The 56916-nt window shown below is 61.9% G+C and carries 51 protein-coding genes and 5 pseudogenes (1 of these 56 only partly in view); 28 read left to right on the plus strand and 28 right to left on the minus strand.

The window, feature by feature from the left end; all coding sequences use genetic code 11:
- From IVB41_RS35830 to IVB41_RS25735, 11 genes and pseudogenes are all read right to left on the minus strand, one after another.
- On the minus strand, positions 1-712 hold a 712-nt coding region (locus IVB41_RS35830; RefSeq protein ID WP_247436075.1), incomplete at its 3' end, for a histidine kinase dimerization/phospho-acceptor domain-containing protein.
- The gene (locus tag IVB41_RS25695) at positions 713-1501 is read right to left on the minus strand and encodes an alpha/beta fold hydrolase (protein ID WP_247436079.1); all 789 of its coding nucleotides are present in this window, start codon (positions 1499-1501) and stop codon (positions 713-715) included.
- 100 nt (positions 1502-1601) lie between these two features.
- Complete coding sequence (locus tag IVB41_RS25700; RefSeq protein ID WP_247288369.1) at positions 1602-1994, minus strand: response regulator; 393 nt, start codon at positions 1992-1994, stop codon at positions 1602-1604.
- 357 nt (positions 1995-2351) lie between these two features.
- Positions 2352-2486, minus strand: coding sequence for a hypothetical protein (locus IVB41_RS35685; RefSeq protein WP_256464258.1), 135 nt, complete (start codon positions 2484-2486; stop codon positions 2352-2354).
- Between the two features lie 1210 nt (positions 2487-3696).
- Positions 3697-4791, minus strand: coding sequence for a hypothetical protein (locus IVB41_RS25705; RefSeq protein WP_247436083.1), 1095 nt, complete (start codon positions 4789-4791; stop codon positions 3697-3699).
- A 224-nt stretch (positions 4792-5015) separates the two neighbouring features.
- Positions 5016-7886: an autotransporter domain-containing protein gene (locus tag IVB41_RS25710; protein ID WP_407062501.1), complete on the minus strand. Its 2871-nt coding sequence runs from the start codon at positions 7884-7886 to the stop codon at positions 5016-5018.
- A 356-nt stretch (positions 7887-8242) separates the two neighbouring features.
- Positions 8243-8518: pseudogene (locus tag IVB41_RS25715) on the minus strand (transposase); the annotation flags it as partial.
- Positions 8516-8728, minus strand: a pseudogene (locus IVB41_RS25720) (transposase); the annotation flags it as partial. The pseudogenes IVB41_RS25720 and IVB41_RS25715, both read right to left, overlap by 3 nt.
- Positions 8729-8797: 69 nt before the next feature.
- Positions 8798-10156, minus strand: coding sequence for an integrase family protein (locus IVB41_RS25725; protein WP_247436090.1), 1359 nt, complete (start codon positions 10154-10156; stop codon positions 8798-8800).
- Between the two features lie 583 nt (positions 10157-10739).
- Positions 10740-11900 (minus strand): iron-containing alcohol dehydrogenase, encoded by a 1161-nt coding sequence (locus IVB41_RS25730; RefSeq protein ID WP_247436093.1) that lies wholly within the window; start codon positions 11898-11900, stop codon positions 10740-10742.
- Between the two features lie 35 nt (positions 11901-11935).
- Positions 11936-12514 (minus strand): TetR/AcrR family transcriptional regulator, encoded by a 579-nt coding sequence (locus IVB41_RS25735; protein ID WP_247438132.1) that lies wholly within the window; start codon positions 12512-12514, stop codon positions 11936-11938.
- A gap of 170 nt (positions 12515-12684) precedes the next feature.
- On the opposite strand from IVB41_RS25735, the pseudogene IVB41_RS25740 reads away from it, so the two are divergent.
- The 5 genes and pseudogenes from IVB41_RS25740 to IVB41_RS25760 all read left to right on the plus strand — a co-directional run.
- Positions 12685-13587 (plus strand): annotated as a pseudogene (locus IVB41_RS25740) (efflux RND transporter periplasmic adaptor subunit); the annotation flags it as partial.
- 39 nt (positions 13588-13626) lie between these two features.
- A complete protein-coding gene (locus tag IVB41_RS25745; RefSeq protein WP_027570865.1) occupies positions 13627-14082 on the plus strand; it encodes a nuclear transport factor 2 family protein in 456 nt (151 codons plus the stop codon).
- Positions 14083-14147: 65 nt separating this feature from the next.
- A pseudogene (locus tag IVB41_RS25750) lies at positions 14148-14540 on the plus strand (efflux RND transporter permease subunit); the annotation flags it as partial.
- 432 nt (positions 14541-14972) lie between these two features.
- Complete coding sequence (locus IVB41_RS25755) at positions 14973-16172, plus strand: ABC transporter substrate-binding protein (protein ID WP_247436096.1); 1200 nt, start codon at positions 14973-14975, stop codon at positions 16170-16172.
- A 52-nt stretch (positions 16173-16224) separates the two neighbouring features.
- Positions 16225-18027 carry an AMP-binding protein gene (locus tag IVB41_RS25760; protein ID WP_247436099.1) on the plus strand — a complete coding sequence of 601 codons (1803 nt, stop codon included), beginning with the start codon at positions 16225-16227 and terminating at the stop codon, positions 18025-18027.
- Between the two features lie 33 nt (positions 18028-18060).
- Here the strand turns inward: IVB41_RS25760 and IVB41_RS25765 are convergent, their stop codons facing one another.
- Positions 18061-18573 (minus strand): helix-turn-helix domain-containing protein, encoded by a 513-nt coding sequence (locus IVB41_RS25765; protein WP_027570869.1) that lies wholly within the window; start codon positions 18571-18573, stop codon positions 18061-18063.
- Between the two features lie 239 nt (positions 18574-18812).
- On the opposite strand from IVB41_RS25765, the gene IVB41_RS25770 reads away from it, so the two are divergent.
- Entirely contained in the window at positions 18813-19445 is a 633-nt protein-coding gene (locus IVB41_RS25770) for a 2-hydroxychromene-2-carboxylate isomerase (protein WP_247436103.1), read from the plus strand.
- Between the two features lie 98 nt (positions 19446-19543).
- Positions 19544-20743: a CaiB/BaiF CoA-transferase family protein gene (locus IVB41_RS25775; protein WP_247436108.1), complete on the plus strand. Its 1200-nt coding sequence runs from the start codon at positions 19544-19546 to the stop codon at positions 20741-20743.
- 33 nt (positions 20744-20776) lie between these two features.
- On the opposite strand, the gene IVB41_RS25780 is transcribed toward IVB41_RS25775, so the two are convergent.
- Positions 20777-21454 carry a glutathione S-transferase family protein gene (locus tag IVB41_RS25780; protein WP_346770871.1) on the minus strand — a complete coding sequence of 226 codons (678 nt, stop codon included), beginning with the start codon at positions 21452-21454 and terminating at the stop codon, positions 20777-20779.
- 1 nt (position 21455) lies between these two features.
- Complete coding sequence (locus IVB41_RS25785) at positions 21456-22175, minus strand: SDR family NAD(P)-dependent oxidoreductase (protein WP_247436112.1); 720 nt, start codon at positions 22173-22175, stop codon at positions 21456-21458.
- A gap of 255 nt (positions 22176-22430) precedes the next feature.
- On the opposite strand from IVB41_RS25785, the gene IVB41_RS25790 reads away from it, so the two are divergent.
- The 7 genes from IVB41_RS25790 (at position 22431) to IVB41_RS25820 (ending at position 28465) form a co-directional block, all read left to right on the plus strand.
- On the plus strand, positions 22431-22676 hold the full coding sequence (locus IVB41_RS25790) for a hypothetical protein (RefSeq protein ID WP_247436115.1): 246 nt from the start codon (positions 22431-22433) through the stop codon (positions 22674-22676).
- A gap of 19 nt (positions 22677-22695) precedes the next feature.
- Positions 22696-23433, plus strand: a complete 738-nt coding sequence (locus IVB41_RS25795; RefSeq protein WP_027570875.1) for an SDR family oxidoreductase — start codon at positions 22696-22698, stop codon at positions 23431-23433.
- Positions 23434-23443: 10 nt separating this feature from the next.
- Positions 23444-24625, plus strand: coding sequence for an acyl-CoA dehydrogenase family protein (locus IVB41_RS25800; RefSeq protein WP_247436118.1), 1182 nt, complete (start codon positions 23444-23446; stop codon positions 24623-24625).
- A gap of 23 nt (positions 24626-24648) precedes the next feature.
- The gene (locus IVB41_RS25805; RefSeq protein WP_247436121.1) at positions 24649-25779 is read left to right on the plus strand and encodes an acyl-CoA dehydrogenase family protein; all 1131 of its coding nucleotides are present in this window, start codon (positions 24649-24651) and stop codon (positions 25777-25779) included.
- Between the two features lie 14 nt (positions 25780-25793).
- A complete protein-coding gene (locus IVB41_RS25810; RefSeq protein WP_247436124.1) occupies positions 25794-26981 on the plus strand; it encodes an acetyl-CoA C-acyltransferase in 1188 nt (395 codons plus the stop codon).
- A gap of 21 nt (positions 26982-27002) precedes the next feature.
- Complete coding sequence (locus IVB41_RS25815; protein ID WP_027570879.1) at positions 27003-28013, plus strand: nitronate monooxygenase family protein; 1011 nt, start codon at positions 27003-27005, stop codon at positions 28011-28013.
- A gap of 155 nt (positions 28014-28168) precedes the next feature.
- Complete coding sequence (locus tag IVB41_RS25820) at positions 28169-28465, plus strand: YciI family protein (RefSeq protein WP_247436127.1); 297 nt, start codon at positions 28169-28171, stop codon at positions 28463-28465.
- 126 nt (positions 28466-28591) lie between these two features.
- On the opposite strand, the pseudogene IVB41_RS25825 reads toward IVB41_RS25820, so the two are convergent.
- A pseudogene (locus IVB41_RS25825) lies at positions 28592-29792 on the minus strand (acetyl-CoA C-acyltransferase).
- Between the two features lie 170 nt (positions 29793-29962).
- On the opposite strand from IVB41_RS25825, the gene IVB41_RS25830 reads away from it, so the two are divergent.
- The 6 genes from IVB41_RS25830 to IVB41_RS25855 all read left to right on the plus strand — a co-directional run bounded on the left by IVB41_RS25830 (position 29963) and on the right by IVB41_RS25855 (position 35579).
- Positions 29963-30574, plus strand: coding sequence for a TetR/AcrR family transcriptional regulator (locus tag IVB41_RS25830; RefSeq protein ID WP_247438136.1), 612 nt, complete (start codon positions 29963-29965; stop codon positions 30572-30574).
- Between the two features lie 26 nt (positions 30575-30600).
- Positions 30601-32922: a molybdopterin-dependent oxidoreductase gene (locus IVB41_RS25835; protein WP_247436130.1), complete on the plus strand. Its 2322-nt coding sequence runs from the start codon at positions 30601-30603 to the stop codon at positions 32920-32922.
- A 16-nt stretch (positions 32923-32938) separates the two neighbouring features.
- Positions 32939-33643, plus strand: a complete 705-nt coding sequence (locus IVB41_RS25840; RefSeq protein ID WP_027570883.1) for an SDR family NAD(P)-dependent oxidoreductase — start codon at positions 32939-32941, stop codon at positions 33641-33643.
- 87 nt (positions 33644-33730) lie between these two features.
- Positions 33731-34495 (plus strand): SDR family oxidoreductase, encoded by a 765-nt coding sequence (locus IVB41_RS25845; RefSeq protein ID WP_247436133.1) that lies wholly within the window; start codon positions 33731-33733, stop codon positions 34493-34495.
- A 61-nt stretch (positions 34496-34556) separates the two neighbouring features.
- Positions 34557-34724 carry a hypothetical protein gene (locus tag IVB41_RS25850; protein ID WP_197031219.1) on the plus strand — a complete coding sequence of 56 codons (168 nt, stop codon included), beginning with the start codon at positions 34557-34559 and terminating at the stop codon, positions 34722-34724.
- Positions 34725-34790: 66 nt separating this feature from the next.
- Positions 34791-35579, plus strand: a complete 789-nt coding sequence (locus tag IVB41_RS25855; protein WP_027570885.1) for a crotonase/enoyl-CoA hydratase family protein — start codon at positions 34791-34793, stop codon at positions 35577-35579.
- Positions 35580-35993: 414 nt separating this feature from the next.
- Here the strand turns inward: IVB41_RS25855 and IVB41_RS25860 are convergent, their stop codons facing one another.
- Positions 35994-36830 (minus strand): DeoR/GlpR family DNA-binding transcription regulator, encoded by an 837-nt coding sequence (locus IVB41_RS25860; RefSeq protein ID WP_346770872.1) that lies wholly within the window; start codon positions 36828-36830, stop codon positions 35994-35996.
- 210 nt (positions 36831-37040) lie between these two features.
- Here IVB41_RS25860 and IVB41_RS25865 point away from each other — a divergent pair, with 210 nt between their 5' ends.
- The 8 genes from IVB41_RS25865 (at position 37041) to IVB41_RS25905 (ending at position 44973) form a co-directional block, all read left to right on the plus strand.
- Positions 37041-38060, plus strand: coding sequence for an ABC transporter ATP-binding protein (locus IVB41_RS25865; RefSeq protein WP_247438140.1), 1020 nt, complete (start codon positions 37041-37043; stop codon positions 38058-38060).
- A 58-nt stretch (positions 38061-38118) separates the two neighbouring features.
- Positions 38119-39372 (plus strand): ABC transporter substrate-binding protein, encoded by a 1254-nt coding sequence (locus tag IVB41_RS25870; protein ID WP_247438151.1) that lies wholly within the window; start codon positions 38119-38121, stop codon positions 39370-39372.
- 45 nt (positions 39373-39417) lie between these two features.
- Positions 39418-40338 (plus strand): carbohydrate ABC transporter permease, encoded by a 921-nt coding sequence (locus IVB41_RS25875; protein ID WP_247359201.1) that lies wholly within the window; start codon positions 39418-39420, stop codon positions 40336-40338.
- Positions 40335-41144, plus strand: coding sequence for a carbohydrate ABC transporter permease (locus tag IVB41_RS25880; protein WP_027570890.1), 810 nt, complete (start codon positions 40335-40337; stop codon positions 41142-41144). The genes IVB41_RS25875 and IVB41_RS25880 overlap by 4 nt, the downstream gene beginning before the upstream one ends.
- Positions 41144-41983, plus strand: coding sequence for an endonuclease/exonuclease/phosphatase family protein (locus IVB41_RS25885; RefSeq protein ID WP_249802782.1), 840 nt, complete (start codon positions 41144-41146; stop codon positions 41981-41983). The genes IVB41_RS25880 and IVB41_RS25885 overlap by 1 nt, the downstream gene beginning before the upstream one ends.
- Before the next feature lie 488 nt (positions 41984-42471).
- Positions 42472-42666: a hypothetical protein gene (locus tag IVB41_RS25895; protein ID WP_247289201.1), complete on the plus strand. Its 195-nt coding sequence runs from the start codon at positions 42472-42474 to the stop codon at positions 42664-42666.
- Positions 42638-43090, plus strand: coding sequence for a hypothetical protein (locus IVB41_RS25900; protein WP_051462984.1), 453 nt, complete (start codon positions 42638-42640; stop codon positions 43088-43090). The genes IVB41_RS25895 and IVB41_RS25900 overlap by 29 nt, the downstream gene beginning before the upstream one ends.
- Positions 43091-43146: 56 nt before the next feature.
- Complete coding sequence (locus IVB41_RS25905) at positions 43147-44973, plus strand: SDR family oxidoreductase (RefSeq protein WP_247436141.1); 1827 nt, start codon at positions 43147-43149, stop codon at positions 44971-44973.
- Here the strand turns inward: IVB41_RS25905 and IVB41_RS25910 are convergent.
- The 12 genes from IVB41_RS25910 to IVB41_RS35690 form a co-directional block, all read right to left on the minus strand.
- The gene (locus IVB41_RS25910; RefSeq protein ID WP_247436145.1) at positions 44933-47332 is read right to left on the minus strand and encodes a glucose/quinate/shikimate family membrane-bound PQQ-dependent dehydrogenase; all 2400 of its coding nucleotides are present in this window, start codon (positions 47330-47332) and stop codon (positions 44933-44935) included. The genes IVB41_RS25905 and IVB41_RS25910 overlap by 41 nt on opposite strands.
- Positions 47333-47337: 5 nt before the next feature.
- On the minus strand, positions 47338-47706 hold the full coding sequence (locus tag IVB41_RS25915; RefSeq protein ID WP_027570896.1) for a cytochrome c family protein: 369 nt from the start codon (positions 47704-47706) through the stop codon (positions 47338-47340).
- A gap of 19 nt (positions 47707-47725) precedes the next feature.
- The gene (locus IVB41_RS25920) at positions 47726-48361 is read right to left on the minus strand and encodes a cytochrome c (protein ID WP_247436148.1); all 636 of its coding nucleotides are present in this window, start codon (positions 48359-48361) and stop codon (positions 47726-47728) included.
- A complete protein-coding gene (locus IVB41_RS25925; protein ID WP_247436153.1) occupies positions 48361-49200 on the minus strand; it encodes a substrate-binding domain-containing protein in 840 nt (279 codons plus the stop codon). The genes IVB41_RS25920 and IVB41_RS25925 overlap by 1 nt, the downstream gene beginning before the upstream one ends.
- Positions 49184-51031, minus strand: a complete 1848-nt coding sequence (locus IVB41_RS25930; RefSeq protein WP_027570899.1) for a methanol/ethanol family PQQ-dependent dehydrogenase — start codon at positions 51029-51031, stop codon at positions 49184-49186. The genes IVB41_RS25925 and IVB41_RS25930 overlap by 17 nt, the downstream gene beginning before the upstream one ends.
- Before the next feature lie 111 nt (positions 51032-51142).
- Complete coding sequence (locus IVB41_RS25935) at positions 51143-51934, minus strand: heme-binding protein (protein ID WP_027570900.1); 792 nt, start codon at positions 51932-51934, stop codon at positions 51143-51145.
- A 58-nt stretch (positions 51935-51992) separates the two neighbouring features.
- Complete coding sequence (locus IVB41_RS25940) at positions 51993-52931, minus strand: cytochrome c oxidase assembly protein (RefSeq protein ID WP_247436156.1); 939 nt, start codon at positions 52929-52931, stop codon at positions 51993-51995.
- Positions 52919-53272 carry a hypothetical protein gene (locus tag IVB41_RS25945; RefSeq protein ID WP_247436159.1) on the minus strand — a complete coding sequence of 118 codons (354 nt, stop codon included), beginning with the start codon at positions 53270-53272 and terminating at the stop codon, positions 52919-52921. Before IVB41_RS25945 ends, IVB41_RS25940 begins: the two co-directional genes overlap by 13 nt.
- The gene (locus IVB41_RS25950; protein WP_247436162.1) at positions 53269-53868 is read right to left on the minus strand and encodes a cytochrome c oxidase subunit 3; all 600 of its coding nucleotides are present in this window, start codon (positions 53866-53868) and stop codon (positions 53269-53271) included. Before IVB41_RS25950 ends, IVB41_RS25945 begins: the two co-directional genes overlap by 4 nt.
- Positions 53865-55772 carry a cytochrome c oxidase subunit I gene (gene ctaD, locus IVB41_RS25955; protein WP_247436166.1) on the minus strand — a complete coding sequence of 636 codons (1908 nt, stop codon included), beginning with the start codon at positions 55770-55772 and terminating at the stop codon, positions 53865-53867. Before ctaD ends, IVB41_RS25950 begins: the two co-directional genes overlap by 4 nt.
- Positions 55773-55774: 2 nt before the next feature.
- Entirely contained in the window at positions 55775-56878 is a 1104-nt protein-coding gene (coxB, locus tag IVB41_RS25960; RefSeq protein WP_247436170.1) for a cytochrome c oxidase subunit II, read from the minus strand.
- A 20-nt stretch (positions 56879-56898) separates the two neighbouring features.
- A protein-coding gene (locus IVB41_RS35690) for a hypothetical protein (protein WP_018460395.1) crosses the window boundary here: on the minus strand, positions 56899-56916 show its end. The gene runs 105 nt beyond the window's last position; only the last 18 of its 123 coding nucleotides appear in the window; its start codon lies off the right edge, out of view — the gene reads right to left on this strand; its stop codon occupies positions 56899-56901.

The raw sequence follows: 56916 nt of genomic DNA on the forward strand, positions 1-56916 counted from the left end.
CGGGTTCGACGGCGGTAATGGCCTTAGAGAGCGAGATACCCCCTCCAAGGCGGCCGCGCGCCAGGTCCATGACGCTCTCGATCATCTTGGCCATTCGGCCCACGCTGCTCTGCATCATGGCCTCGAGCCGCAGCGCGTCTTCCGGCGTCTTGGCCTTGAGCATCAGCCGTGCACCGGCCGCGATCGATGCGAGGGGATTGCGCAGGTCGTGACCGAGGACGGCGATGAACTGCTCGCGCAGCTCCGCGTTCTCGCGCTCCTGTCGCAGACGCTCCTCCAGAGCGGTCCTGAGCTCGTCGCTCTCCTTGCGGGCGTCGATGAGCCCGCGCTCATAGCGCCGCCGATCCGTGGCGCGCATGATCGTCAGGCGCGTGAATAGGAGCGCGTCGGCATCGGATCGTCGCTCGCGGGCATTCGCGATCGCCGGCAGCCGCGTTCCGTTTTTAGTCAGGAGATCGAGAGCGAACTCGTCGAAGAAACCCTGCATCCGGAGCAGCGGCGCCACATGGGTCTCCAGGAATATGCGACCGGCCATGTTGAGCAGGTCGCTGAGCCGCATCCCGGACAGGTCATCGGGCAGGTAGCCCATCCAATCCGCCAGGGTCCGATTAGCACGATCGATGCGGCCGTCCGGGCGAACGGAGAGGTACCCGCACGGCGCGTTTTCGTAGAGATCTTCGAAGTCGCTGTCGGCGGGATGATTGTTGTTCACTCAGACGAAATCTCGAATTGCGGCGACGACTTCGTCGGGCGCGCTGAGGTTGGGACAATGGCCGGTCGCCTTCAGCACGACCATTTTGCTGTTCGAAATGTTGCGGTGGACGTACGCACCCACCTGCTGCCCGGCGATGATGTCTTCGCTGCACTGGAGGATCAGCGTGCGAGCGTTGACCTTGTCCAGGTCCGCGCGATTGTCGGACAGGAACGTGACTCGGGCAAACTCCTTGGCGATGGCGGGATCGGTCCGGCAGAAGCTGTTGGTCAGTTCCTCGCCAAGTTCGGGACGGTCCGGGTTGCCCATGATGGCGGGCGCCATCTGCGCCGACCACCCCATGTGGTTCTCTTCAAGGAAAGAAAGAAGCTCCTCGATCTGCTGGGAGCTGAAGCCGCCGACGTAGTCCCCATCGTCGATGTAGCGCGCCGAAGGGCCCACCAGCACCAGGCTTTCGAACAATGTCGGATCCTTGATCGCAGCGAGAACTCCGATCATCGCGCTGACGGAATGCCCCACGAAGACCGCGCCCTTCAGCCCAAGCGCTTGGCCAATCTCGACGACATCGTCGGCATAGCCGGACAATTTGGAATACTTCTGGCGATCGTAAGCGGTGAGGTCCGAGCGGCCCGCTCCGACGTGGTCGAACAGCACCGTGCTGAAATCGGCCTCGAAGGCCGGCGCCACGAACCGCCACATGTTCTGATCGCACCCGAACCCATGAGCGAACATCATCGGACGCTCGCCGCGGCCACGGACTTGCACGTTGTTGCGGACCTCGATCGTCATTTGTTACCCCCGAGCGTGTGACAGTTCTTGTGGTCTGGACGAGCGTAGGGTGAACTGGACCCCTATGCATCCCTTTGCGAGCGCCGGGCAGCTATGACGTTCAGATCAGGAGACCCGACAAAGCCTCGACCAACTGCGCCGGCGCGAAGGGCTTGGGCAGGATGACGCTACGCGGCACGCCGTTTGAGGCCCAGCGATGGGCGCTATCCCCGGAGACGTAGAGGATCCCGCAGCTTGGATCGCGCTCCCGTACGAGACGGGCGAGCGCCCAACCATCCATTCTGGCGGGACCCAGATTGATGTCGGTGACAAGTGCTCGCGGCAAAGAGCTCTCGCTGAGCAGGCCGGCCGCCGCTTCGCCTGAGGCGGCGCTGAGCACGCCGTAGCCTGCCTCGACCAAGGTCTCCTCCAGCATCTCGCGGAGGAGATCTTCATCCTCAACCAGAAGAATGGTTGATCTTTCTGCGGCGTTTTGGGAGTTGCTCAGGTGCATCCTCTCGCATCTCCTATCAAAATGACTCCCGCGGTCCTGATGACGCACGTCACCCGGCCCAACGTAGAACAGGACGAAGCGTTCATTTTTTCTTGCTGCGTCGCCCTCGCAAGGAACCAGGAGAAATGTTGGCGCAGACTTCGCCGATGTGCCAGCAGCAGTCAATTGCCCATCGTTGGGCCAGAGATGCACCTTAATAGGGGACAAACTTCGAAGGCGCTTCCAGTCAGGCCCCGTCCGGTCCCGGAATTATCGCTCAGTGCGAAAGTGGGGTCACAAGCGGTCCCGGACCGCTTGCTCGCGGCAGGTCAGCTATGGGGCAACACTGACACTGGAGGACCGCCAACTGAGGCGGCCTTAATTCATCTTGCGGCGAAGCTTACGTTGCAGTTCGCGCTGTTCCTCGATGTCCTCTTGGACCATCTGGCGCAAATCATCCTCGCGCTTAGTGCCGGAGGGCGGGGTCTCCCGAGGTGGTTCTTTGTCAGCCATGGTGGCATCCTAAAACACTGGCCGCCGGCCGCCGTGAGGCAGCCTTAATCTTCCCAAATGCGCTCGGCCGCACTTGTCGCACTGTCAAAGGTTGACGGTGCGACCAGTCCCCACGTCCAGCATCGAATATCGCAGCCGAAGGGGGTAGCGCAAGCCGGGCAATGCGTAGGCTGGGGGCGGGGCTGGCGAGACTGTTCGGACATGCAGATTGTATGCGCCCGAACAGCAAAATTGGCCACTAACTGAATTCAAACTAGGCCACTGAGGTCGGGAGCAGGCCGGGGCTGGCCGAATTCGGCCACTCCGCAGGCACTAACGAATTGACGCTGGGGCGTTCGGGATGGCTATCGCAAACCCATTGCCAGCCCCCGCCGATTCAGTGCGGAAATCATAGCAGGCACGGCGTTTTCACACAGCCAGGGTCACAAGCGGTCCTCCGCCGGCTACGCGCGGCAGGTCAGCTACGGGCGGCCAATTCCGGACATCAAGGCGCGATGCGCGGAGGGTGTTCTGGATTGAGGAGGATGAAGTTCTCAACATCCCGCCGGCGCTCTGGCAGTGGCTGTGCGCCCGCGTGGTGCCGAAGCGAGTCGCATGGGCGCGGGCGAGAGTGCCGAAAAGGCGGCCGGGAGGGCCGCGAGCGAGGATACGCAGGACGTGCAGGGATCAAAGGCTTGGCTAACCAGAGGCTCGCGATGCCATGCCTAGCATCGCGCCCGACGTCAGAGCTGTGTCCCCTTGTGGAAAAACCTGCGCTTCACGCGCCCGCATCCGCCGTCAGCTTCGAAAGCAGCAATGGGGCACGGCGAGAGCACAAGGGCCCTACCGGACATCCCCGACCCACTTCAAACCTACATAGGGGCCGTGCAAAGCAAAGTCCGATGGCGGCGGACGATTGTTGAAGCGGTTTAAGGCTGGACTGCCGTAGCTTCCAGTCTGGACCCCTTGAGGCTGCGGCTGAATTGGAGCCTTTGGCGTAACTGGAGCGGGTAATGTGCGGGACGTCACACCGGTCGAGATGCTGGGCCTCTGTACATTCTGGGCATTGGCCAAGGTGGAAATCAGGGTGATTCCGAATGTAAACGCCGCTGCAGCAAGGGTAATCGATCTGATCTGCATGATGCCTATCCTCAAAATACTCGACCTAAAGTGGAGCACGTCACTTGCTACTAATCAAGGGCTGGGGCCTCGCTCCGGACGCGATGGTTCCTCAATTCCACGTGTAACGGAGACCAGCTTGAACTCCCGAAGTCTGGGTCGGGTTGTACCCTGCGATCGGGGCGCTGGGGCCGCCGGTCTGCCCGATAGCATGCACCTCAAGGTAAGACGAGAAGCTCGGGCTCCAGACAATGGCAATCTTGCCAGACCCGCGGTAGCCGATCGCGCTCGATGGGATGATGGGCCCGACAGCTCCCAACGCGCTGGAGTCGGTGATCTGATACGCGAACACGGAAAGGGATGGCTGAACTATGTAATCCATCCATTTCATTTGAGTCCCGAACCGCGCCCCGGCGTGCACCTCCGTCGTGTCGGAAATCTTAATCCCGAAGTTCTCTGAGTAGCCTTCGGAGTACGTCATTCCGATACCGGGCTCGATGAACACCGAAAAAGGAAAATCAAACCGGTACTGCACATTTCCGGTGAAGCCCAGCGTGTTGCCCTCGATGACGGCAGGGACGAATCCAGGAGCCGACAGGGTGCTTCTTGTCCAGCCGAGGAAGCTGGTCAGATCGGCGGAAAGCCCTCCCCTTAGATAGGAGACCGTGATCGAGGTCGAAGGTGCGGAGGTGTCGACGGTCAACAGACCGCCTTGGTGCGACCAGGAGCTGCCTCCTGTTCCGATGAACGTCAGGGCGTCGTCTCCCGTAAAGATTCCAATCTTCGTTACGTCGAATGCTCCGGTGACTGAAGAGGTATCGGTCACGATTCCCGCGGTCATGGAGCGGTCTATCCCCCCAATCAAATTGCCGCTGTAGAGCCAGCCTGTAGCTACGGCAGGGGCCGCTCTCGTGGCCTTCGCATAAGCAAGAGCCTGGAAGGGATCGTCGACACCACGGACTGCAAATGGATCGCGGCTGTCGAACTTCGATCCGTCTGCACCGAACCTTAGTCTTCCAGAGGACGGCGGAACAGCACCTTGGCGGCGCAGGTGGTCGCGAACGTTCTGCAGAATGTTCTGCACCACGTTGTCATTGATTTCCTGATAGATGCTGATGCCGCCGGACTGAGCCGTGGCAGGTTGTACCAAGATCCACGTTAAGGCCGCTGCCGCAGTGAAGGCACCCCAAATTCTTGCGCGCTTCATTTCGATTCCGCCCCGAGTCCACTGAAGAAAGTAGCTGAACCGTAGAGCTGTCGCCAGTGCAAATGGGACGATTATGGACCCGGCTTAAGCGGGCAAATTGGTCCGCTCAGGGTCATGAACGCCCTTAGGACTGCCGGCGGGTTTCTTCCGGTCATCCACTATGACCCGACCACCTGGGACGCTGCCTAGACTTCGCGTTCGGGCCACATGCGGACATCAGATGCCTACCAAGCGTACCGCAGCAAACCCTTGCCGGCGTAACTGCGAGTGACGTTTGAGAACTCGCCTTCGAAGGTGCCGGCGGCGGACCAGCCGTTCATCCACTTCACTTCCGCGGCGGCGGTCACTAGCGCCGAGTCGCTCGCCTGCGCCGCTCCATTGACGACGAAGGACGCGCCGGGAAGCGCCGTGAAAGTGGCACCGATCGCTCGATCTGGATTGTAGTCGTGTGACCAGGCGGCGCGCCCGCGTAGCGTGAGCACGGCGTTCTCCATCGCAAATGACTTGTCGGTGCGGATGCCGAGCTCGCTGCGGGCATCCGTCACGCTCTTCGAGCCGTAGGTCAGGGCGAACGCGCCTCCGCCTGAAACGACGCTTTCCGCGTAGCCCGGCAGATCGAAGGTCGTGAACTGGCCGGCCGAATAGGGTGTGATGCCGAGCCCGTCCATCCACGGCGCCACGAAGCGGTAGCCACCCTCGAGCCGTCCCGAATAAGCATTCGCTTTGAACCGCGCCAGCAACTGATCGGTCCCGGCGATGGTCACGATGCGGTTGGTGGTGACGTCCTGCCAGCCATAGGCCAGCGCGCCCGAGAGATAGGCCGCGCCGATGGTATGCCGAACGAACACACCGGCCTGGAACAGGTCCGAACGGCCGTAGCCGCTGTTGGCGACGCTGAAATTGGTGCCGCCGCCTGCCAGCGAAAAGCCGGCGATCGTGGACGGCGAGAAGCGATAATCAGCGCCGAGCGCGGTGCCGTAGATGCTCGACGTCGCGGTGTTGGAGCCGGTGGTGGCATTGCCGTCCGTGGTCTGGGACCCACCATAAGCCGCCGCCCATACGCTCCAGCGAGGCACGAACGGAACAGCCAGCGCCGCCTTGGTGTAAATCGCCGCCAGCGCGTCAGTCGGCTTGCGCTTGACCGCGTAGCCTAGCTCTTCGTCGACGTAGCCGATGGTGCCACTGTCCGTGCTTCCGACCTCGCCGCGGCCGGCAATGAACGGATCGGTCATGATGCCCATGAACTGGTTCATGGCATTAAAGGTGGTTTGTTGGGGCGCGCTGCCGACTTCACCCGAAAGCTGCGTGAGGCCGGTGGGCGTCAGGCTGCCGAACACGATCGGGATTGTGCCATTGCTAATGAAAAAGTTGGTGAGCGCAGTCCCGACGTTCTGCTGATTGCCGCTGAGGTTGCCGGACGGCGGCACGAACGACAACGCTAGGTTCAGATAAGCGTGCGTAGCGTCATTGCTTAAGGAGGCTTTGAAGCCCGACGGAACATTCAACACCGCGGGGTCGAACGTGCCCGTGATGCTGCCCGCGGTGAGGATGGTGTACTGCTTGGCGACATAGCTTCCGGCGGCAAAGCTCGCTACCACCGTAGCCCCGCCGAGGGTTGCCGTGCCCGTGACGGCCGTGAATGACGACGTCGTCGGGTTGATCTGCACCATATAGGTCGATGCTGACTGCAGGACGAGATTGCCAGCAACCGTGGTCGATGTACCCGGCACGGCCACCGTTCCAGCGAGGAAGAGGCCTCCCGAATTCACCTGGGTGTTGCCGAGCGTGCCAGAGCCGGTCAGCCTACCGCCAGCATTCACGACAATCAAACTTGAGGTCGCGATTGAGCCGTCCACGTTCAACGTGCCAGCGTTGACGGTCCAAGGGGCCGCCGCCGTCGTCGTTCCGGTCAGCGTCCAGACGCTACTGCCAGTCTTCACCAAGGTCGAGAAACCTTGATACTGCGCCGTCGCGCCTAGCGTGGAGACGTCAAAGCCCGCGTTGTTTGCTCCACCAAGGCGAAACGTATCCGATCCGGCGCCAACGACGTTGCCGATAATCGTCGATCCTGCCCACAATTCCAGGACGTTGCTGCCCCCGCTGAAAGTGATCGCGTTGGCGCGCGTCGAACCATCTCCGGAAAAACCACCGGTGATCGTGCCGCTGTTGATGATTGCCAAGTTCGAGCCGGAGACGCCAGCGCCTCCTAGGCCAGTTGCGCCGGCAATGCCAAAGAAAGTTCCTGCGAGCCCACCACTTCCACCCGCGCCGCCGATGATGCTGCCGCTGTTGATCAAGGTCCCGCCAGCGACCGACGCCGCAATGCCGCCATTGCCTCCCTTACCTCCATTGCCGCCTATTGTTACGTCAGAATCACCTCCTGCGCCGCCGCTTCCGCCAATGCCGCCGAGGATAGACCCGTTGTTGGCAAGGCTCGCACCCGGGCTCCGCAGCACTGCGCCGAAGCCACCATCGCCTCCACCACCGCCGCTACCAGCGTCAAATTGGCTTTGCCCTCCGGCACCGCCTGTCCCTCCGGTGCCCCCCGCTATGGTTGAATTATTTGAGCTTGGGCCGACTCCCGTGAAAAGCACGCCGCCACCGCCTTCACCGCCCCCACCGCCGCCACCACCCAAGGTACCGGCGGGCAAAGGGGATGCTCCACTACCTCCAACCGTTCCTGATGTCGCAGCTATTATGGCCGCCGACGGTGCCACCAACCCGAAATTGCCCCCGTTGCCGCCGTCGCCCCCAGCCGAATCGCTGCCCAGCGGGACGATCGCTCCGCCAGTGCCGCCTATGCCCCCTGTGCCAGTCACGAGGCTTACACCGCCGCCGCCGCCACCACCACCACCATAGGAAGCCGGAGGGGCATCATCGCTTCCGTTGCCGCCGTTTGGTGTAGAGGCGTTACCGCCCGCTCCGCCGAACCCATTTACCGCGGGCGCCCCGCCTCCACCGCCATCAGCGAACGCTGGGGTTATCAGAAAACCCAGCCCCACCAGGATCGCCCAACCCAGCCGAAGGTGCGCCGTGCTTACTTGCATGCAGCCCGTTTGCAATCGAGCCCGCCGAAGAGCGATGCGTTCCAACATACGTTTCCAACCTCTGCCTGGGGGCTGAGAGGCCGAGAATGTAGATGGCCGACAACCAGCAGGCTATCATTCAACGCCATGCACGCGGGATTCACTGGCTGTGTGATGGGTTTGCAACAGTCGTGGCGCGCTAACGAGAGTGTCCGCCGACATTCTGCCAGCAAACGGCTGCAATGGGTCTTGGTCGTGTAAAAACGCTGTTGCATGACGCGGACCGGCGCGGTCGAACTCAGGCTATCGCGGTCCGATCAATTTGGGCAAGTTTTACGGCCGCTCGACCAGAACTCATCCTGAGGCAATGTCGGGGGCTCTTATACGCGCCCCATGAACCGCAACGGCGCGCGGCAACGCCCGTATCACGCCCTCACCGCCGCCAGCAGCGGTTTCATCCCGACGATGTTCAGCACGCGTGTCAGATTGTAGCCGAGCACGCACAGCGCCATCTCGGTCGCAACTTTCGGCAGCGTCACGCACAAGAACCGCGTCGCGCCCATGCGCATCTTCAGTGTGCCGAACGGATGCTCGACGGTCTCGCGGCGTGTGCGCATGGCGTTTGGATTCTTGTCGAGCCGCGCCTGAGCGCGTTCGAGAACGTCCTCGTGCACCCATCGCTTGATCCGGCGTTGTGGGCTCTTATCGCGATTATTGACTGCTTTGAATTTGCTGCCGTCGACCGCAACGCTGGCTGTCGCGAGCAAGCCCATCTTGCGGCACACCTCGACGAAGCGCGCGCAGACCTTTTTGATGCCGGGACCATTGTCCTTGCGGAAATCGGCAATCGTTTTGTGATCGGGCGCAAGCCTGGCGAGCAAGGTCTTGAGTTCATTACGTACAGAGCGCCGTAGGCGTAGGTCCTTAGTACGTGCTTGGAAAGGGTGCAATCCGGTCACCGGACACGCCGACGGCTGAAGTCATGCGGCCTTCCGAACCCTTTCTTGCTCCTCGCCCAGAGTGTTTGGTTCTAATCGGAATTGGGTCACGGCTCTTCGGCTGGCTCTGTGGCCAAGCCAATTGATCAGGACTTGCTCTTCCGTAAGCGACTTACCCAGTGCGGAAAATACGACGGTGCTGATAGCTTGTTGTTGGCTGCGCAGGTGGTCTTCAACCAGCTTGTGTCGGGTGACATAGCCAGCGTTCACACCAGGGATAGAATGGTTCATGAGGAGCTTGGCATCGAACTCGGAAACGCCGGCAGCGGTGGCAATCGTCCGAAATGTTTGACGAAGGTCATTGCCCCATTTTGATAGAATATCTCGATCTTCCTTTGTTTCCGCTAAGTGCCCTGAAGCGCTCTCAGCTGGGAATAGCCATTTTTGCGCCTGAGACGGATGCATTTGCCTGCCGAAACGAAGCACCCTGGTGAGGCTCAGGATCATTTCCCGAGATAGCGGGATGTCGAACGCTCGCTTATTGCCTCCCTTCGGCATTGGGATGTGGAGCGTTCGGCTTCGAAAATTGATGTGCTCGGGCTTGGCCTGCTGCAATGCGGTGGGCCTGGAGCCACAGAGTAATGTGAAAAGATGGAATTCGCGCCGGATCGGATTGTCCAGACTAGCCAGCTCGAAGAACCATTCTTTCAAATCACCGGTGCCCATACCAGTGTTCCTGCGCTCCTCCTGATTCCAATCGACTGCATTTGCGGGATTGTCACGTGGCAGCGATCGATTGGTCTTCCGAGCATGATTGTAGATGGCCCGCAGCGTCCGCATGCTGCCATTCGCCATATACGGACCGTTCTCCTTGGTAAGCTGATCATGCTTTTCGGCGACCCGGCCGGGATCGTTCGCGAGATCGAGCAGAGGGGTGTCAAGCCATTCCGAAAAGAGACGTTCGACGTGATCCCGATAGCCACTTATCGTTTTCTCGCTACGGCCTTTTCGGATCAGATGGGCTTCCAGATAGCGTTGCCAAGCCTGCTTTAGGGTAGCGGCCGCTACGGCACTATTCCCATCGGTCTCAGCCTGTCCGGCCTTTCCGTCTAGTCTCGTTTTCGGGTGCTGTCCTTTGCTGATCTGAGCAAGATATTCCTTGGCAATCGCGCGGGCTGCTCGGGTCGTCAACTCGCTCGCATCTCCAATCGACACTCTGATGGATGAGGCTCGCTTTCCCCGTTGTCGAAGATCACCTTGAACAGTGAACGTCCTCTTCCGCTTCCCCACAACCACGAAGAAGCCTTTCAACTCGGTATCGCGAGCCAGATACCAGCCATCTTCGGGCGTGGGTAGCTGGGCGATGGCCTTGTCGCTGAGAGTAATGCGAATGTCGGTCATGCGGGCGGCGTGAACTGCTAAAACGGTTTTCAAACGGTTTTGGCGAACTGAGGTGTTTGAAGGTGAGGGTTTGCTGGACTGCGAAGCTATGCGACAAGTCCCTATAAATAAAAGACCTTCTTGGACGCCGTCGTAGTTTGGCGCAGATTCAGAAATCGCAGAGAGGCGCCGGTTTTGAACTCTTAATCAGCGGGTCCCAGGTTCGAGCCCTGGTGCGCCCACCATTCAAGATCCTGCTGATGCGGGTTCTTTTCATTTCAACGCCCAGAACAAAGTGCGCTTTGTGCGAGGTTCTTTGTGTGGGCGGACGCGGCCAGCTTGCCGTTGGCTTTCCCTTGTTTCCATACCGTCACCCATTCGACTCGGCACGCGGATCCAATGGACAGATCGATGACGTGCTCATCGTAGTACAGGATACTGGAGCGGGCAAAACGGACGATCCGTTCTGCCCGTCGCCGCAGGATATCGCTTGCTGCAGAACGAAAACGAGATTGTTCGGGTCGGGTTCGAGTCGCTTTCCTACGGACCACAGTTCGGCAAACGGAGCTGATGGTCGCGGCTGGATTTTCCTGTGCGAATTCGGCTAGGCGGCCATTCGCAACAGATCGACGATCTCGGCTTCGCTCTTGAATGGCCGCGGATTGGCTTGGACGAAGCGATGATTGATCGCAATCTTGCTGATCTGATCGAACTTGTCTTCGCCGATCCCGACGTCGGCAAGACGGCCAGGCAATCCAAGTTTCTTGGTGAATTGCGCGAAGGCGGCGGCGGCTTCCATGCCCGGCTCGCCAAGGGCCGTCGCCAGGCGCTGTTGCGCATCCTCGGTGAACGGCTTGTTGTAACGAAGCAGGCTCGGCATGATGACTGGTGTGCAATAGTAGTGCGGAACACCGAAGGTACCGCCAAGCACATGGCCGATGCCGTGACTGGCTCCCATCGGCACCCGCGCCTGGAGGCCGAAAGCGGCGAGCCACGCGCCGTATTGAGACAGTCGGCGCGCCTCCAGATCACCAGGTTGCTGCAAGGTTCGCAGCATTCCCTCACGCAGGGTGCGAATGCCGGCCAGGACGACCTCGTCGGCGAGCGGCGTGCCAGCGGGTGAGCACAAGGCTTCGATGCCGTGGTCCATCGAGCGCGTTCCCGACCCCATCCAGAGCTTGGAAGGCGTATGAACGGTGAGCGCGGGGTCGAGAATGATAGCCACCGGCATCATCCGGGGATGAAAGAAAATCTGCTTCAGCCTGTTGCGTTCATCGGTGACGAGCGCGGCTGCATTGTATTCGCCGCCATTCAGCGTGGATGGCACCGCGATCTGTCGGACCTTTGGCGATCGGAACGGAGAGACGGTGACCCCAAGGCCCATCGGGAAGGGATCGAAGCCCGCTTCGTCGGTGATGTCATGTTCCATCGCCATGATGACGATCTTGGCGAGGTCGATCGCCGAGCCGCCGCCGACGGCGGCGACCAGGTCGGCTCCGGCGTCTTTGGCTTGACGGGCAACGTCGGCAGCTTGCTTGCGCGTGGTGTGCTCTGCAATTCCATCGAATGTCGCGACATGTCTTTCGCCGAGCGCGCGCCGGATCTTCTCGATCTCGTCGGTCTTGGTGTTCAAGGTGCGGCTGACGATCAGGAAGACGCGCTTGGCATCCAGCCGCACCGCTTCATCGTTCAAGGCGTCAGACGCAGCTTTGCCGTAAACGACACGATCGATTGCCGGAAAATTGTGTATCCCTGCTTTGCGCATTTGCGTTCTCCCTGTGAGTTATCAAGCACCGATCCTCAAGCGGCGACAGTGTCGCGAATCTGTCGCGACGCCGTTTCCAGAAAGGCCTGAGCGAGATCGGGATCGTTGACGACGCGTGAGAGTGTCAACGCCCCGACCATCGTCGAAAGAATGGCCATGGCTTTGCTCCTGGATTCCTCGTCGCTCGTTTCGGCAATCAGGCGGCTGAGGATTTCGATATGCGCTTTGATCCCGCCTTCGAACGACGCTTTCACCTCGCTGCTCTGTCTGGCCACATCCGAGCCGAGCGCCACGATCGGGCAACCGTCCATCTTTTCGTCGCGATGGCCCGTCCTGAGATAGAACCCCATCACCGCCCCAAGGGGATCCTCAGGGTTCGCGGCGATGGCGGTCGACCATCGAAGCGTGGCGCTCTCCAGCGCGCGCGCCGACGCCTGTGCGGCCAGGTCCTCCTTTGACTCAAACTGCTTGTAGAATGCGCCTTGGGTCAGCCCGGCAGCTTCCATCAGGTCCTTGAGGCCGATGCCGTCAAATCCCCGCGACCGAAACAGGCGGCTTGCGACATTGATGACGTTTTGCCGGTTTTCCTCAGCCTGAATGCGATTCACTCGCATCATTGGTCTCCCCACTTAGATTGCATTCAACCTCTATTATCCGGTATAGAGCTCGAACGCAATCTATCTGGCATGAGGCGATGTTATGAAAAAGCGACCGATGATCGTGCTGGGGAGCGTCCTGATCGCGGGATGCGCGGTGGCCGCATCGTTGCGCTTCGCCCGCCGGCAGCCTCGGTTTTCGCGTTCCCGGCAAGATCGTGGAGCGGCTTGTGAATACCGGTGAGCAAGTCAAAGCCGGTCAGCCGCTGATGCGGATCGACGAAACCGACCTTCGTCTTGCGGTCACGGCGAAGCGCAACGCCGTTGCCGCCGCGCGCGCGTCCGTCGTGCAGACCGAAGCGGACGAACAGCAATACGCCAAGTTGGTGAGCAACGGCTGGGCTTCCCGACAGCGCTACGAGCAAGCCAAGGCCGCGCTGGATACGGCCGAGGCGCAGCTTGCGAGCGCTGAAGCCGATGCACGGGTTGCCGAGAACGAGGCGACGTACTCGATCCTGGTCGCGGACGCGGACGGAACGGTGGTCGAAACGCTTGGCGAGCCCGGGCAGGTCGTCTCGGCCGGCCAGACGGTCGTTCGGATTGCCAAGGCCGGTCCTCGCGAGGCGGTGGTCGCGCTCCCTGAAACGGTCCGGCCGGCAATCGACTCCGTGGCCGAGGACGGCGTGTACGGAGCAGCCGAAGGGCGGCGCTATACGGCGCGTTTGCGGCAATTGTCCGACGCCGCCGATGCCCAGACCCGAACCTATGAAGCCCGGTATATCCTGGACGGTGAAGCCGCGGCCGCACCACTTGGCGCGACGGTGACCATTCGGCTGCCGAGCCAGACGAGCGAGCCGCAAGTTCAGGTGCCGCTCGGAGCAGTGCTCGATGATGGCCGCAAGACCGGAGTTTGGATCCTCGACAGCGCCACCTCAACCGTACGCTTTCGGCGGATCAAGCTTGTTCGGGTGACCGACGAAACCGCCGTGATCTCCGGCTTGAATTCTGGTGATGCTATTGTTTCGCTCGGCGCTCACCTCCTGCAGGAGGGCGCTCGTGTCAGGACCGCCGCTGAAAGCCGGAGCAACTGAAGAGTCTCAATCGTTCCGCGCCAGCCGCTGGAGAAGCACATGTACAGCTACATCGTCGAGCAGGAAATCCGAAAGACCTTCGACCATGTCAACAACCATCGCTGGGATGAAGCGGTGAAGGCGGTCGCGCCGCACATCCATCACCGTGTTTCCGGCAATCACGCGTTGGGCGGGGAGCGCCACGACAAAGCGGCCCTGCGCCGCTGGTTCGAGCGGCTCGGACGCGTCCTGCCCACGCTCCAAATCAAGGTCAACAACGTCTGGGTGAAGGGCTGGCCCTGGAACACCACCGTGTTTGTCGAGTGGGACGGCACCGCAACGCTGCTCGACGGCGACGGCTCGTACGTCAACCGCGGTCTCCACGTGTTCACCCTGCGGTGGGGCAGAGTCCATGCACTCGAGGAATTTCAAGATTCACAGGAAGCCGCGCGCGGGCTTGCCGCGCAAGCGGCAGCTGGCCTCAAGGAAGCTGCCGCCCAACCAATTATAAGTTAGCAGATGAACCTCAATCTTTCCGCGATCGCCGTTCGCGAACGGGCCGTCACCCTGTTCTTCATCATCCTGCGTTCGGGTTCAACGCCATTCTTGGCCTGATCGGACTGGCAGGCATCCGGATGCGCAATACCCTGATCCTGACCGAACAGATCAAGGAGAATCGTTCTGCCGGCCTCGATGACTATCAGGCCGTCATCGAAGCCACCGTGCAACGCACCAGGCCGGTGATCCTGACCGCACTTGCCGCCGTGCTGGCCTTCATTCCTCTGACGCATTCCGTGTTCTGGGGATCGATGGCCTACACGCTGATTGGCGGCACGGCAGTCGGCACGGTCCTGATCCTGCTGTTCCTTCCTGCGCTTTATGTCGCCTGGTTTCGCATCAAGCCGGCCCCGGACGAGCTCTACGAGCGTTCGGCGAAGGATGCAGAATTGCGAACAGCAATCGCCGCCGAGTAGGGCTCGGCGAGATCTATCCCTGCTGCGCCGTGGGTGTCTGGTTAGATAAGCCAGGCACTGCGTGGCCTCGCGCCGACCTTATAGTTCAAAAAAAGAATGTGTACAGCGGCGTGGAAATACGCCAGCGATCCTGTCCTAGAATAGTCGAAAACACACCATTTAACGCGGAATTTTTAGGCCGAATTATTTCCAGGTACGAGAGCGCGGCCTGTCGTCCAAGTCACGGCACGTGAGCATCTAATCGCTTGACGAGTTCAAAAAAAGAACTGTAGGCTGCGCACGAGATGGCCGAACGCAACGGCCGCGACGTGCCGGATTTACGGCTGGACCCGTTCTGCGCGATGCCTCTTCGCAAAGGGCGCGACGAGCCGCCACCGGCGCAACAAAACAAAGCCGCACACTCGAAAAGGGGTGCAAGTTTGGGAGGACGCAATGCTGGTGAGATGGAAGATCGTCGCGGCTCTGGCTCTATTCCTGAGTGGTCCCGCATTCGCCGCCGACGAGCCGGGAATCTCTGCCACCGAAATCAAGATTGGCGGGGTTTTTCCCTTCAGCGGACCGGCATCATCGATCGGTCTCGTGGGCAAGGGGCTCATGGCCTACATCCAGGCCTTGAACGACCGCGGCGGCGTCAACGGACGCAAGATCAACTACATCGCCTATGATGACGGATATAGTCCTCCCAAGGCGGTGGAGCACGTCCGCAAGCTCGTTGAGAGCGACGAAGTGTCGTTCATGTTCGGCCAGCTCGGCACGCCCGGCATCTCGGCCACTGCAAAATACCTGAGGGCCAAAGGGGTACCGAGTGTCGCGATCGTCAGTGGCTCATCCAAGTTCACGGACGTCGCCAATTACCCCCTGATCACCACGGGCCTTGTCAGCTACGACACGGAGGGAAGAATCTACGCCAAATACCTGACGAAGACGCTGCCGAACGCCAAGTATGCCATCCTCTATCAGAACGACGATCTCGGCAAAGATTATGTCGCTGCCTTCAAGGCGTTTCTCGGCAAGGATTTCGATCGCAAGGTCGTCAGTGCGTCCTACGAGGTCACCGAACCGACGATTGATTCGCAGATTACCAATCTGAAGAGCTCGGGAGCCGAGGCCCTGGTGATCGCCGGGACGCCGAAGTTCGCGGCACAGGCCATCCGGCAGGCTTCAGTGATCGGCTGGAAAGCGACCGTGATCATCAATTTCCCGTCCGGATCCGTCGGAGGCACGCTTGCACCGGCCGGGCTCGACAAATCGGTCGGCGTGATGGTCGGCACGACCAACAAGGATGTCCTGGACGAGACATGGAAGGACGATCCGGGCATGCGGGCTTACCGGGCATTTTTCGACAAGTATCTGCAGGGCGCCGATATTACCAACGGCAGCTATCTGACCGGTTATCAGCAAGGCGTCCTGCTCGAGCAAATCCTCAAGCAATGCGGTGATGATCTGTCGCGGAAGAATATTCTGGGGCAGGCGAAGAACCTGAAAGACGTCGTCGTTCCGACCGTGCTGCCCGGGATCAAGGTCAACACCAGCGAGACCGAGAACATGATCTGGACGCAGATGCGGCTGCAGCGCTGGACCGGCACAACGTGGCAAGCCTTCGGAGAAGTCCTGGACGCCAGGTCCGAGTGACTCTGGCGCAGCCCGTTCTATCCATCCGCGGTAATTCAGGAGATCGTTTTCGATGTCGACGAAGCCATTGACGTTTGCGCCAAGGGAGCTCTCCGTCGAGCGCCGGATCGACGGCACGCTCATATTGAGGTCGCCGCTCGAATTGGGGCCATGCGACTGGCGCGTCACCGATTTTCTGCCGCGCTGGGCAGCCGCGGCTCCGCAGCGAATATTCCTCGCACAGCGCAATGCCAAAGGGGGATGGGACGAGATCACCTATGGCGAAGCATGGTCGCAGGTGCAGGCGGTCGGCCAGAGTCTGATCGACATGGGCGCAAAGCCGGCTGACAGGCTGGCCGTGCTTTCGGGCAACTCCATCGAGAACGCGGTGATCTCCTTTGCTGCGATGTCGATAGGCGTCATTCTGGCGCCGATATCGCCGAACTACACGCTGATGCCCGGCGGCCTTGCGCGCCTCAAGGACATCGCGCAGGTGCTGCGTCCGAACTTCGTTTTCGTTCAGAGTGGACGCGACTTTTCCGCCGCCCGTTCGGTTCCCGAACTGGCAGACTCTACCTGGATCAGCGTCGATGGCGCGCCGGATACGATCCCCTTCCGCGTCCTGACGGATCGAACGGAGTGGACAGGATTTGCGCAAGCGTCGAGTGCGATCTCTACTGACGCCGTTGCGAAAATTCTCTTCACGTCCGGTTCGACCGGATTGCCAAAGGGTGTGCTGAACACGCACCGCATGATGGCGAGCTCCCTGCAAATGGGAAGCCTGCTGGTGTCGCCTCCGGAGGCGCCGGTCCAGGTCGAGTGGCTGCCGTGGCACCATACAATGGGCAGCAACGTCATTCTTCACGGCATTCTCAAGAACGGCGGGACGCTCTACATCGATGACGGCCGCCCGCTGCCTCAGCTCTTTCACAAGTCGGTGGCGAACCTCAAGGAGATCTCTCCGACGGCGATGTTCAATGTGCCCGCCGGCTATAACCTGTTGTGTGATGCCATCGAGAACGATGCCGCCCTCGGCGCGAGCATCTTCAAGCGGCTGGATCGATTGAGCTACGCCGGGGCTGCAATTTCGCAAGGCACGCTTGAAAAACTCTATCGGCTGACATCATCGATCACAGGCCGGCGGATTCCGGTGATGTCGGGCTATGGGACGACTGAAACGGCGCCGACAATCAGCACGACGCATTGGGCAACGGATCGGCCGGGCGAGATTGGTCTTCCGGCGCCGGGTGTGCAGCTGAAACTGATCCCTGTTTCCGACACGTACGAGGCCAGGGTGAAAGGCCCCAACGTTACCCCCGGTTACCTCGGCAGGGCCGATCTGACCGAGAAGGCCTTCGACGAGGAGGGGTTCTATCGCATCGGCGACACCGTGTCGTTTATCGATCCCGAGAAGCCGGAGCTCGGTCTGCGTTTCACGGGCAGAATTTCCGAGAACTTCAAGCTCGCGAACGGCACCTGGGTTGCGATCGGAGCGATGCGTGCCGCCATTCTGGCCGCCACGCGCGGCGTACTGCTGGACATCGTCGTTGCGGGAGAAAACCGTGAAGCCTGCGCGCTGCTGTGCTGGCTGAATCCGACCGAGGCGGCTCGGATTTCGAACGCGCCGGCTGCGGATTTGACTTGCGACTCCAAGGTAATCGAATTCCTGAGACATCGTTTGCAGGAATATAATGAGGCTGTCGGAAGCAGCGAAAAAATCTGCTCGTTCACCCTGCTGAAGGATCCGCCCTCATTGGCCGCGGGAGAAATCACCGACAAGGCCTATGTCAATCAACGTGCTGTGCTCAAGCACCGGGCTGAACAAACGGACCGTCTTCACTGCAACGAACCTGACGCAACCGTGATTCGAGTCTGAGGATGCGTTCAATGCCTGACGCCGGTGGCCGGCTCAAGCCGCGCTGCGGCGGGCCTTTGCCTTTGTCTTGCCAGGTGCCTCCATCGTCCGCGGGCCTTGGGCGCCTGGCCCTGGATGGGTATGAACCTCCCTGGCCAGGAGCGGCTCGCCGCATTCAGAGCACACCATGACCGGGTCGAAGTCCTTGCCGCACTTGCGGTGCTGGTGCAACAGCGGCCGGCCGCGCTCGTCGACCATGTGAGTATCGCCCCAATGCACGAGCGCCATCATGATCGGATAGAGATCGAGGCCCTTCTGGGTCAGGATATATTCGTGTCGCTTGGGCGCTTCCTGGTAGGGAATGCGGCGCAGGATGCCCAGCCGAACCAGCTTCTTCAGCCGTTCGGCGAGGAGATGGCGGGTAATTCCAAGCGCCGACTGGAATCCTTCGAAGCGCCGTGTGCGCAGAAAGCATTCGCGCAGGATCAGAAGCGTCCAGCGGTCTCCGATCACGCCGATGGTTCGGGCCATCGAACACGGCTCTTCCTCCAGTTCTTTCCACTTCATCCGTATTCTCCAGTCATCCCGGCGAGACCCGCTCGATTCGCCGCCAGGGCCGCCGCATCTTCCTAGCATTCTAGATAGGTACTGAATTCCAAACAATACCCGATGAACCAGTCAAACCAGCACAACTCCCGCCAAATTTGACAGTTCGATTTTAGAACTATAGAAGTGAGAACAAGCAAGCCATGCGATTGGATCGCCGGTCCCTGACCATCCAATACGCTCTGCGGGAGAAAGCGGTCATGACCCTCAAGGTTGAATTCCAGTTCGATTTCGGCAGCCCGAACGCGTATTTGGCGGAGGTTGCCATCCCCGGGATCGAGCGGCGGACCGGCGTAAAATTCGAGTACGTCCCGGTCCTGCTCGGCGGGATCTACAAGGCGACCGGCAACATGTCCCCGTTCGACTCGCTTCGCGGGATCAAGAACAAGCCGGAATACCAGGCGCTCGAGACCCAGCGGTTCATCCGGCGCCACAACATCACACAGTTTCGCCAGAACTCCTTCTTTCCAGTCAACACTTTGATGTTGATGCGCGGCGCCGTCGCGGCCCAGTTCGAAGGCGTGTTCGAACCCTATTTCCGCGCCGCCTACCGTCACATGTGGGAGGAGCCCAAGAAGATGGATGATCCCGAAGTGTTCCGGGCCGCATTTGCCTCCTCGGGGATCGACATCGACAGGCTGGTTGCGCGCGCGCAGCAGGATGACGTCAAGAAGAGGCTGATCGACTTGACCAATGACGCCGTCGCCCGCGGTGCCTTCGGCTCGCCGACATTCTTCGTCGGCAAGGAGATGTTTTTTGGCAAGGATCAGCTCCGGGACGTCGAGGAATCGATCGTCGAACAGACCCGGCAGCCCGTTTCCAAGACCGGCTAGTTATCAACTTGCGGTCCGTGCGTGTTGAGGCGAAGGGCTGACACCAAGCAAGAGTTTACCTTCAGCCGGTTGGCAGAAAAAAATCCAGGGAGAGTGCAATGGCTGGTCCGCTTGACGGCGTTCGTGTCCTCGATCTGACCGGTGTGGTGTCGGGCCCGTTTGCGACGATGTTTCTGGCGGATCAGGGTGCCGACGTGCTCAAGATCGAGCCGATCGGCGGCGATATCACCCGTCGCAGCCGGGCCACCATCGACAAGGACGGCGAGTTCTCCGCGCTGTTCATTTCGTCAAACCGCGGCAAGCGTTCGCTCTCGATCGACGTCAAGAGCGCGGCCGGGCGTGAGGTGCTGGCCAAACTGGTCGCGCAGGCCGATGTCCTGGTGCAGAACTTCCGGCCCGGCACCATGGAGCGCCTCGGCGTCGGCGTCGAAGAGCTGCGCCGGCGTCATCCGCGCCTGATCTACGTCTCGATCAGCGGCGTCGGCGAGACCGGACCCTATGTGAAGAAGCGCGTCTACGATCCAATCATTCAGGGCCTGTCGGGCTTTGCCGATATCCAGTCGCAGCCGGTCACCAATCGCCCGCAGATGATCCGCACCATCGTGTGCGACAAGACTACCGCCGTGTTCACCGCGCAGGCGGTGGCGGCCGCGCTCTACGCGCGTGAGAAGACCGGACAGGGGGATCATATCCAGGTCGCAATGCTAGACGCGATGATTTCCTACCTCTGGCCGGAAGGTATGATGCAGTACACGGTGGTCGGAGCCGAGGCCGCGGCTGCCGATCCGAATGACCGGCCCGATCTCGTGTTCAAGACCAGCGACGGCTACATCACGGCCGGCACCATCTCCGATTCCGAATGGCAGGGCTTCTGCCGGGCGTCCGGCGATCCTGAGCTTGCCAAGGATCCAAGGTTCGCGACCCCGTCGGCGCGTTCGGTCAACGCCACGGCGCGTATCAACAAGATGGCAGAGTATATCGGCCAGCACACGACCGCCGAATGGCTGGAGCGTCTTGATGCCGCGGATGTCCCTTGCGCGCCGATCCTGCGGCGCGGCGAAATCATCCACAATGAGCAGGTGGTGGCGCGCGGGATCATCGCGGAATTCGATCAGCCGAAGGTCGGCCTTGTGCGCCAGCCTAAGCCCGCGGCCCGCTTCGAGATCAACCAGGCTGCCATCGGCGGACCAGCCCCCCGCGTCGGGGAGCACTCGCGCGAGGTGCTGCGCGAACTTGGCTACGATGATGGCGCGATCGACGATATGGTCGCTGCACGCACGTTGCGCGTGGCCATGTAGGCCGAAGCGCTTCGCGCGACCGGCGAACGGTTCTCAAGCCTTGGCAGGCGCAGGTGTAATTGGCGCGCGCGGAGCATTCGCCGCAGCCGCGCGCTGGTAAGCCTCCCGGCTTCGCATACGCTCGAGATAGGGCTGCGCATTGTCGCAAATGCCGACACCGTAGGCGACCGCCCAGTCCAGGCACGTCGTCAGCAGGATATCGGCGCTGCTGAATCGCTCGCCCATGATAAAATGTCGGCCGTCGGCCAGCGCGACCTCGACATGGCGCAGCTGCGCTCGAAAGTATTGGGCGGCTTGAGCTACGACCTCCGGCGCGACGCCGTAGATCGGGCCAAGCGCATCGGCGCTGTGACGGCGCATCACGTACAGGCTGGTCGAGTCGAGCTCGGTGACGATGAAGAAGCACCATTCCAGCCACGCTGCATAGTCGCGGGTGGATTCTGGAATCAATGCACGCTCGGGCGTGGAGTACATGCGCGACAGATATGCGACGATCGCCGCGCTTTCGCCGATGCGAAAGTCGCCGTCCTGCAGCAGCGGAATCTTCTGGCGCGGATTGAGCCTGGTGTATTCGGCGGTCTTGGTCTCGCCGGTCCGTGGGCCGATCGGTTTGATCTCGTAGGCCAGCCCCAGCTCGTGCATCGCCCAGTGCGGCCGAACGGTGCGGCTTGTCCCGACGCCCCACAAAGTGAGGTCTGGATTGTCGCTCACGTCACCATTTCTCTACAGCGGGACGAAGATCGAGTTCATGGGTCCAGCCGTCGCGGCTTTGCTGATGGGCAAACCAATACGCTTCGGCAATGGAGGAGGTCTTGGTCAGGCTGTCAGGTGGGATCTCGCTGGCCTCGATCCCCCTGGCCGCCTTCATGCGCTGATGGATGGCTTCGCTATCGACGCCGGCGTCGATGATGAGATGGACGACGTGAATATTCTCAGGCCCGAGCTCGCGCGCCATGGCCTGGGCCAGCGCGCGGAGACCGAATTTGGCCGATGCAAACGCAGCAAACCCCTTGCTGCCGCGGATGCTTGCGGTCGCACCGGTAAAAAAGATGGTGCCGCGTCCGCGGGACAGCATGACGCGCGCCGCTTCGCGCCCCACCAGGAAGCCGGCGTAGCAGGCCAACTCCCAGGCCTTGAAGAAGAGCTTTTCGGTAGTCTCCAGCAGGGGCTTGTTGACGTTCGAACCGGCATTGAACAGGCAGATCTCGATCGGGCCGATATCGCGTTCGACGTCCGCGAACAGCTTCTGCACTTCCGCTTCCTGGCGGGCGTCGACGCTGAAGGCGTGAATGCTGTGGCCTTTCCCCCTGAGTTCATCGACAAGCGCCTGGGACTTGGCTGCATCGCGCCTGCAGATGCAAACGGTGTAGCCACCGCTGGCAAACCGCCGCGCAACGGCAGCGCCGATGGCATCGCCCGCGCCGACCAGCATCGCGACTCCGCGACTCTCTCCCATGCTCGCTTCTCCCATAAGTTCTTATTTGATACGCTATCGGTATCGCCTGGAGGCCGCGTTGTAAACGGGGTTCTCGATAGTCTCTGCATAGGGCAGCGAACTTGCCATTTCTTGATCCGACTGTGACAACAAAAATAGCGATTGACGAGTTCTAAAAAAGAACGCATGTTTCATCACGAGGCGCAATGCTCAAAAAGGCGCCGATGTTCTTCAGTCGGGAGGCGGTTAGTCGTGGCGAAGCTGTCGCAAGCACTCGGTCTCGATCAAATTGCTCTTCGGTTTGCTGGCCGCATCGACCAATCGACAGGTCGCCATCTTGCCAAAGCGCTGGACCAGATCGGGCCGCTCGAGGACTGCGCCGCGGCCATGGTAGCCTCGATCAGCGCGATGGCGAAATCCCCATCGTTCTGGTCTGGCTCCAAAACGTTGGTCCACGTTCCAGGGCCGATAGAACAGCTTCGCATACAGCGCGCCTAACTTAACCGGGAGAAGTTCCTTGAAAAAGAGAAATGCAACCGTCGCCGTGATCGGCGCGGGCGATTTCATCGGCGGCGAGATTGCCAAGAAGTTTGCTTCCGAGGGCTTTACTGTCTTCGCCGGCCGCCGCAACGGCGACAAGCTGGCGCCGCTGGTCAAGGAGATCGAGGCCGCCGGCGGCGAGATTCACGCACGTTCGCTCGACGCGCGCAAGGAGGAGGAGATCATCTCCTTCCTGAACGACGCCGACAAGCACGCGCCCCTGGATGTCTGCATCTTCAACATTGGCGCCAACGTCAACTTCCCGATCCTCGAAACGACCGAGCGCGTTTTCCGCAAGGTCTGGGAGATGGCCTGCTACTCCGGCTTCCTTGCTGGGCGCGAGGCGGCCCGGCTGATGCTGCCGCGCGGCCAGGGCAACATCTTCTTCACGGGTGCGACCGCTTCGTTGCGCGGCGGCAGCGGCTATGCTGCCTTTGCCAGCGCCAAATTCGGACTGCGCGCTGTGGCGCAGGCGATGGCACGTGAGCTGGGCCCGAAGAATATCCATGTCGCCCACCTGATTATCGATTCCGGCGTCGACACCGAGTGGGTCCGTCAGCGGCGCCTGGAAGCGCTCGGGCCCGGTGCGCTCGACGATCCGGATCTGCTGATGCCACCGGCCTCGGTCGCGACGTCCTACTGGCAGCTCTACCAGCAGCCGAGGAGCGCTTGGACCTTCGAGCTGGAAATCCGCCCCTTCGGTGAGAAGTGGTAGGGCGCTCAGGATGGAACTCGCACTGTCTCCCCAAGACGCGTCCTTCCGTGATGAGGTGCGCGCTTTCATTTCCGAAAAATATCCGAAGGAGATGCGGGTCCCCAATCCGGAGACCGACCTGACCAAAGAGCAATCGTTGCTCTGGCACCGCATTCTCTACAAGAAGGGCTGGATCGCGCCGCTCTGGCCCAAAGAATATGGCGGACCCGGCTGGTCGATCACCCGGCGTTTCATCTTCGAGCAGGAAGCCAGCCGGGCCGGGACGCTGCCGCCGCTGGCGTTCAGCGTGACCATGGTGGGTCCGGTCATCTACACCTTCGGCAACGACGCGCAAAAACAGAAATTCTTGCCGCGGATTCTTTCGGGTGAAGATTGGTGGTGCCAGGGCTATTCAGAGCCGGGCTCGGGCTCGGACCTCGCCACCGTCCGGACTAAGGCCGTGCGCGACGGCGACCACTACATCGTCAACGGCCACAAGACCTGGACGACGTTGGCGCAGCATGCCGACTGGATCTTCTGCTTGGTGCGTACCGATCCGGGTGCAAAGCCTCAGGCCGGAATCTCGTTCCTCCTGATCGACATGAAGTCGCCCGGCGTCACCGTGCGTCCGATTATCACAATCGACGGATCGCACGAGGTCAATGACGTCTTTCTCGAGGACGTCCGCGTCCCCGTCGAGAACCTGATCGGCGAGGAGAACAAGGGCTGGACCTACGCAAAATTCCTGCTGGGCAATGAGCGCACCAGCATGGCCGGAATTGGCCGGTCGACGCGCTATCTCGACCGGTTGAAGAAGATCGTGAAGGCGGAGATCCCCGCGGATGATCCGGCGCATCTCGAATTTTGCAAGGAAATCGGGCGGATCGAGCTCGACGTGCTTGCGCTCGAGGCCACCGAGCTGCGGGTCGTTGCGCAGATGGCGCGCGGCATCGATCCGGGGCCTGCGGCTTCGCTCTTCAAGATCCGCGGCACCGAGATATTCCAGGGCATTACCGAGCTGACGCATCGCGCCATCGGAAATTACGGGCTGGCGCTTCGCGAGCAATCTTTGAGCGCAAACCAGTTCATGCCGGGTCCCGATTACGGCCACACCGCGACGGAAACGTACCTGAACGCGCGCAAGCTCAGCATCTACGGCGGATCGAACGAAATCCAGCGCAACATCATCGCCAAAGCGGTGCTCGGTCTCTAGCAACAGCGCAACAAGAGGATCGGATGGACATCCAGTTCACGGAAGAGCAGGAACTGCTGCGCTCCAGCGTGCAGCGCATGCTGCGCGACCAGTACAGTTTTGAGGCGCGCCGCAAGGCCGTCGCCAGCGACGAGGGCTGGAGCCGCAGGCAGTGGGATGCCTTTGCGGAGCTCGGCCTGCTCGCCGCGCCATTCTCCGAGGAGAGCGGCGGCCTTGGTGGCGGCCCGCTCTCCACCATGATCGTTGTCCAGGAGTTCGGCCGTCACCTCGTCGTGGAGCCGTACGTCGAAACGGTCGTGCTAGCCGGCGGCTTGATCGAACATGCGGGGACCGATGAGCAGAAGCAGGCTTTGATTCCCGATATCATCGCCGGACAGAAGATCTGGGCGTTGGCCTGGACCGAAAAAGCCTCGCGCTTCGACCTCGCCAATGTCGCGACCACGGCGCGGCTCAACGGCAGCGATTACATGCTCACTGGTGAGAAGACCGCCGTCGTCGCCGCGCCATGGGCGGACTATTTCATCGTCTCCGCCCGCACCAAGGGCAAGCACGACGATCGCTCCGGCGTCAGCCTGTTCGTCGTCGATGCCCGGACGGCCAATCTGGATCTGCGCAGCTTCAAGACCATCGACGGCCGCCGCGCCGCGGAAATCACCTTACGGGATGTTCGCGGCGAGTTGCTCGGCAGCGAGGGGGAGGGCGTCGCCCTGCTGGAAGCCTGCCGGGACCGGGCCATCGGCGCGCTCTGTGCCGAGGCGGTCGGCGCCATGGCCGAGTTGAACTCAGCGACGCTGGAGTACGCCAAGGCGAGAAAGCAGTTCGGCGTCACCATTGGCAGCTTCCAGGTGCTGCAACACCGGATGGTCGACATGTTCATTGCCCATCAGGAGGCGCTTTCCCTGATGCAGCATCTCAATCTTAGCCTCGGTGCCGGCGAGAGCGGTATCTCGCGCCTCGCCTCCGGCGCCAAGTCGAAGGTCGGCTATGCCGGCAAGTTCATCGCCGACCAGGCGGTTCAGCTGCACGGCGGCATGGGCATGACCGACGAATTGAACGTCGGCCATTACTTCAAGCGAATCTCCTCCATCAACATCCAGTTCGGCGATCCCGCTCACCACCTGCTGCGTTACGTGCAGCTCGACGCGGCTGCATAGCAAAAGAGGCAAGCATGACGACAGAGGCAGTTATCGTTTCCACCGCACGCACCGGCGTCGGCAAGGCCTTTCGCGGTGCGCTTAACAACACCGAAGGTCCGACCATGGCCGGCCATGTGATGGCCGAAGCGGTGAGGCGTGCGGGCATTGATCCGGGCGAGGTCGAAGATGTGGTGATCGGTTGCGCGATGCAGCAGGGCACCATGGTGATGAACGTCGCACGCAAGGGGGCGATCCGGGCCGGCCTGCCAGTCACCGTTGCCGGCACCACGATCGATCGGCAGTGTGCCTCCGGCCTGCAGGCGATCGCGGTCGCGGCACGCTCGATCATGCTTGATGGCGTCGAGGTCGCAATCGGAGGCGGCATCGAATCGATCAGCCTGGTGCAAAACGAGCACATGAACAGATTCCATGCGGTCGACGACGAGCTGATGGCGATGAAGCAAGAGATGTACATGTCGATGCTCGACACCGCAGAAATCGTCGCCGAGCGTTACAAGATTGGCCGCGACCGGCAGGACGAATACAGCCTCGAATGTCAGCGCCGCATCGGTGCGGCGGTGCAGGCGGGCCGCTTCAATGACGAGATCGTCCCGATCAAGACGACGATGGCCGTCGTCAACAAGGACACCAAGGAGGTCACCTATCAGCAGGTGACGCTGTCGAAGGATGAGGGTCCGCGCCCCGAGACCACGGCGGAAGGACTGGCGAAGATCAAGCCGGTGTTCGAAGGCAAGACCATCACGGCCGGCAACGCCAGCCAGCTCTCCGATGGCGCATCGGCGTGCGTGGTCATGAGCGACAAGATCGCTGCGAAGAAGGGCCTGAAGCCGCTCGGCATCTTCCGTGGCTTCGTCGCCGCCGGTGTCGAGCCGGACGAAATGGGCATCGGTCCGGTCGCGGCGATCCCGCGCCTTCTCAAGCGGCACGGCCTGAAGATCGACGACATTGATCTCTGGGAGCTGAACGAAGCCTATGCGGTCCAGGTGATCTACTGCCGCGACAAGCTCGGCATCGATCCGGACAAACTGAACGTCAATGGCGGTTCGATCGCGATCGGCCATCCCTACGGCATGACGGGCAGCCGGCTTGTCGGTCACATCCTGATCGAGGGGCGCCGGCGCAAGGCGAAATACGGCGTGGTGACCATGTGCATCGGCGGCGGCATGGGCGCAGCCGGCCTGTTCGAAATTGTCAACTGATCGGAAAGCGGAGAAGCGCACGTGAAGACAGCAATCACCGAACTGTTCGGCATCCAGCATCCGATCATCCAAGGCGGCATGCATTATGTCGGCTTTGCCGAGCTTGCCGCCGCGGTATCGAACGCCGGCGGTCTCGGCATCATCACCGGCCTCACACAGCGGACGCCGGAGCTGCTGGCGAAGGAAATCGCACGCTGCCGTGACATGACCGACAAGCCGTTCGGTGTAAACCTGACCTTCCTGCCGAGCTTCACTGCACCGCCGTATCCCGAATATATCGCCGCCATCAAGGAGGGCGGCGTCAAGGCCGTGGAGACCGCCGGCCGCAGCCCGGAAGCGTACATGCCCGCGCTGAAGGCGGCTGGCATCAAGGTGATCCACAAATGCACCTCGGTGCGGCATTCGCTGAAAGCCGAGAAGATCGGTTGCGACGCCGTCAGCGTCGACGGCTTCGAATGCGGCGGTCATCCCGGCGAGGACGATATCCCGAACATGATCCTGCTGCCACGCGCGGCGGATGAACTGAAGATTCCGTTCGTGGCCTCGGGTGGCATGGCGGACGCACGCAGCCTTGTTGCCGCGCTGTCGATGGGCGCCGCTGGCATGAACATGGGCACCCGCTTCGTCGCCACCAAGGAAGCGCCCGTCCATGCCAACGTCAAGCAGGCTCTGGTCAAAGCCACCGAACTCGACACCGTGCTGGTGATGCGTGCGCTGCGCAACACCGAGCGCGTGCTGAAGAACAAGGGCGTCGATCAATTGCTCGAAGTGGAGCGGGAGAAGGGGGCGAGCCTCAAGATCGAGGACATCCACGAGCAGGTGGCGGGCGTCTACCCCAGGGTGATGGTTGACGGCGAGATGGACGCCGGCGCCTGGAGCTGCGGCATGGTGGTCGGACTGATCCACGATATCCCGACGGTGAAGGAGCTGATTGATCGCATCATGACGGAAGCCGAACAGATCATCCGGCAGCGGCTGACCGGCTTCCTTGACGGTACTGTCGACAATGCGGCCACGCGCGCCGTCGCTTGACAAGGCCTTGTGAGAGAACCTTCAGTGCAAGGATCAATACTCGCCGATCGCATTCAACAGCTGATGGGCGTCGCCGATTGATCTCTCAAATCGAGGGGGGGCGCGAGTCAGGCCGACATGCAAGGTAGAAAGCCGTGTTCACCGAGGAGCGACCGATGAAGTACTACCTCTGCAAGTACCTTCCGCCCCGGGCGGATTTCCTGGTGACCATGAACGCCGATGAGAAACAGTTGATGAAGCAGCACGGTGCGTTCCTGGATGATCTGCTCGCAAAGGGGCAGATCGTCGCGCACGGTCTCGTCATGGACCCGCGTGGCGGTTATGGCGTGTCGCTCTACCAGATCGCGGATGATCTCGACATCGAGGTGATCACCTCGGAAGACCCCATCGTGAAGAATGGCGCCGGCCACTACGAGCATCACCCGATGCTGCATCTGAAGGCGCGCGGCTGAGATCCTCGCCTCGTCCAATTCGACCGCTTCAACCGGGCGCATCTGCCGCGCCCGGCGCGCAGGATTCAGCAATCGGCATGGCCGGTGCGCCCGGAAACCAAAACGGTCCGGTTGCAGATTGACGTGCTAGCGGTGTATCACTCGCTCGATGGCGATTGCGGTCGCTTCACCGCCTCCAATGCAGAGCGCAGCCACGCCCCGCTTGAGATTTTGGGCCTCGAGGGCACGCAACAATGTGACGATCAGCCGCGCACCGGTAGCGCCGATGGGATGACCGAGCGCGCAGGCGCCGCCGTTGACGTTCAGCTTCTCCCTGGGAATGCCGAGGTCTTTCTGCGCCGCCATCGCGACCACGGCAAAGGCCTCGTTGATCTCGAACAGGTCGACATCGCCGACACTCCAGCCGACCTTGTCGAGCAGCTTGCGGATCGCCGGGATCGGCGCCGTGGTGAACCATTGCGGCTCTTGGCTATGGGTAGCGTGACCTTTGATCTCTGCCAGCACGGGTAGGCCATCGCGATCGGCGAGAGAGCGTTTTGCAAGGATGAGAGCCGCGGCGCCGTCGGCATTGGCGGAGGAGGCGGCCGGCGTAATAGTGCCGTTGGCGCGGAACGCTGCCTTCAATCCGGAAATCTTGGCTGGATCCACTTTCAGCGGATGCTCGTCGTTCGCGATGATCCGTTGTCCGGCCTTTTCTGTGAGCGTGATCGGCGCGATCTCGGCCCTGAACGCGCCCCCTTGGACCGCGTTGCGCGCGCGGGTCAGCGTCTCGATCGCGTAGGCGTCCTGGTCCTTGCGAGTGAATTGATAAGCCTCCGCTGTGGCCTCGCCGAAATCGCCCATCGAACGCCCGGTTTCATATGCGTCTTCCAACCCGTCCATCATCATGTGATCAATGATCCGGTCGTGCCCGGCGCGATATCCACTCCTTGCTTTCGTCAGCAGATAGGGTGCATTGCTCATGCTTTCCATTCCGCCGGACAGCACGATCTCCGCTGACCCCGCGTTGATGATGTCATGGGCGAGCATGGTCGCCTTCATGCCGGAGCCGCAGACCTTGTTCACGGTGGTGGCGCCGGTCGCGTCGGGCAGTTTGGCGCCGCGCGCAGCCTGACGGGCCCGGTGCCTGGCCCTGGCCGGCCGGCAGCACATTGCCCATGAACACCTCGTCGATCTTTTCAGGCGCCAGCTTCGCCCGCTCCAGTGCCGCACCGATAATGTGAGCGCCGAGCTTGTGGGCGCTCAGCGGCGACAACTCGCCCATGAACCGGCCAAGGGGCGTGCGAGCGGCGGAAACAATGACGATGGGATCGGAAACGGCGGCCATCGCGAACTCTCCTGCTGATATCTGTTGTTATATGATGATAGTCATATAAGATGGCAGGCATTGCAATGAAATCTTGCCGCAGCCGTCAAGAAAGCGCGGTTCGAGAATTGTTCCGAGGGGACGAGTACGATTGTACGGCCGGTCCTCCAGGGAGCTTGCACGGGGTGGTGATGCGTTACGGAGAAAACCACAGGCGTCGGACGCACCGTCGGATCGTTGAAAATGCCTCTTACGGTTTACGCCAGAAGGGCGCCAAAGGGCTCAGCGCCATCGATTTGATGAAGCTTGCGGGTCTGACGCATGGCGGCTTCTACAATCATTTCGAGTCGCGTGAGGCGCTTGTTGGCGAGGCGATCGCCTTTGCAATGGACCAAACGACCGAGCGCTGGAAAAAGCTGACTGACAACACGGCCAACGGCGAACGCTTCGCGAACTTGATTGCCGACTATCTGAGTCCGCGGCATCGAGACAATCCCAAACATGGTTGCGCCCTTCCAACCCTCGCTGTCGATATCGCTCGATCGGGCTCCAGCGAGCAGCAGGCGTTTGCCGACAAGCTGGAGAAGATGATCGACGTCTTTGTTGAGCTGCTTCCCGATCAGCCACCTCGACAGGCCCGCCAAATCGCGACCGGCGCTATCGCAACCTTGGTTGGATCAATCGTGCTGTCGCGCGCTGTTGGTGCTGGGAAGCTTTCCGACGGAATTCTCGCTGCGGGACGCATGACTGCCAGTGGCCGGACTCAAAAGCCTCGGCGTCGGGCGACAAGGACGATGCGCTGACAAATAACAATACCAGGGAGGTCACCATGACGGCCGGCAAGTGGCTCAAAACAGCCTGCAACCTGTGTTACATCAATTGCGGGATCGAGGTGTTCGTGAACAACGAGCGCCTCGAGAAAGTGCGAGGCGACCGTTCGAGCCCGAAATCACAGGGCTATCTCTGCAACAAGGCGACCCGGATTCCCTATTATGCCCATCACAAGGATCGGCTGACCAAGCCGCTACGTCGGCGCGCGGACGGAGGCTTTGACGAAATCGAGTGGGACGTGGCGATCGCGGAAATCGCGGCGCGGCTGCGCGAGATCGTGGACAGGCATGGCGGAAAGACTATTGCCCTTTACGGCGGTGGCGGGCAGGGCAACCACGCCGGCGGCGCCTATGCCAGCGGATTATTGCGCGCGCTGGGTTCGCGCAGCGTGTTCAACGCTCTTTCGCAGGAGAAGACCGGCGACTTCTGGGTCAATGGCCACATGTTCGGCAGCCAGACGTGTCACACAGCCGAGGATGTCCATCATTGCGATCTCTTGCTGGTCATCGGGGCAAATCCCTGGATCGCGCACGGCTTCCCCAACGCGCGCGATCATCTCAACCAAATCCGCAAGGATCCGACCCGCAAGCTGATCGTCATTGATCCCCGGCGCACCGAAACCGCCGAAATGGCGGATCTACATCTCGCAGTGCGTCCGGGTGCCGACACGTTCCTTCTTGGCGCGCTGCTGGCCACGCTTGTCCGCTCCGATCGGATCGACGACGCATTCATTCAGGAGCACACCGTCGGCTTCTCGGAAGTGAGGCAGGCGCTACTGGATATCCCCATTGAACAATGGGCTGCAGCCGCCGATATCTCGATCACGGACCTGGAGCGGTGCGCCGCGATGATCGCAGCCGCGAAGGCCATGGTGGTGCGGGTCGAGCTTGGCATCCAGCAGGGCATCAACTCGACGCTCAACTCCTATCTCGAGAAGCTCCTGATCATGCTTTCCGGAAATTTCGGCCGGAAAGGCACCAACCAACTGCATAGCTGGCTCCAACCGCTGTGGGGCAATTCGCCGAACCAGACCTTCGCACCGACTGGCGATGCAATTATCGGGGGCTTGTTGCCGCCCAACATCTTTCCCGAGGCGGTGCTCAACGACCATCCCGACCGGTTGCGCTGCGCTTGGGTCGACAGCTCCAATCCAGCCAACACGGCGGCAAACACCGAAGCTGTAGAGCGCGCGCTGCGCTCGCTCGACCTATGCGTCGTGGTCGACGTTGCGATGACCGAAACCGCACGGCTCGCACATTACGTTCTGCCGGCGTCTTCGCAGTTTGAGAAAACAGAATTCACCTTGTTCAATTTCGAGTTTCCGACGAACTATTTCCACGTTCGTGCGGGTGTCTTGGCGCCGCTCGCCGGGACCCTGCCGGAGCCCGAGATCTACACGCGGCTTGCGATCGCCTTGGGGCTTCTACCAGGTGACAATGTGCTGGCGCCGCTGCGCGAAATAGCACGGCGCTCGCGACCGGAATTCGCCGCGGCCCTTCGTGCTTTCATCGCGGAAAACCCAGGGGCAGTGCCAGCCCTCGTGCTCTACCATACGCTGGGGCAGACGCTTCCGGATGGTACCGCGGTCGCGGCGCCTATGTGGAGCGCGGCACTGGCTTGCGCGAAGCGGTCGCCGCAAGCGGTGCGACGGGCAATTGGTGCATCGGACGACGTGGCGGACCATCAACTTGGCGATCTCCTGTTCGACACGATCGTGACTGCGCGGCAGGGGACGGCGATTACCGAGCACGACTATGACGAGGTCTGGTCATTGATCAGCCATTCGGACCGCAGGGTTCGACTGGTGGTCCCGCAGATGTTCGAATGGCTCGCGCGGCTCGATCCACGTGCCGCGGGCGCGCCAAAGGAGTTTCCGTTCATGTTGGCAGCCGGCGGCCGCCGCATGTTCAACGCCAACCAGATCTTCCGTGACCCCGCATGGCGTCGCGAGGATCCGGATGGCGCCATGCTGATCAATTCGAGCGATCTGAGAAATCTGGGCGCGGAGGATGGTGACTGGGTCGCGGTGGAATCCGTGATTGGCCGGCTCGTCGTCCGCTGCAAGCTCGATGACGCCATGCGAAACGGCCAGCTGGCGCTGCCGCACGGCTATGGGCAGGCATACCCCGCGTCGGACGGAGAGCGACTGATCAATGGGCCACGTATCAATCTGCTCACAGAGAGCGGCAACCGCGATCCCATTGCCGGCACGCCCTACCACAAGAATGTTGCGGTTCGTTTGGCCTTGGTGTCCGCGCAGGAGGCAGCCGCCTATCAGTCGCAGTCCGAGCGAATTCATTTGAAAGCGGCCGGACAATAACGTGGAGAAAGTTCAAATGAGTGAGAAACCAGTCGCGATCGTGACCGGGGTCGGGCCGGGCACCGGAGCTGCCATCGTCAAGCGCTTCTCTGCCGGCGGGTTCCGTATCATAGCGCTGGCTCGCTCAGCCGAGCTCATCAATCGCCTGGCGCAAGAGCTTCCTGATGTCCACGCGGCGACCTGCGACGTTTCAGACGAAAATCAGGTGCGGACCGTCGTTGCGGATGTAAAGCGGCGTTTTGGCGCGGCTGAAGTTCTCGTCCACAACGCGGTCGGCGGAGGCTGGGGGAGCTTTCGGGAGATCGATCCGAAGATGCTGAAGGGCAATTTCGAGGTCAACGTGATGGGCTTGTTATACCTGGCGCGCGAAGTGGCTCCTGACATGATCGACCGAGGCAAGGGCGCAATCCTGGTGACCGGAAACACGTCTTCGATCCGGGGCAAGGCCAACTTCGCCGGCTTCGCGCCGACAAAGGCGGCGCAGCGCATTTTGGCCGAGTCGATCGCACGTGACGTGGGACCTCTGGGCGTGCACGTCGCCTATGTTCTCATCGACGCCGTGATTGATACGCCCAGAATGCGCGCGCGGATGAGCGACAAGCCAGATGAATTCTTTATCAAGCCTGCTGCCATCGCGGACGAACTCTATCATCTCTATGGGCAGAATCGATCGGCTTGGTCGTTCCTCACAGAGCTGCGGCCATTCGGCGAAAACTGGTGACGCCCGGCTAGCGGGAAGCAGGGTCACGGCGGTTTCCGTGTCATCTCTTCATGGAGAGCGCGACAACGCAGGACTGGAAAGGTCAAGATGATTGATATCAAAAGTTCCGTGCACGAGGTTGCGGTGATCGTGGGGGGCGGTCCGGGCATCAGCTCGAGTTGCGCCCGGCTGTTCGCGGAGAACGGCATGCGTGTCTGCGTCGCAGCCAGGAATCCCGAAAAGCCGGTCCTCGAAGCCTTGGAGAAGACGCATCGTGTGCTTCGATATGCCTGCGATGCAACTGATCCGGCGGCGGTGACACAGCTGTTCGGCAACGTCGTTCAGGACGTCGGCACGCCACGACTTGTCGTGCATAACATCGATGGCCGGGTTCCCGGCATTTTCCGCAAAAGCATCATCGAAGCCGACCCGGGCATGGCGTTCGAAACACTTCGCAACTCGGCGTTCAGCGCGTTTCTGGTCGGTCAACAGGCAGCCCGGCTCATGCTTGGGAACGAACCCGACGCCAACGGCGCCAGAGGAACAATCATCTTCACGAACGCCAGCGCGGCGCTCAAAGGCTTCTCAAGTGGCGCATTTGCAATGGCATGTCATGCCAAGTCCGGACTCGCGCAGAGCATGGCAAGAGAATTGATGCCGCAGGGCGTCCACATAGCGAATGTGCCGATCGACGCCGCGATCGGCTGGACCCAGGAAGACGGCACTCGCGCGCATCGGCTGGCGGGGACAACTGTCGACGACAATATGGCCGACCCCGACCATATCGCAAAAGCCTATTTGCAACTGCATCGTCAGCATCGGTCGACCTGGGCGTTCGAAGTCGTGCTGCGGCCTTGGGTCGAAAAATGGTAGGTGAGCAGCGTTGGAGCGCAGCCAAGTACATCGGCCGTGCAGCCGGGGCGCACGGGAGGCGGTGACTGACCTCGACGAGTTGATCCGCCGCCTCGATCGCGAGGAGTTCGATCTCGTCGCGGTGGGGCGGGCGCTGCTTCAGGATCCGCAGTGGCTGCTGAAGATACGCGACGGACGGACAGAAGAACTGATGGCTTTTGAACGGACTGCGTTTGCGGCGCTGAGCTGAGCAAAATTGACAGGTTAATTCTGCACAACGTCGCGCAGTTGCCTAGGAGCATTCGGAGACCAGCAAATGACCGAGACGACGCAAGTCGGTCAGATCCGTACCGAGGTGCATGGGCATGTGTTCAAGATCGTCATCGACAACGTGGCGAAGAAGAATTCTTTCAGCCCGCAGATGATGGCGCAGATGTCGGATGCGATGACGCTTCTCGACCGCACCGACGACTATTGGGTCGGTGTGCTCTGCGCCGACGGCCCGGACTTCACGGCAGGCCTTGATATGCCGAAGTTCTTCGGACCCAAGGCCGAAAATACCGAGATCAAGCCCGGCAACATCGATGCGTTCGCGCTGAAAAGCCGGTGTCGTAAGCCGATCGTGACGGCCGTGCAGGGGATCTGTTTCACGATTGGCATCGAAATGATGTTGGCCGGCGACATCGTTGTGGCCGCCGACGACGCCCGGTTCTGCCAAATGGAATCCAAGCGCGGGATCGCGCCGCTCGGTGGCGCCCATTTCCGGTACGTGGCGCGGGCAGGATGGGGGGATGCGATGTATCATCTGTTCTTGTGCGACGAGTTCAGCGCGGCGCGGGCGTATAAAATCGGGTTTGTTCAGGAAGTCGTCGCTCCTGGTCAGCAGATTCCCCGCGCGATGGAAATTGCTGGTCTGATCGCCAAGAACGCTCCGATCGGCATTCAGGTAACCAAAGAGGCCGCGCTGAAGTACATTGAGGCCGGCGAAAGAGCGGCGATCGACTATATCCTGAAAATCAAGGACCGCGTTTTCAGCAGCGAAGACATGAAAGAAGGCATCCAGTCTTTCGTGGAGCGTCGCCCGGCGGTGTTCCGCGGAAAATAGATCCGGCTGGCTACCCCGATAGACGGCGAGGTCGACAGCAGCGGCATCAAGAGAATATTGATCTTCTCGGCAAGCACGCCTTTGTCTGTGCGGACCGAGCGAGCGGCCGAGCGCCTTCCGATCTCTGACGGTATTTGAATTTACACCGCACCAGTGCGCGCACGGCAATCTTCGCCCCCACACAGTGCCGACAGTCGATTGACCCCGATAGGTACCGGAGCCACCAGCGTTGCGAGCGGCTCGAATTTTCCGTGAATTCAAGACCGAAAAATCGCAGTGGGTATATCGTCGGGATTTGTCCGTCACACGTGGAGAATTGTGCTTACAAATCAGCCGAAACGGCGTCCGATATAATTGAGGGGGCGTAGGGGCCGCGGCCTTGGCGACTGCTGGCGCGGGTTAATTTCGCGCAGGCTACGTGGCTCCGGCACGCGCGGCATCGGATGCGTGAATGCGCTCGGCAAATTTGGCGACGACCGGTGTAAAGGCCGGTGGCAGCGGCCCGTCGGTGAATAGGTGGTTACAATCGGCGAGATGTCCGCCGCGCACCGTGGCGTTGCGGCCGAATTTTGTCGTGTCGGCGACCAGGACGGCGGTGCGCGAATTGGCAACGATGGATTGCCGCGCCAGGACTTCGTCGATGTGAAAGTCGAGCAGCGCACCGTCCTGATCGACGCCTCCGACGCCGAATATCCCGTAATCGGCTCGATAGCCCGAGAAAAAGCGGGCCGCCGCTTCGCCCACGATGTCCCGGTCGAGCGAACGGAGCGTGCCGCCCGCGATCGTGATTTCCACGTCGGGATTTTGTGCGAACGCTGCGGCCACATTCAGATTGTTGGTGATCACGCGCAGATCCTGACGGCGGGATAGCGCCTGCGCGACATATTCAGGTGTTGTACCCAGCCCGATCATAAGCGACGCCCCGTCGGGAATGAAGCTCGCAGTCGCGTGTGCGATGCGCCGTTTGGCGTCGGCATTCAATCCCTGTCTGCTTCCATAAGCGAGATTCTGGCTTTGAACGGGCAGGCTGACGCCGCCGTGCATTCGCCGGAGCAGCCCTTGATCGCAGAGCCCGTTCACGACGCGGCGAATGGTCTGCTGCGTGACGTCAAAACGCGTTGCAAGCTGCTCGATCGAGGCGAAGCCTTCGTCGCGCACGATCTCCAGTATGTAGGCCTGACGTGACGAGACTGTCTTGAGCATAGGGCTGTCCGTTCGAAACAAACTATCATCCGAACGTTTAAGGCGCAATTTTCTGTTTCATATGCTGCTCCAATATGTTCATATGAACAAAATGACTTGCCGCGCCGGCGAACGTTGCGTGGCCATCGGGAGGGACGGCATGAATCTGTCTGCTCATGGCGACCAGCTTTGGGCTGCTCCGCGCGAGCAGGATGCTGCGAGCATGCCGAGCTATGTCTGCGCGCGGCGCAGAGCCCTGCAGCTGAGAGCGAACGGGCCATGTCAGCGATTACGCTGAGTCATGTCTCCAAGTTCTGGGGCGCGATGCGCGCCGTCGATGACGTCAGTCTGACGGCGGACGAGGGCTCGCTGCTGGTGCTGCTGGGACCGTCCGGCTGCGGCAAGTCGACCACGCTGCGGCTGATCGCCGGCCTTGAGAATGCTGACGCCGGCACGATCGCCATCGGCGGCGTCGACGTGACCCATCTGACTCCGGCGCAACGGACGATCTCCATGGTCTTCCAGTCGTACGCGCTGTTTCCGCATTTGAGTGTAGCCGAGAACATCGTCTTCGGCCTGCGTGTGCGTCGCGTGTCGCGCGCCGAACGAGACGAACGGCTCCGGCGTGTGGCCGAGATCGTTGGCCTTGCGCAGCTGCTTGAACGCAAGCCGTCGCAGCTGTCCGGCGGCCAGCGCCAGCGGGTTGCACTGGGGCGAGCCATCATTGCGGAAGCGCGGGTCTGCCTCATGGACGAGCCGCTTTCAAATCTGGACGCCAAGCTGCGGCATGAGATGCGGACGGAGATCCGCGCCCTGCAACAGCGGCTCGGAATGACGATGGTCTACGTCACCCACGACCAGACCGAAGCCATGACGATGGCGGATCGCGTCGTGCTGATGCGCGATGGTCGTATCGAGCAGAATGGCACACCGGAGGAGCTATATAACCGGCCCGCGACGGCGTTCACGGCGCGGTTCATCGGCACGCCGCCGATGAATCTTTTGCGCCATGGCGATCATCTCATCGGCATCCGGCCGGAGCATATCCGCATCGTGTCGGGCGGGGATCATTTTGCGCGCGTCAAGGCGATCGAGCATCTTGGGGCCGACAGCATCGTTCTGTGCGAGGTCGATGGTCAGCCGATTTCAGTGCGGCTCGAAGGTTTCAGCAAGGTTCGGCCAGGCGAGGATGTCCGGATCGCGTGGGAACCCGGGCTCGAGCATCGGTTCGATTCGAATTCGGAAGCTCGCTTGGAGACCATCGTCAAAGAGGGCCAGCGGGCGATAACCGGTCGATAGCAGCGGCTGTTTCAAACGTGGTAACGAAGGAGATTGTCACATGTTTGCGCGACGAACGATGTTGATAGCAGCGGCACTCGCCGTGCTTTCGATGGCTGCCCGCCCGGCCGCCGCCGTGGATCTGACCATGTACTATCCGGTCGCGGTCGGCGGTCCCGTCACCAAGATCATTGACGACATGGTCTCGCGCTTCGAGAAGGACAATCCGGACATCAAGGTGACGGCGGTCTATGCCGGCAACTACACCGATACGATGACCAAGGCGATGACCGCCATGAAGGGCGGGCAGCCGCCGCAACTGTCGGTGTTGCTGTCGACCGACGTGTTCACGCTGATGGACGAGAACGCCATCGTGCCGTTTGACGATCTCGTCGGCGACAAGGCCTGGTTCAGGGAGTTCTATCCGGCGTTCATGGCGAACGGGCAGATCGACGGCAAGACCTGGAGCGTGCCGTTCCAGCGTTCGACCATTGTGCTGTACTGGAACAAGGACGCCTTCAAGGAGGCGGGCCTCGATCCCGAGAAAGCGCCGGCGTCCTGGGACGAAATGGTCGAGATGTCGAAGAAGCTGGTCAAGAAGGATGGCGGCAACACGACACGCTGGGGCATCGAAATTCCCTCGACTGGTTATGCCTACTGGATGCTGCAGGCGCTGGCGATCGAGAACGGCCAGAAGATGATGAACGAGCCCGGCAACGAGGTTTATCTGACCGCTCCGAAGACGGTCGCCGCCCTCGAGTACTGGGTCGACCTGTCGCGCAAGCACAACGTCGCCCCCGCCGGCAGCATCGATTGGGCGACGCTGCGCAACGATTTCCTCGAAGGCAAGACGGCGATGATGTGGCACACCACCGGCAATCTGACGGCGGTCAAGGACGCCGCGAAATTCCAGTTCGGTGTGGCCATGCTGCCGGCCGGGGAGCGGCGCGGATCACCGACCGGCGGCGGCAATTTCTACATCTTCAAGAGTGCGTCTCCCGACCAGCAGAAGGCGGCCGTCAAGTTCATTCAATGGATGACGGCTCCGGAACGCGCGGCGGAATGGAGCATGAAGACCGGCTACGTGGCGGTGTCGCCGGCCGCCTACAAGACGCCGACGATGGAGGCCTACGCAAAGGGCTTCCCGCAGGCCACAGTTGCGCGCGATCAGCTGGAGCATGCGGTGCCGGAGCTCTCCGTCCATGAGAACGGCCGCATCTACAAGTTTGTCGGCGATGCCGTGCAGGCCGCGATCACGGGCGCGCAGAAGCCGCAGGAGGCGTTGGCTGCCGCGCAGCAGCAGTCCGACCGCGTCTTGCGCGCTTACAAATAGGGACGAGGCGGGATGGCGCGCCGCCGCCATCCCGCCGGCTCACAGATGTCCGACGAGGTCGCCTCATCGCCAATCGCCCCGCGCCGCGCCCGATCGCAGGCGTGGTGGAACACCGTGAACGCCTGGCTGCTGCTGTTGCCGGCGGCCGTCCTGCTGATCGCATTCACGCACTTTCCGATTCTGGCGACGATCCGGCATTCGCTATTCGTCACACGCCGGAACGGCACCGAGGCCTTCGTCGGGCTTGACAGTTATCGGTCCATGGCGGCCGATCCGATCTTCTGGAAGGCGCTGGTCAATAATTTCTGGTTCGCGCTCGGCACGATCCCTACCTCGATCGCCCTGGCTCTGGTGATGGCGATCTGGGTCAATCGCAACATGCGCGGCCGCGGCTTTCTGCGACTGGCCTACTTCACGCCGACCGTGCTGCCGATGATCGCCGTCGCCAACATCTGGCTGTTCTTCTACACGCCGGGCTATGGGCTGCTCGATCAGTTGCGCGGCCTTTTCGGTCTCGGCGGCTGGAACTGGCTGGGCGATCCCTCGACGGTGATGAGCTGTCTGGTCGTGATGGTGATCTGGAAGGAGGCCGGCTTCTTCATGATCTTCTACCTGGCGGCGTTGCAGCAGCTCTCGCCGGATCTCGAAGAGGCCGCGTCCATCGAAGGCGCGAGCCGGTGGTACACGTTTCGCCGGATCACGTTCCCGCTGCTGATGCCGACCACGCTGTTCGTAGCGATCAACGCAGTCATCAACTCCTTCAAGCTGGTGGACCATCTGGTCATCATGACCAAGGGCGGTCCGAACAACGCCAGCACGCTGCTGCTCTACTACATTTATGAGGTTGCCTTCACCTTCCAGGATTCCTCTTACGCGGCAACACTGACGGTTGTGCTTCTGATGCTGCTGAGCTCGGTTGCGCTGATCAAGTTCGGTTATCTCGATCGCAGGATCCACTATCAATGAAAGGCCGGACACGCCCCATTGAAGCCGTCGCAGCATGGCTCCTGGCTTTGATCTGGCTCGCCCCATTGGCCTATGCCTTCTGGAGCGCGCTGCATCCGGCCGCTTACGCCACGTCGTTCAGCCTGTCCGCGCCCTGGACGCTGGAGAATTTTGCCCGGGCCTGGAACCAGGCGCCGTTCGCCCGGTACTATCTCAACACGGTCGTACTGGTGACCCTGATCCTGGTCGGCCAGCTCATACTGTCGACGCTGGCCGCCTATGCGTTTGCGCGCTTCAAGTTCAGGGGCAGCGGCATCGCTTTCGCCCTCGTTCTGCTCCAACTGATGATCATGCCCGACGTTCTGATCGTCGAGAACTACCGCGCGATCGCCAAGCTGGGATTGCTCGATACGATCCCTGCGATCGCGCTGCCCTATCTCGCGAGCGCCTTCGGCATCTTCCTGCTGCGGCAGACTTTCAAGGGTGTGCCCCAGGAGTTGGTGGAAGCCGCCCGGGTCGAGGGAGCGGGTCCGCTCGGAATCCTGTGGCGGGTCTATGTCCCGCTGGCTCGCCCGACCTACGTCGCCTTTGGCCTCGTCTCCGTCAGCTATCACTGGAACAATTTCCTGTGGCCGTTGATCGTCACGAATTCGGTGGAAGCGCGGCCGCTCACGGTGGGGCTTGCCGTATTCGGCGCGCCTGAGACCGGTGTGGATTGGTCAGTGATCACGGCGGCAACCGTGATGACGATGGCGCCGCTGCTGATCGCGTTTCTGCTGTTCCAGCGCCAGTTCGTCCAGTCGTTCATGCGTGCAGGCATCCGGTAATGAGACTTCTCACCTGGAACATACAGTGCGGCAAAGGATGCGACGGCGTGACCGATCTGGCGAGGATCGTTGCCGTCGCCCAGCAGACGCTCGACGCGGACGTGTTCTGCTTCCAGGAGGTGAGCGCGAACTTCTCCAGATTTGGTGATGGAGGGGATCAGAGTGAACAGCTGGCAGCCCTTTTGCCCGGCTACTCCGCAATATTCCGATCTGCTATCGAAACTGTCGATCGTGATGGCAACCTCCATCGCTTCGGCAACATGACGCTGTCGCGGTTGCCGGTGCTGCAGATCGCCAACCACCTGCTGCCATGGCCGGACGCAGCCACGGTGCGCAGCATGCGCCGTCACGCCTTGGAGGTGACGGTTCAGGCCTCGTTTGGCGCGGTCCGCATTGTCAACACGCATCTCGAATTCCATTCGGCCGGTCAGCGCGAGGCACAGATCGCCCGTCTGCTGGATTTGCAGGAGGAGGCGTCGATGAGCCCGAAGCAGGCCAGCTCCCGGCATGACGAGCCGTATGGAAGTCAGACCGTCGCTGCGTCGAGCCTGCTGTGTGGCGATTTCAATTTTGACGTTGCCGACCCCCAGCACGCATTGATTGCCCGATCCGGCCGGCCCGGTCTGGCCTATCGGGATGCATGGATCGCCGATGGCCGCGACCGAACGCGTGCGCCGACTTGCGGAATCTACGACCGCGCGCAGTGGGCCGACGGGCCCGACTGCCGCGACTTCATTTTCGTGACGGAAGATTTGACCGGCTACGTTCGCAGCATCCAGGTCAACGAAGCGACCGATGCCTCCGATCACCAACCCATTGCAATCGAAATTTCGGAATAGAGGAATGTGCAGGCGATGCAGAAATTCCGGCGGCCACGCTGCTCATTGCGCGATCCCAGCGCCACAAACCTTGAGGGCGTCTGGCAACTACTCGGGATAGAGCTGAACGTCCTCCGGCCTTGGCTTCTTAAAAAGGATGAAGACCAAAGGATTGCCGGGCTCGGACATTGCGTCGCTGCGTTGGCCGGTTATCTCTCCGGCGACGGCGCTTGTATACTCCGCAATCACCTCGAAACTTGTCATTCCGACATAGATATTAGAGCTTCTCCAGGCTCGCGGTGGTGTCGCGACGTGATGCCGGACTCCTCAGACCCCTACCTCCAAGATGCCGGTGTTTGAAGTCGTGGCGCCCAAGGCGATTGCGCCCGCCCTCGGGCTGGGTGAGCGCGGCCGGCAATGGACGCCAGTGAAATTTTCAGATCATTAACAATGTTGAATCACAGACCGGAGCGATTGCCCTACCGTGAACCTTTCCGCTGGGGCTTTCCATGATCGATACGGCGACAAAGGCGTTGTTGCGCACCGTTCTCGACGAGGTGTGTGAAGGTGTTCCACGCTGTGAGATCGGCGCCCGGACCCACGTGGCCTCGAAGCTTCTGGAGACTGCAAGCAGGGGCGACGTCTCTGCGGATCGCCTCAAACAAGCGGCCCGCAATGCTCTCTCAGAAGTCCCGACGATGTGACGATGGTCATGTGGGGGCGGGGGTGAATTTCCACGTGACGGTCCTCAAGATCCTGGTGAGCTACCCGGATGGGTTCGCTGCCCTGGAGGATCTCAAGCGGGATATGGCCATTCTGGCGACCAGCGGTCGCGACTGGACCGAGCGCACCCGGCGGCTCGCCGGGCGGGTGCCGGGGCTGGACATCTTTTCGCAAAGGCTGATCGACCGGACAAATGGCGGGTGGCGCATCACCGCCAAGGGCCGTGCCGTGCTTGATCTGATGGAAGCTCGTCCGGACCATGCGCCGATTGCCTGCGAACAACCTCCCTCAGAGCCGGAGTGCGTACCGGCGATCACGCGGCACTTTCCGGCGGAGAGGGGGCGAGGCCGGCTTGCAGCGCGCCGTCGCCGACGCAACGCTGGCCAGCAGGCTCGGGCGTCCTAGCAAGGAACGAGCGTCACTCCCAAAGCTTGAGCTAACGCCCGTGATGGAAGATGCTCATGCAAAGTTCCGACGCCACCTTGTCGACCGCCCGTCTGTCGCGCGTGACGGACGATATCTGGGTCGTGGACGACGCCCCGATCAGCGCCGCCGGTCTAAAACTTCCGGTGCGTATGACCGTCATTCGGCTCTCGAACGGCGATCTCGTGCTGCATTCGCCGGTAAGATATTCGCCGGCTCTCCGCGGTGAGCTGGAGCGGCTTGGGACGATAAGGTACTTGCTCGCGCCGAATATCGCGCACTGGATGTTCCTGTCCGACTGGCAGAGAGAGCTGCCGCCGGCGGCGACTTTCGCGGCGCGCGGCCTTGCGGCACGCAGGCAAGTTCGAGCGGCACGTATCCGCATCGACCGCGAGCTTGGAGAGGCGACGCCCGAGGAATGGAGGGCCGACCTCGAAGCCGTCTCGGTGAACGCTCCGATGTTCTCCGAGATCGAGCTGTTCGACAAGCGCAGCCGGACACTGATCCTGACGGATCTCGTGCAAAATCTCGATCCCAACGATCTCAGCGCGCCAAATGAGGCGGCGGCAAACCTCCTGGGCATTTCCAAGCCAAACGGAATGGCGCCGGTCTATCTACGGCTTCTGCTGCGCCTCGGCGGCCGTTCCGTGCGGTCCGCAGCCGAGCGGCTTATACGGCTGTCTCCGGAGCGGGTGATCTTCGCGCATGGCGACTGGTTTGAAGCGGAGGGAACTGAGCGCCTCCGGCGATCCCTGCACTGGATGCTTCCGGCGGCCCGCTCCGTATCTGAGCCGCGGCAAATGACCGGCACGTGCGTCGTCATCACCGGTGCCTCGAGCGGAATCGGGCGTGCTGCGGCGCTGGCCTTCGCGGGCAAGGGCGCAAGCGTGGTCTTGGCGGCACGCCGTGCCGAAGTCCTGACGAGCCTCGCCGCAGAATGCGAGGCGCTCGGAGGCCGCGCATTTGCGATCCCGACCGATGTCACCGACGCCGAGGCGGTGCAGCGGCTGGCCCGAGAGGCCGAAGACGCGTTCGGTGGCATCGACGTCTGGATCAACAACGCCGGCACCGGCGTTTTCGGGGCCTATCAGGACGCGGATATCGCGCTTCATCGCCGAACGATCGAGGTCAATCTCCTCGGCACGATGCATGGCGCTTTCGCGGTGCTTCCGATCTTCCTCCGCCAGAACCGCGGCATCCTGATCAACAACATCTCGCTCGGCGGCTGGGCGCCGACGCCTTTTGCTGCGGCCTATACCGCGAGCAAATTCGGCCTTCGGGGCTTCACCGCTAGCCTGCGTCAAGAGCTCAGTGCTCACCGCAACATCCATGTCTGCGGCGTCTTCCCGGCCATGGTCGACACGCCGGGCTTCGTCCACGGCGCCAACATGTCCGGCCGGACGCTTGATCCCGGTCCGCTGCTGTATCAGGCGGAGGACGTTGCCGAGACGTTCGTGAGCCTCGTCCGCGCGCCCCGAGACGAAGTCGCCGTCGGCTGGCCGGCTCGTGCCGGCCAATTTGCCTATGCGATGGCTCCGCAGATTACCGAGAACATCGTGGGAGCTGCCTTCCGCTACCTGCTGTCGCGCGCGCACCCCGCAAAGAGCAGCGAGGGCACCATGATTGAAGCTGGTCCGCAGGGCACGTCGATCGATGGCGGTTGGCTGTCACGCAAGCAGCTCCCACCTGCCGGCGTCATCAGTCAGGGGCTCGCGGCGCTGGGAATAGCTGCGGGCGTAGCTCTCCTGGCGTCAGCAGTTGCGCGTCGCGCCGGCAGATCGGGACAAGGCGTGGGCAAGTACAAGCAAGTCCTGCCGAGGCAGATCACGGCAGCGCGTAGGCTCGCACGTAATCGCCGAGTTTAGTTCCGAATGACCCGTGGCCGCCGTCGACCGTCACGACATATTGCTTGCCGCCAGCCTCATAGGTCATCGGCGTCGACTGGCCGCCGGCAGGAAGGCGGTCCTGCCAAAGCTGTCTGCCATCGCGAACGTCAAACGCGCGGATGTAGTCATCCATCGTTCCCGTGATGAAGATGACGCCGCCCGCGGTGACGATCGGACCGCCCAGCATGGGAACGCCGAGCTTGAATGGCAGCGGCAGCGGGGCCTGATCGCGTATCGTGCCGATCCGATGCTGCCAGACCACCTTGTGTGTCCTAAGATCGATCGCTGCGATGTTGCCCCACGGCGGAGCAAGACAGGGAATGCCGAGCGGTGAGAGGAAAATGCCGAGATCAACGCCGTAGGGGGCGCCGTACATCGGCTGCACGCCCAGCTCGGTTCCTGGTGGATGCGCCGCATTCGGCGCGGCCGGATTGTCCTTTCCGCGCGGCACCAGGCGAGAGATGAAGGGAATCGATTGGGGATTCGCGATCGCGATCTGGCGCTGCGGATCGACGGCAATGCCGCCCCATTCGAACATGCCGAAGTCTCCGGGAAACACCAGCGTGCCTTGTTCAGACGGCGGAGTGAACGGCCCCTCATAGCGCAGGCGCTTGAACTTGATCCGGCAAGCGAGCTGGTCGAACATCGTGCTGCCCCACATCTGCGCGTCCGTAAGTTTGCCGGAGGGGCGGAAGCTCAATTCCGAAAATGGCTGGGTTGGCGACAGCCGGTCTCCATTCGCGGCGCCCTGAGGCACCGGCTTCTCCGGTGCGGGCACCAACTGACGCCCGTCGCGCCGGTCGAGCACGAAGATGTCGCCAGTCTTTGCCGGGATGTAGATCGCCGGCGTCACGCCGCCGTTAGAGCGCAAATCGACCAGACTGGGCTGCGACGGCATATCCATGTCCCAGAGATCGTGGTGCACGTTCTGGAACGACCAACGCAGTTTTCCGGTCAAGACATCGAGCGCAATCAATGCCGAATCGTAGCGCTCGTTTTCGGGCGAACGGCCGCCGCCCCAGATATCCGGAGAACTCGAGCCGAGCGGCACGTAGATGAGTCCGAGCTTCTCGTCGACCGCCGAAATGCTCCACGAATTGGGTGAGCCGGCTGTAAAATGATGCGAGGCCGAAGGCATCTCGTTCGGATCGGAATTGCCGGCATCGAACGCCCAGAGCAACCGTCCCGAATAGATATCGAAGCCGCGGATCACGCCCGACGGGACGCGATCGGAATAGTTGTCGATCACCGCTCCGCCGACGATCAGAACCTTGTCCGTGACGACGGGCGGCGAGGTGCCCTCGTAGAAGCCGAGTGTCTGGATCTCGCTGCCTTGCTTGAGGTCGATCTGTCCCTGGTTGCCAAAACTCTGGCAAGGCACACCGCTCTGGGCATCGAGCGCGAACATCCGCCCGTCGTTGGTTGGTACGAAAATGCGTCCCGCACAATCGTTCGGGGCCGGCGCGCCGTCGGCAGTCACGGCGCCGGGCCTGGTCGCGTGATAGGACACGCCGCGGCAGGTCATGTGCTGGAACGCCTTGTTGTGCTGGACTTGCGGATCGAATTTCCAGCGCAGTTGTCCGGTCGCAGCTTCGAGCGCGAACACGATCTGGTGCGGCGAGCAGGTGTAGAGGAGATCCCCCACCTTGAGCGGCGTTGCCTGGTTGGTGATCTCGTCGGGGTCATCAGGGCCCTTGTGGTCACCGGTGCGGAATTCCCAAGCGAGCTTGAGGTCCTTGACGTTGTCCTTGGTGATCTGGCTCAGCGACGAGAAGCGCGTACCAAAGCCGCTGCCGCCGTAGGCCGTCCAGTTCTGGCCGGCAGCGGGTTGGTCCGGTTCGGGAGACGCAATGGCCCCCGTTGTTTCGCCCTCAGGTATCGTGCCGGCTAGATCGCGGCGATCGCTCGTCAGGGACATGCCGACGACGATGGCTGCGGCGACCAACACAAGGCCGAGCGCCCATCGCGCCGCGCGCAAGCGAGGCGCGAGGCGAGAGGCAATGAAGGGCAGCATCAGCCATAGGCCAAGCGGCACGAGCACGTCGCCGCGCGGCGCCAGCGACCAGAAATCGAGGCCGGCCTCCCAGATCGCCCAAGCCATCGTTCCGGCCAGCAGCGTGGCATAAATCCAGAGCGCCTCGGCGCGACGGCGCGCGAGCAGCCAGCTCGTGAGCAGAAGCATGATCCCCGCGATCAGGTAGTAGACGGAGCCACCGAGGGCGGCGAGCCAGGCACCGCCAGCCAGGAGGCCCAGTCCCATGATGGCGACAACCACGACGGTGATGGCCAGCAATGGCGCGTCACGGAACCAATTCGTTGAACGATGTGTCGGAGTCATGATGGTCACTTGAGCGTATAGAGAAACGCCGCGATGTCCCGCGCGTCTTTTTGCGGGATACCCATTCTCGGCATCGCATTGCCCGGCAACGCCCGCTGTGGATCCTCGATCCAGTCAGCCATGTTGTCCGGCGAATTGTGGATGTAGCCGGCGATGTAGGTCCGCGTACCGATCCGATGCAAGGGTGGGCCGACATTGCCTTCGGCGCCGGCAATGCCGGGAATATCGTGACAGCCGCCGCACTGGTACTGCTTGACGAGGTCGGCGCCACGACGCGCGTCGCCGGTGAAGTTGTCCGGGCCCGCAGCCTCGCAGGCGGCGGTAGCGGTAGCCAGGAGTGCAGTGACTAGCAATTTCGCGATCGGATTTACCATCGCTGCTCCGCTCGGCCGATCAGGGCTTCTGGCCGAAGTTGAAGGACTTGGTGGCAGACCAGGGATCGGTCGTGGAGACCTGCTCGCTCGGGACTTGCTCGACCTCGGGCGATGGCAGATTGGCCGAAAAGGTGCGGCCCCATTGGTAGCTTGGTTCGTTGCTGATCTTGCCGATATAAGTGACGAGATCCCAGATCACGCTGTCGGGCAGCACGCCGCCCCAAGCCGGCATTCCGTTCGGCCGCCCCTGGTAGATCGAGAGAAAGATGTTCTCGGGCTGCGCTCCGTAAGTAAAGATGTTGTTGCTCAGCGCCGGCCCCATGCCGCCGCCGCCATTCGGCGCGTGGCAGCCGACGCAGTTGAAGTTGACATAGTAGGTCATCCCGCGCTGCTGCGCGTTGGGATCACCTTGCACGGGATTCTTGATTTGGGGCGGGTCCGGCTGCGCGCCGGGATGGAGGTGACTGACCGGGACCTGCATGAAGACGCCGGGGCTGCCATTGCCGACGCTGCCACCGAAATTCGGGCGCGGAGACAGCGTCGGCATCTGCGCCTCCTGCGACTGCGGCAAGGTCTGCTGGGCCAGCCCTGCACCATTCGGTAAGACCGCCAGCAGCAACGACAGGGCGCTCGCGCGCATTGCTGGAGCAAACATCACTCATGTCCTCCCGATACCGTAACGGGTTGGTCCACCAGCGGAACGCCGTAATTGCGTAGCAGCGAGGTGATCTCGGACCAATGCTCGTCGATGAACTCGTTCAGCCGGTCGCGCAAGGCGTCGTCGCCTTTGCGCACGCCCATCGCGATGGCGAACCGGAACTGCTGAGGTGCAAAGCGTTCGTAATCCCGGATCGGCGTGACCGTCAGCGGGACGGGAGAGTGCTGGGCGAAATATCCGCCGAGGGGGCCCCAAGCTGCGGCGACATCGAGGCTGCCGCTTTCGACCGCTTCGATCAGGCGTGCCGGCGGATCGGCCTGGCGATAATCGCCGTAGATGGAGTAGCCGCGGACGTTATCGACGATGCCTTGGTCGCCAAGCGCCTGCGCGGGCGGTGGATTGTTGCCGTCGTCGCCGATCAGATGCACGCCGATCACGAGGTGATGCAAGCGCGGGTCGAGCAGGGACGAAAGGTCGAGGTGCCGGTCCTGCCGCGTGACGAACACATAGCTCGAACGATAATAGGGCTTGGTCGTCTCGACGAGATCATAGCCGGACGGTACGCCCATCACGACGTCGCATCTGCCGGCTTTCAGTGTGTTGCGGATGAAGCCGCGGCGCTGCGCCCACCAGGTGTAGGTGACCTGCTGGCCGAAATGCTCGGCCACCATGGCCGCGAGCCTGTTCTCGAATCCTGCTTCGGCTTTGTTCGAGAACGGCAGATTGTTGGGATCGGCACAGACGCGAAGCTCGCGATCCGACGCTGCCGCCGCCGTGGTTGCAAGCCCGACCAGAAAACCAAGGGCGATGCCCGGGCAACTATTTCGAAGGCGCATGGCTGGTATCCTCACCATTTGCGCCGCCGAGCTTGAAGACCAGCAGTTCGCTCCCGCCGGCGGTGTAGAACGGCAGATCCTGCGTCGCGCCGGTGAACCCCAGCGCACCGTTGCGCACCCGCGGATCGACCTCGGCATTGGCCACCACACCCGGCCAGCCGCCGACGCCCGACAGGATCGCGACGTATTGCTGTCCGTCGGAGCCGCGATAGGAGATCGGTTGGCCGATGAACCCGGATCCGGCGCGGAATTGCCACAGCACATGTCCATCCTTGGCATCCACGACTTTGAAAAGCCGATCCATGGTGCCGTAGAAGGCGACATCACCTGCTGTGACCAGCGCGCCGCTCCAGACCGGCAGCTTCTCGTGGATCTCCCAAACCTTCCTGCGCGCGATTGGATCCCACGCCATGAACTCGCCGCGATAGCCGCCGGGGCCGGCATACATATCGACGTCTGCGCCGACATAGGGCGTCCCGGCGATGTAGCCGACCTGAGAGGCCTTGAAGCTCATGCAGAGATGCTGATGGGGCACGTAGAGAAGTTTTGTGCGCGGTGACCACGCCGTCGGTTGCCAATCCTTGGCGCCCGGCGCGCTCGGGCAGATGTTCTCGACGGTCTTGCCGACAAGCGGCGTCTTCTCCTCGTTCGGGATGATCTTGCCGGTCTTCAGATCGACGCCCTTGTAGCTGTTGACGAAGTCATAAGCGTCCGCCGAGATCACCTCGCCAGTGGCGCGGTCCATGACGTACATATAGCCGTTGCGGCCGGGGTGGATCAGCACCTTGCGCGGCCGTCCATTCAGTTCGAGGTCGACAAGCACGTTCTCGTTGATCTCGTCGTGGTCGAATAGATCGTGCGGGTTGATCTGGTAGGCCCATTTGGCGCGACCGGTGTCGGGATCGCGGGCAAAGATTGTGGTGCTCCAGAGATTGTCGCCGCTGCGCTGGTTCGCGTTCCAGGGACTCGGATTGGCCGTGCCGTAGTAGACCAGGTTCAGATCGGGATCGTAGGAGATCCAGCCCCAGACCGTGCCGCCGCCAACCTGCCAGCGGTCGGCGGGCCAGGTCTTCACGCCGAGATCCTGGCCTTTGAGATTGTCGTAGAATGGCTTGAAATCGTCGCCGATCAGCACGTCCTTGTCGGGACCTGTCGAATAGGCGCGCCAAGCGATGGCGCCGGTGGTCTCGTCGAGCGCGGTCACCCAGCCGCGCACGCCCAGTTCGCCGCCGCTGTTGCCGACGAGAATTTTGCCTTTCACCACGATGGGAGCCATCGTGATCGTTTCGCCCTTGTTGATCTCGCCGAGCTTCGTGTGCCAGAGCTCTTTGCCGGTCTTGGCGTCGATGGCGACGGTGTGGTTATCGAGCGTGTTGAGGAAGACCTTGCCGTTGTCGAAGGCCAGCCCGCGATTGACGACGTCGCAGCAGGCAACGCCCGCGGCTGCGGGCTCCGGCTTCGGCGCATAGGACCATTTCAACTCGCCAGTCGTGGCATCTAGCGCGAACACGCGGTTGGGATAGGGGCCGGCATAGGGACCGACCACATACATGGTGCCGTCCACCACGAGCGGCGCCGCTTCCTGGCCCCGGTCGGCGCCCACCGAGAAGGTCCAGGCGAGCTGGAGGCGCGAAGCATTGGACGCGTTGATCTGGTCGAGCTCGCTGTAGCGGGTGTTGGCGTAGTCGCGCGCCGCCATCGGCCACTGGCCGGGATCTTTCATGCGGCTGGCGAGATCGCTTTGTGCTGACGCGGATGACAGCATCGCGCAGCAGGCGCAAAGGATGGCCGGAATCCGGTTGAGCAGACGCGTGAGACCACGCACTAACATATGTAAAGATCTCCACGGCAGGGATGCGGCCGTGCCGCATTGCAGGCCGGCTTGCGGACGTACAAACGTTCCGACTTCCCTTGGTTCCAAAAAGCGGCGATTGACGCAGCGCTATCTCACCACGTTGCCGGATACGCCGGCGCCGAGGTCGACTGATATCTGATCTTCCTTGCCGTTACACTTGGGATGGCCAAATCCCGACGGGCTTTTGCCGTCGGGGCCGATGTCGTAGATGATCGCGTCCTTCATGTTGGGGCTGACTCCGGCCGGCACCCGGTCAAGCCCGAGCTGGTGACGCACGCGCCAGGCCACGTTGTGATCCGCGCAGGAGCTGTCGCCGCTGACGCCCAGCGCGCCCGTGACGCCGTTGCCGTCATAGAGCGCGAGCCCGCCTCCGAACACGATCGTGCCGCCGATCGGCTTGCCCACCATCGGATCCTGAGCCGTGCCGAAGTTGTCCGGAGATCCGGCGTACAAGGCTTCCTGGGATGGTGGGTTGCCGAGTGCCGCGCCGAACAGGAACCCGCCCGGCTGCGCACCTGCATAGAGATTGGCGGTCGCCATCGCCTTGTCCTTCAGGCTGAACGCATTCGCTGTGTTGGCCTTCTCGGCCGCGATGGCACGGCTGCCCAGCCACTGGTCGTCGACCTTGCCGCCGCTGTAGGCAATTGCGCAGACGACGCCCTGCCGATTGACGACGGCAGCCCATTCGTTGTTGTCCAGACCTCCGTTGCTGGGGCCGCCGCCCGACTTGACGCTCTTCTTGAGGATATCGGCGAGCTTGTCATGGTCGACCGGGCACGACATCCCCGGCTGGGGTTGGTCCTGCGCGTTCAAGACTGCAGGCACCAAGAATGCTGCGGTGAAGATAGCCGTTAGCGCCATGACGGATCGTTTTTCCATGTGGCCTCCGTGGAGTGTCGCAGTCGGCAGGCGAACGTTCGAACAGAAGTTGCGGTTCCTATGCCGCATCGCTCAGCCCGGATGTTGAAGGGAGCGGCAGGTGGGAATGGCCGCCGTTCGCAGTCAGCCACCGGTGAGCAAAGAACAACGCCGCGCCGGTATAGAGTAGGCCCATGGGCACCCACATCAAGATGCCGGCGAGTTGCTGATCCTCGAGTGCCGAGAGGCCGAATTCACCGGCGAGGGCGCCTTGACCGGGGATCCACAGCCGCGGCGACACCGTCAGCAGAGCCCCGAGCACACCCGAATGCAAAATCGTGATGAACAGACACGCGACAGCGATGCCGTCGCGAATTCGTGTGCTACGGCCCTGACCGCGGCCATGCAGCAGCACCCACCAGAACAACAGCGCGGTTGCAAAGAAGCTGATGTGCTGGAGACGATGGATCGCCGTATTCTCGAGCGCCCACGCATATAACGGCGGTGCGTGCCAGACCCAGAGCGCTGCGCCGTGCAGGATGGTCGCGCTCATGGGATGGCTCACAAACCGCCACGGCCACGCCAGTATCGGCAGATTGAGCATTCGACCCGCCGCCGGGCGAAGCCGGGCCGGCAGGCTCCACAGCATCGGCCCATTGATCCGGGCAAACGCCATCAGCGGTGCCGCGACCACCATCAGCAGTTCGTGCTCGACCATATGTGCGGTGAACAGACGCTCGCCGAGCCAGTGCAGCGGCGAGGTCACGGCAAGCGCGGCCACCAGCCATCCGGTCCAGAATGCGGCGACCTGGCGGAAGCTGACGCCACGGCCGCCGCCCGCATGATGCCAGAGCCGCTGCGTTCCGACATAGAAGGCGATACCGACGGCATAGAGCGGGGCCATCAGCCAGGGATCGTAGCTCCACAGCGAGCCGGAATCGACCTCCGATAGTCCGTGCGCATCGGCCGGCGCCGTGAGCAGCGCGAGCAGCAGTGCTGCAAGGTTCAGCGCAGGCATGGGCTGATCATGATCGAGGCGGCGAGCTGGTTGGCAATCACCAGCGCAAACAGCACGCCGGAGCCGACGCCGAGCCAGGCCATGAACGTTCGTGGCCCGCCGCCTTGCGCATCCGTCCATTCAGCCCCCGCGCCGCGTCGAACCGCGCGGGCGGAAATGACAGTGCCCGCGAGGGCGACGACAGCCAGAACCGCACTCATGATCGCGCCGCTGATCCTGGTCTGTTCGCAGGAGAAGTGCGCGAGCACGTAAACGGCCTGCAAATTGATCCCCCACGCGATGGGGCCAAGCGCAACGCCGGCCCAGTAGAGCAGTCTGGAACGTCCGTCGGCTGCGGTCATAGGCGAGGCACCCAATCGAGCAAGACATAGAGCGGCAGCCAGGCGAGCACGACGAAGTTCCAGTAGAACACGTTGTCGGTCACGTCGCTGAACCGGCGCGGTTTCGCATGGCGCGTGAACATCAACACCGCCAGCACGACCGTGTCGCCGACATCCGTGGCAAGGTGGGTCGTGTGCAGCCCCAGAATGAGCCATACGATCGAGCCATAGGCTGAATTGTCCCAGCGGGTGTTGAGATGCGCGAACTCGAAGCCGCGCAGCACCAGGAGCGCGATGCCGATCAAGGCCATCACGATCAGGCCGATCCGCACCTTCGCGAGATCCTGTCGGTGTGCGGCGCGGTTCGTGAACTCGTTGGGAATGATGCTCAATAGATAAATCACCGTCTCGACCGTCCCCGGCCAGAGATCCGGCGGGGATGCTCCGATCGGCCAGGTCGGGTTGACTGCGTAGAGATAAAGGTAGGCGCCGATGGCAATGGCAAAGCCCATGCCTTCGAGCGCCATGAAACCCATGGCGCCCCACCACGGGCCACTACGCGGGCCGTAGCCGTAAGTCGGCAGGTCCGAGACGTCGCGGACGATAGTCTGTCTCACTCCTCGTCCTCCTTGCTGCCGGTTGGCCAGAACCAGCCGATCAAAGTCACGGCCATCGGCGGCGTGCCCCAGAGCACCGCCCAGGGCGTGAAGATCGATCCGATGAAGAAGATCGTCGTTGCGATCGCCGCAAGCAGCGGCCAGATACTCGGCTCGGGCGAAGCCTCGCGGATCTGCGGCTCGGCTTCCGCAAGCGAGGTCAGCAGGACCTCGCGCCGCTCGGCGCTCAGACCCGCGACTACAGGCAGGCTCTCGCTGTCGGCCCACAGCGGATCGCGGTGCTTGACGACCGGAATGCGGTCGAAATTCTGCGGCGGAGGCGGCGACGAGGTCGCCCATTCCAGCGTTGAGGCATCCCAGGGGTTGTCGCCCGCAAGCGCGCCCTTGCGCAGGCTGTAGACCACATTGGCCAGAAGCAGCGCGAAGCTAAACGCGAAAACGAGAGCACCGCCGCTGGACACGAGGTTCAGATGCGCCCAGTCCATGTCGGCGGTGTAGGTATAGACCCGGCGCGGCATTCCGATCAGCCCGAGAATGTGCATCGGGAAGAAGGCGACGTTGAAGCCGATGAAGGCGAGCCAGAAATTCCAGCGCCCGAGCCTTTCGCTCAGCATGCGGCCGGCGATCTTGGGAAACCAGTAGTAGACCGCGCCCACCAGCGGGAAGACGGCGCCGCCGATCAGAACATAATGGAAGTGGGCGACGACGAAATAGGTGTCGTGCACCTGGGTATCGATCGGGACCGAGGCGACCATGACACCGGACAGCCCGCCGAGCACGAAGATCACGATGAAGCCGATCACGAACAACAGCGGCGTCCGGTACACCGGACGTCCGTCCCAGAGCGTTGCCAGCCAGCAGAAAATCTGCAGCCCGCTCGGCACCGCGATCAGCATGCTGGAGGCCGTGAACAGGGCCGCACCGAGTTGGGGCAAGCCCGTGACGAACATGTGGTGGACCCAGAGGCCGAACGACAGGAAGCCGGTCGCGATCAAGGAGAGGATCACCACGGGATAGCCGATCACCGGCCGCCGCGCGAACGTCGCGAGGATCGCCGAAACCATTCCCGTGCCCGGGATGAAGATGATGTAGACCTCGGGATGGCCGAAGAACCAGAACAGATGCTGCCAGAGCAAGGGATGGCCGCCCGATGAGGAATCATAGAAGCGGGTATTGACGAGGCGATCCAGGATCAGTGACGTCGATGCGACCATGATCGAGGGCATTGCGAACATCACAAGGAAGGCCGTCACCAGCATGGCCCAGACGAACAGGGGAATGCGGTCGAGCGTCATCCCTGGCGCGCGGAGCTTGAACACGGTCACGACGATCTCGACGGCGACCGCGAGCGCCGCAACCTCGGTAAAGGTGATCATCTGCGCCCAGACATCGGCGCGCTTGGTCGGTGTGAACTGCAGGCTGGAGAGGGGAACGTAGGAAAACCAGCCGACGTCGGGGCCGACGTTGAACAGGAAGGAGGTCCACAGGAAGCAGCCGCCGAACAGAAACATCCAATAGCTGAAGGCATTCAGGCGCGGAAAGGCGATGTTCCGCGTGCCGACCATCAACGGCACCAGATAGACGGCGAACGCCTCCATGACAGGCACGGCGAACAGGAACATCATCGTCGAGCCGTGCATCGTGAAGACTTGATTGTACTTGTCGGCCGAGAGAAACGTCTTCTCCGGCCCGGCCAGCTGAATGCGCATCAGGACCGCAAGGATGCCGCCGAGGAGCAGGAATACGAACGCCGTGACGATGTAACGGCGGCCGACCACCTTGTGGTCGACCGACATCAGCGCGCCGGTTAGTCCGGATGGCGTGCGCCACACCCGCTCGAGCTGCGTGGAAAGCTGCAGACCGTTCAGGACGTCGTCCCGCAATTCATTTGGTTCAGCGGCCATGCTCACTTGAGCTGCTCCAGATAATGAAGGATCGCGATCAGCTCGTCCGATTGCAGCGGCATCTTCGGCATGAGATTGCCGGGCTTGATGTGCTGGGGATCGGCGATCCAGGCGCCGAGCGTCGCGGGCGTATTCGGCAGCGTCCCTGCCGCGATGGTCGTGCGGCTGCCGATATGCGTGAGATCCGGGCCGAGCTGCCCGCCGGCCAGCGTGCCGCTAATGTTGTGGCACAAGGCGCATCCGCGCGCCCGGAACAGAGCCTCGCCCTGCTTGCCGAGCTGATCCGCGGGGTTACTCCCGCTCTGGTTTTCATGGTCGCGCCAGCGGCCGAACTCGTCGGGGGACATCGCGATCACGGCGAACGCCATGTGGGCGTGCTGGATCCCGCAGAACTCGGCGCATTGACCGCGATAGATGCCCGCGTTGTTCGCTGTAAATTGCAGCTCGTTCTTCTGCCCGGGGATCAAGTCCATCTTGCCCGTCAGGCTGGGCACCCAGAAGCTGTGGATCACGTCGGCGGATTCCAGCTCGACTTTAACCGGTTGTCCGGTCGGGATCCGGATCTCGTTGGCGGTCACGAAACTCTGGTGCGGACTATCGGCCTCATAGCGGACCTCCCACCACCATTGGTGGCCGATGATCTTAAGCGTGTGGGCTTTCTCGTCCTTGGCAAAGACGGTGCGCTGACCGGCATAGCTGACCAGGGAGAGGCCGAGCACGACGACGGTGGTCGCAATCCCAAGCGCGAGGATGACGCGCCCGGAGCGTCGTTCGAAGGGCTGGTGGAGGTCCAGCGGCTGATCGGCTGCGCGCTTTCGGCGCAACAGCCCCACACCCAGAACGATGACGACGGCAGTCCAGACGATCGCCGCGACAATGAGGAAGAGAAACAGCGTGTGACGAATCTGCTCAGACTGTAGCCCTTGAGGGTCGAGCGCCGACTGCTGGCCCGCGCACGCGGCAAGCGGCCAGGTCATGCACAACACCAGAACCCTTTGCACCCGGACCTGCATTGACGTTTTGTCGCACTCCGCTTCCCAGGCGGAACCGGTCAGGCCTACAAAGGTTCCTATGCGCAGCCGGAACGGTTGGCCGACGAAGGACATGTCCGACATCGATCATCGGGCTAAAACGGCCAGCCCTT

It is taken from the genome of Bradyrhizobium sp. 44, from assembly GCF_023073095.1.
Classification (GTDB): Bacteria; Pseudomonadota; Alphaproteobacteria; order Rhizobiales; family Xanthobacteraceae; genus Bradyrhizobium.

What these genes read in the sequence shown, in the direction of transcription:
- IVB41_RS25695 (WP_247436079.1), bottom strand. Translation starts at nt 1,501, where the DNA reads ATGACGATCGAGGTCCGCAACAACGTGCAAGTCCGTGGCCGCGGCGAG.
- IVB41_RS25700 (WP_247288369.1), bottom strand. Translation starts at nt 1,994, where the DNA reads ATGCACCTGAGCAACTCCCAAAACGCCGCAGAAAGATCAACCATTCTT.
- IVB41_RS35685 (WP_256464258.1), bottom strand. Translation starts at nt 2,486, where the DNA reads ATGGCTGACAAAGAACCACCTCGGGAGACCCCGCCCTCCGGCACTAAG.
- IVB41_RS25705 (WP_247436083.1), bottom strand. Translation starts at nt 4,791, where the DNA reads ATGAAGCGCGCAAGAATTTGGGGTGCCTTCACTGCGGCAGCGGCCTTA.
- IVB41_RS25710 (WP_407062501.1), bottom strand. Translation starts at nt 7,886, where the DNA reads ATGTTGGAACGCATCGCTCTTCGGCGGGCTCGATTGCAAACGGGCTGC.
- IVB41_RS25725 (WP_247436090.1), bottom strand. Translation starts at nt 10,156, where the DNA reads ATGACCGACATTCGCATTACTCTCAGCGACAAGGCCATCGCCCAGCTA.
- IVB41_RS25730 (WP_247436093.1), bottom strand. Translation starts at nt 11,900, where the DNA reads ATGCGCAAAGCAGGGATACACAATTTTCCGGCAATCGATCGTGTCGTT.
- IVB41_RS25735 (WP_247438132.1), bottom strand. Translation starts at nt 12,514, where the DNA reads ATGCGAGTGAATCGCATTCAGGCTGAGGAAAACCGGCAAAACGTCATC.
- IVB41_RS25745 (WP_027570865.1), top strand. Translation starts at nt 13,627, where the DNA reads ATGTACAGCTACATCGTCGAGCAGGAAATCCGAAAGACCTTCGACCAT.
- IVB41_RS25755 (WP_247436096.1), top strand. Translation starts at nt 14,973, where the DNA reads ATGCTGGTGAGATGGAAGATCGTCGCGGCTCTGGCTCTATTCCTGAGT.
- IVB41_RS25760 (WP_247436099.1), top strand. Translation starts at nt 16,225, where the DNA reads ATGTCGACGAAGCCATTGACGTTTGCGCCAAGGGAGCTCTCCGTCGAG.
- IVB41_RS25765 (WP_027570869.1), bottom strand. Translation starts at nt 18,573, where the DNA reads ATGAAGTGGAAAGAACTGGAGGAAGAGCCGTGTTCGATGGCCCGAACC.
- IVB41_RS25770 (WP_247436103.1), top strand. Translation starts at nt 18,813, where the DNA reads ATGACCCTCAAGGTTGAATTCCAGTTCGATTTCGGCAGCCCGAACGCG.
- IVB41_RS25775 (WP_247436108.1), top strand. Translation starts at nt 19,544, where the DNA reads ATGGCTGGTCCGCTTGACGGCGTTCGTGTCCTCGATCTGACCGGTGTG.
- IVB41_RS25785 (WP_247436112.1), bottom strand. Translation starts at nt 22,175, where the DNA reads ATGCTGGTCGGCGCGGGCGATGCCATCGGCGCTGCCGTTGCGCGGCGG.
- IVB41_RS25800 (WP_247436118.1), top strand. Translation starts at nt 23,444, where the DNA reads ATGGAACTCGCACTGTCTCCCCAAGACGCGTCCTTCCGTGATGAGGTG.
- IVB41_RS25805 (WP_247436121.1), top strand. Translation starts at nt 24,649, where the DNA reads ATGGACATCCAGTTCACGGAAGAGCAGGAACTGCTGCGCTCCAGCGTG.
- IVB41_RS25810 (WP_247436124.1), top strand. Translation starts at nt 25,794, where the DNA reads ATGACGACAGAGGCAGTTATCGTTTCCACCGCACGCACCGGCGTCGGC.
- IVB41_RS25820 (WP_247436127.1), top strand. Translation starts at nt 28,169, where the DNA reads ATGAAGTACTACCTCTGCAAGTACCTTCCGCCCCGGGCGGATTTCCTG.
- IVB41_RS25830 (WP_247438136.1), top strand. Translation starts at nt 29,963, where the DNA reads ATGCGTTACGGAGAAAACCACAGGCGTCGGACGCACCGTCGGATCGTT.
- IVB41_RS25835 (WP_247436130.1), top strand. Translation starts at nt 30,601, where the DNA reads ATGACGGCCGGCAAGTGGCTCAAAACAGCCTGCAACCTGTGTTACATC.
- IVB41_RS25840 (WP_027570883.1), top strand. Translation starts at nt 32,939, where the DNA reads ATGAGTGAGAAACCAGTCGCGATCGTGACCGGGGTCGGGCCGGGCACC.
- IVB41_RS25845 (WP_247436133.1), top strand. Translation starts at nt 33,731, where the DNA reads ATGATTGATATCAAAAGTTCCGTGCACGAGGTTGCGGTGATCGTGGGG.
- IVB41_RS25855 (WP_027570885.1), top strand. Translation starts at nt 34,791, where the DNA reads ATGACCGAGACGACGCAAGTCGGTCAGATCCGTACCGAGGTGCATGGG.
- IVB41_RS25865 (WP_247438140.1), top strand. Translation starts at nt 37,041, where the DNA reads ATGTCAGCGATTACGCTGAGTCATGTCTCCAAGTTCTGGGGCGCGATG.
- IVB41_RS25870 (WP_247438151.1), top strand. Translation starts at nt 38,119, where the DNA reads ATGTTGATAGCAGCGGCACTCGCCGTGCTTTCGATGGCTGCCCGCCCG.
- IVB41_RS25875 (WP_247359201.1), top strand. Translation starts at nt 39,418, where the DNA reads ATGTCCGACGAGGTCGCCTCATCGCCAATCGCCCCGCGCCGCGCCCGA.
- IVB41_RS25880 (WP_027570890.1), top strand. Translation starts at nt 40,335, where the DNA reads ATGAAAGGCCGGACACGCCCCATTGAAGCCGTCGCAGCATGGCTCCTG.
- IVB41_RS25885 (WP_249802782.1), top strand. Translation starts at nt 41,144, where the DNA reads ATGAGACTTCTCACCTGGAACATACAGTGCGGCAAAGGATGCGACGGC.
- IVB41_RS25895 (WP_247289201.1), top strand. Translation starts at nt 42,472, where the DNA reads ATGATCGATACGGCGACAAAGGCGTTGTTGCGCACCGTTCTCGACGAG.
- IVB41_RS25900 (WP_051462984.1), top strand. Translation starts at nt 42,638, where the DNA reads ATGCTCTCTCAGAAGTCCCGACGATGTGACGATGGTCATGTGGGGGCG.
- IVB41_RS25905 (WP_247436141.1), top strand. Translation starts at nt 43,147, where the DNA reads ATGCAAAGTTCCGACGCCACCTTGTCGACCGCCCGTCTGTCGCGCGTG.
- IVB41_RS25910 (WP_247436145.1), bottom strand. Translation starts at nt 47,332, where the DNA reads ATGACTCCGACACATCGTTCAACGAATTGGTTCCGTGACGCGCCATTG.
- IVB41_RS25915 (WP_027570896.1), bottom strand. Translation starts at nt 47,706, where the DNA reads ATGGTAAATCCGATCGCGAAATTGCTAGTCACTGCACTCCTGGCTACC.
- IVB41_RS25920 (WP_247436148.1), bottom strand. Translation starts at nt 48,361, where the DNA reads ATGTTTGCTCCAGCAATGCGCGCGAGCGCCCTGTCGTTGCTGCTGGCG.
- IVB41_RS25925 (WP_247436153.1), bottom strand. Translation starts at nt 49,200, where the DNA reads ATGCGCCTTCGAAATAGTTGCCCGGGCATCGCCCTTGGTTTTCTGGTC.
- IVB41_RS25930 (WP_027570899.1), bottom strand. Translation starts at nt 51,031, where the DNA reads ATGTTAGTGCGTGGTCTCACGCGTCTGCTCAACCGGATTCCGGCCATC.
- IVB41_RS25935 (WP_027570900.1), bottom strand. Translation starts at nt 51,934, where the DNA reads ATGGAAAAACGATCCGTCATGGCGCTAACGGCTATCTTCACCGCAGCA.
- IVB41_RS25940 (WP_247436156.1), bottom strand. Translation starts at nt 52,931, where the DNA reads ATGCCTGCGCTGAACCTTGCAGCACTGCTGCTCGCGCTGCTCACGGCG.
- IVB41_RS25945 (WP_247436159.1), bottom strand. Translation starts at nt 53,272, where the DNA reads ATGACCGCAGCCGACGGACGTTCCAGACTGCTCTACTGGGCCGGCGTT.
- ctaD (WP_247436166.1), bottom strand. Translation starts at nt 55,772, where the DNA reads ATGGCCGCTGAACCAAATGAATTGCGGGACGACGTCCTGAACGGTCTG.
- coxB (WP_247436170.1), bottom strand. Translation starts at nt 56,878, where the DNA reads ATGTCCTTCGTCGGCCAACCGTTCCGGCTGCGCATAGGAACCTTTGTA.